At 62.9% G+C, this 53,883-nt stretch carries 60 protein-coding genes, 3 pseudogenes and 2 riboswitches (1 of these 65 only partly in view); of the genes and pseudogenes, 22 read left to right on the top strand and 41 right to left on the bottom strand.

Annotated features, from left to right (window positions below; genetic code table 11):
• The 6 genes and pseudogenes from V9L18_RS15780 to V9L18_RS15805 all read right to left on the bottom strand — a co-directional run.
• Window positions 1-393, bottom strand: a pseudogene (locus V9L18_RS15780) (pyridoxal 5'-phosphate synthase lyase subunit PdxS); the annotation flags it as partial.
• A gap of 136 nt (window positions 394-529) precedes the next feature.
• Window positions 530-1,159: a phosphatidylinositol phosphate synthase gene (pgsA, locus tag V9L18_RS15785; RefSeq protein WP_337348114.1), complete on the bottom strand. Its 630-nt coding sequence runs from the start codon at window positions 1,157-1,159 to the stop codon at window positions 530-532.
• Entirely contained in the window at window positions 1,149-1,736 is a 588-nt protein-coding gene (locus V9L18_RS15790) for an HIT family protein (RefSeq protein ID WP_337348115.1), read from the bottom strand. Before V9L18_RS15790 ends, pgsA begins: the two co-directional genes overlap by 11 nt.
• Window positions 1,737-1,756: 20 nt before the next feature.
• A complete protein-coding gene (thrS, locus tag V9L18_RS15795) occupies window positions 1,757-3,766 on the bottom strand; it encodes a threonine--tRNA ligase (RefSeq protein WP_337348116.1) in 2,010 nt (669 codons plus the stop codon).
• A gap of 146 nt (window positions 3,767-3,912) precedes the next feature.
• A complete protein-coding gene (locus V9L18_RS15800; RefSeq protein WP_337348117.1) occupies window positions 3,913-7,401 on the bottom strand; it encodes a DNA polymerase III subunit alpha in 3,489 nt (1,162 codons plus the stop codon).
• A complete protein-coding gene (locus V9L18_RS15805) occupies window positions 7,398-7,730 on the bottom strand; it encodes a DUF6504 family protein (protein ID WP_337348118.1) in 333 nt (110 codons plus the stop codon). Before V9L18_RS15805 ends, V9L18_RS15800 begins: the two co-directional genes overlap by 4 nt.
• A gap of 165 nt (window positions 7,731-7,895) precedes the next feature.
• Here V9L18_RS15805 and V9L18_RS15810 point away from each other — a divergent pair, with 165 nt between their 5' ends.
• A complete protein-coding gene (locus V9L18_RS15810) occupies window positions 7,896-8,285 on the top strand; it encodes a hypothetical protein (protein ID WP_337348119.1) in 390 nt (129 codons plus the stop codon).
• A 92-nt stretch (window positions 8,286-8,377) separates the two neighbouring features.
• Here the strand turns inward: V9L18_RS15810 and V9L18_RS15815 are convergent, their stop codons facing one another.
• On the bottom strand, window positions 8,378-8,698 hold the full coding sequence (locus tag V9L18_RS15815) for a chorismate mutase (RefSeq protein ID WP_337348120.1): 321 nt from the start codon (window positions 8,696-8,698) through the stop codon (window positions 8,378-8,380).
• A 19-nt stretch (window positions 8,699-8,717) separates the two neighbouring features.
• Here V9L18_RS15815 and V9L18_RS15820 point away from each other — a divergent pair, with 19 nt between their 5' ends.
• On the top strand, window positions 8,718-9,140 hold the full coding sequence (locus tag V9L18_RS15820) for a VOC family protein (protein WP_337348121.1): 423 nt from the start codon (window positions 8,718-8,720) through the stop codon (window positions 9,138-9,140).
• Between the two features lie 60 nt (window positions 9,141-9,200).
• On the opposite strand, the gene V9L18_RS15825 is transcribed toward V9L18_RS15820, so the two are convergent.
• Entirely contained in the window at window positions 9,201-9,950 is a 750-nt protein-coding gene (locus V9L18_RS15825; RefSeq protein ID WP_337348122.1) for an SOS response-associated peptidase, read from the bottom strand.
• Window positions 9,951-10,068: 118 nt separating this feature from the next.
• On the opposite strand from V9L18_RS15825, the gene V9L18_RS15830 reads away from it, so the two are divergent.
• From V9L18_RS15830 to V9L18_RS15840, 3 genes are all read left to right on the top strand, one after another.
• The gene (locus V9L18_RS15830) at window positions 10,069-10,326 is read left to right on the top strand and encodes a mycoredoxin (RefSeq protein ID WP_310163639.1); all 258 of its coding nucleotides are present in this window, start codon (window positions 10,069-10,071) and stop codon (window positions 10,324-10,326) included.
• 97 nt (window positions 10,327-10,423) lie between these two features.
• Window positions 10,424-11,509 (top strand): S-(hydroxymethyl)mycothiol dehydrogenase, encoded by a 1,086-nt coding sequence (locus V9L18_RS15835; RefSeq protein WP_337348123.1) that lies wholly within the window; start codon window positions 10,424-10,426, stop codon window positions 11,507-11,509.
• A complete protein-coding gene (locus tag V9L18_RS15840; RefSeq protein ID WP_337348124.1) occupies window positions 11,506-12,147 on the top strand; it encodes an MBL fold metallo-hydrolase in 642 nt (213 codons plus the stop codon). Before V9L18_RS15835 ends, V9L18_RS15840 begins: the two co-directional genes overlap by 4 nt.
• Before the next feature lie 44 nt (window positions 12,148-12,191).
• On the opposite strand, the gene V9L18_RS15845 is transcribed toward V9L18_RS15840, so the two are convergent.
• Window positions 12,192-12,959: a lipoate--protein ligase family protein gene (locus V9L18_RS15845; protein ID WP_337348223.1), complete on the bottom strand. Its 768-nt coding sequence runs from the start codon at window positions 12,957-12,959 to the stop codon at window positions 12,192-12,194.
• Window positions 12,960-12,975: 16 nt separating this feature from the next.
• Between V9L18_RS15845 and V9L18_RS15850 the strand changes: the two genes are divergently transcribed.
• Window positions 12,976-13,365, top strand: coding sequence for a DUF2177 family protein (locus tag V9L18_RS15850; protein ID WP_337348125.1), 390 nt, complete (start codon window positions 12,976-12,978; stop codon window positions 13,363-13,365).
• Window positions 13,366-13,432: 67 nt separating this feature from the next.
• Here the strand turns inward: V9L18_RS15850 and V9L18_RS15855 are convergent, their stop codons facing one another.
• A complete protein-coding gene (locus tag V9L18_RS15855) occupies window positions 13,433-14,236 on the bottom strand; it encodes a thioesterase family protein (protein WP_337348126.1) in 804 nt (267 codons plus the stop codon).
• Between the two features lie 158 nt (window positions 14,237-14,394).
• Here V9L18_RS15855 and V9L18_RS15860 point away from each other — a divergent pair, with 158 nt between their 5' ends.
• Window positions 14,395-15,072, top strand: coding sequence for an endonuclease/exonuclease/phosphatase family protein (locus V9L18_RS15860; protein ID WP_337348127.1), 678 nt, complete (start codon window positions 14,395-14,397; stop codon window positions 15,070-15,072).
• A 23-nt stretch (window positions 15,073-15,095) separates the two neighbouring features.
• On the opposite strand, the gene V9L18_RS15865 is transcribed toward V9L18_RS15860, so the two are convergent.
• The 3 genes and pseudogenes from V9L18_RS15865 to V9L18_RS15875 form a co-directional block, all read right to left on the bottom strand.
• On the bottom strand, window positions 15,096-15,632 hold the full coding sequence (locus V9L18_RS15865; RefSeq protein ID WP_337348128.1) for an NUDIX hydrolase: 537 nt from the start codon (window positions 15,630-15,632) through the stop codon (window positions 15,096-15,098).
• 61 nt (window positions 15,633-15,693) lie between these two features.
• Window positions 15,694-15,885 carry a DUF1918 domain-containing protein gene (locus tag V9L18_RS15870; protein WP_337348129.1) on the bottom strand — a complete coding sequence of 64 codons (192 nt, stop codon included), beginning with the start codon at window positions 15,883-15,885 and terminating at the stop codon, window positions 15,694-15,696.
• A 65-nt stretch (window positions 15,886-15,950) separates the two neighbouring features.
• Window positions 15,951-16,243, bottom strand: a pseudogene (locus V9L18_RS15875) (SAM-dependent methyltransferase); the annotation flags it as partial.
• Window positions 16,244-16,285: 42 nt separating this feature from the next.
• On the opposite strand from V9L18_RS15875, the gene V9L18_RS15880 reads away from it, so the two are divergent.
• Window positions 16,286-16,792, top strand: a complete 507-nt coding sequence (locus tag V9L18_RS15880; protein WP_337348130.1) for a metallophosphoesterase family protein — start codon at window positions 16,286-16,288, stop codon at window positions 16,790-16,792.
• A gap of 30 nt (window positions 16,793-16,822) precedes the next feature.
• On the opposite strand, the gene V9L18_RS15885 is transcribed toward V9L18_RS15880, so the two are convergent.
• From V9L18_RS15885 to V9L18_RS15895, 3 genes are read right to left on the bottom strand one after another with little or no spacing between them, the layout of a single operon-like run.
• Complete coding sequence (locus V9L18_RS15885) at window positions 16,823-17,263, bottom strand: DUF1810 domain-containing protein (RefSeq protein ID WP_337348131.1); 441 nt, start codon at window positions 17,261-17,263, stop codon at window positions 16,823-16,825.
• Window positions 17,264-17,287: 24 nt separating this feature from the next.
• Window positions 17,288-17,857, bottom strand: a complete 570-nt coding sequence (locus V9L18_RS15890; protein WP_337348132.1) for a DNA alkylation repair protein — start codon at window positions 17,855-17,857, stop codon at window positions 17,288-17,290.
• Window positions 17,812-18,168 carry a TraR/DksA family transcriptional regulator gene (locus V9L18_RS15895; protein WP_337348133.1) on the bottom strand — a complete coding sequence of 119 codons (357 nt, stop codon included), beginning with the start codon at window positions 18,166-18,168 and terminating at the stop codon, window positions 17,812-17,814. The genes V9L18_RS15890 and V9L18_RS15895 overlap by 46 nt, the downstream gene beginning before the upstream one ends.
• Window positions 18,169-18,251: 83 nt before the next feature.
• Here V9L18_RS15895 and V9L18_RS15900 point away from each other — a divergent pair, with 83 nt between their 5' ends.
• Entirely contained in the window at window positions 18,252-18,401 is a 150-nt protein-coding gene (locus tag V9L18_RS15900; protein ID WP_337348135.1) for a hypothetical protein, read from the top strand.
• A gap of 24 nt (window positions 18,402-18,425) precedes the next feature.
• Here V9L18_RS15900 and V9L18_RS15905 read toward each other — a convergent pair whose 3' ends face one another.
• The gene (locus tag V9L18_RS15905) at window positions 18,426-19,718 is read right to left on the bottom strand and encodes a lytic transglycosylase domain-containing protein (protein ID WP_337348136.1); all 1,293 of its coding nucleotides are present in this window, start codon (window positions 19,716-19,718) and stop codon (window positions 18,426-18,428) included.
• A gap of 378 nt (window positions 19,719-20,096) precedes the next feature.
• A riboswitch (cyclic di-AMP (ydaO/yuaA leader) is annotated at window positions 20,097-20,298 on the top strand.
• Window positions 20,299-20,301: 3 nt separating this feature from the next.
• On the opposite strand from V9L18_RS15905, the gene V9L18_RS15910 reads away from it, so the two are divergent.
• Complete coding sequence (locus V9L18_RS15910) at window positions 20,302-21,159, top strand: C40 family peptidase (protein WP_337348137.1); 858 nt, start codon at window positions 20,302-20,304, stop codon at window positions 21,157-21,159.
• 69 nt (window positions 21,160-21,228) lie between these two features.
• Here the strand turns inward: V9L18_RS15910 and V9L18_RS15915 are convergent, their stop codons facing one another.
• The 4 genes from V9L18_RS15915 to V9L18_RS15930 all read right to left on the bottom strand — a co-directional run bounded on the left by V9L18_RS15915 (window position 21,229) and on the right by V9L18_RS15930 (window position 25,255).
• Complete coding sequence (locus tag V9L18_RS15915; RefSeq protein ID WP_337348138.1) at window positions 21,229-22,692, bottom strand: protein adenylyltransferase SelO; 1,464 nt, start codon at window positions 22,690-22,692, stop codon at window positions 21,229-21,231.
• A 347-nt stretch (window positions 22,693-23,039) separates the two neighbouring features.
• Window positions 23,040-24,017 carry a dienelactone hydrolase family protein gene (locus V9L18_RS15920; RefSeq protein WP_337348139.1) on the bottom strand — a complete coding sequence of 326 codons (978 nt, stop codon included), beginning with the start codon at window positions 24,015-24,017 and terminating at the stop codon, window positions 23,040-23,042.
• Between the two features lie 82 nt (window positions 24,018-24,099).
• Complete coding sequence (locus V9L18_RS15925) at window positions 24,100-24,993, bottom strand: ribonuclease Z (protein ID WP_337348140.1); 894 nt, start codon at window positions 24,991-24,993, stop codon at window positions 24,100-24,102.
• Between the two features lie 49 nt (window positions 24,994-25,042).
• Window positions 25,043-25,255, bottom strand: coding sequence for a hypothetical protein (locus V9L18_RS15930; protein WP_337348141.1), 213 nt, complete (start codon window positions 25,253-25,255; stop codon window positions 25,043-25,045).
• A 445-nt stretch (window positions 25,256-25,700) separates the two neighbouring features.
• Window positions 25,701-25,860: riboswitch (cyclic di-AMP (ydaO/yuaA leader) on the top strand.
• Window positions 25,861-26,270: 410 nt separating this feature from the next.
• Here V9L18_RS15930 and V9L18_RS15935 point away from each other — a divergent pair.
• Complete coding sequence (locus tag V9L18_RS15935; protein ID WP_337348142.1) at window positions 26,271-27,104, top strand: hypothetical protein; 834 nt, start codon at window positions 26,271-26,273, stop codon at window positions 27,102-27,104.
• Window positions 27,105-27,231: 127 nt separating this feature from the next.
• Here the strand turns inward: V9L18_RS15935 and V9L18_RS15940 are convergent, their stop codons facing one another.
• Both V9L18_RS15940 and V9L18_RS15945 read right to left on the bottom strand, forming a co-directional pair.
• Window positions 27,232-28,728: a flotillin family protein gene (locus V9L18_RS15940; protein ID WP_337348143.1), complete on the bottom strand. Its 1,497-nt coding sequence runs from the start codon at window positions 28,726-28,728 to the stop codon at window positions 27,232-27,234.
• Between the two features lie 147 nt (window positions 28,729-28,875).
• Complete coding sequence (locus tag V9L18_RS15945; RefSeq protein WP_337348144.1) at window positions 28,876-29,610, bottom strand: NUDIX hydrolase; 735 nt, start codon at window positions 29,608-29,610, stop codon at window positions 28,876-28,878.
• A gap of 103 nt (window positions 29,611-29,713) precedes the next feature.
• Between V9L18_RS15945 and V9L18_RS15950 the strand changes: the two genes are divergently transcribed.
• Together V9L18_RS15950 and V9L18_RS15955 are read left to right on the top strand one after the other, a co-directional pair.
• Window positions 29,714-30,742 (top strand): SPFH domain-containing protein, encoded by a 1,029-nt coding sequence (locus V9L18_RS15950; protein ID WP_337348145.1) that lies wholly within the window; start codon window positions 29,714-29,716, stop codon window positions 30,740-30,742.
• A gap of 9 nt (window positions 30,743-30,751) precedes the next feature.
• Window positions 30,752-31,651 (top strand): hypothetical protein, encoded by a 900-nt coding sequence (locus tag V9L18_RS15955; RefSeq protein WP_337348146.1) that lies wholly within the window; start codon window positions 30,752-30,754, stop codon window positions 31,649-31,651.
• Window positions 31,652-31,693: 42 nt separating this feature from the next.
• On the opposite strand, the gene V9L18_RS15960 is transcribed toward V9L18_RS15955, so the two are convergent.
• Window positions 31,694-32,512, bottom strand: coding sequence for a CPBP family intramembrane glutamic endopeptidase (locus tag V9L18_RS15960; protein WP_337348147.1), 819 nt, complete (start codon window positions 32,510-32,512; stop codon window positions 31,694-31,696).
• A gap of 195 nt (window positions 32,513-32,707) precedes the next feature.
• Between V9L18_RS15960 and V9L18_RS15965 the strand changes: the two genes are divergently transcribed.
• The 3 genes from V9L18_RS15965 to V9L18_RS15975 all read left to right on the top strand — a co-directional run bounded on the left by V9L18_RS15965 (window position 32,708) and on the right by V9L18_RS15975 (window position 35,657).
• A complete protein-coding gene (locus tag V9L18_RS15965) occupies window positions 32,708-33,175 on the top strand; it encodes a DUF4383 domain-containing protein (RefSeq protein WP_337348148.1) in 468 nt (155 codons plus the stop codon).
• Window positions 33,176-33,319: 144 nt separating this feature from the next.
• The gene (locus V9L18_RS15970) at window positions 33,320-34,849 is read left to right on the top strand and encodes an FAD-dependent oxidoreductase (protein ID WP_337348149.1); all 1,530 of its coding nucleotides are present in this window, start codon (window positions 33,320-33,322) and stop codon (window positions 34,847-34,849) included.
• A gap of 70 nt (window positions 34,850-34,919) precedes the next feature.
• Window positions 34,920-35,657, top strand: a complete 738-nt coding sequence (locus V9L18_RS15975; protein ID WP_337348150.1) for a hypothetical protein — start codon at window positions 34,920-34,922, stop codon at window positions 35,655-35,657.
• Window positions 35,658-35,715: 58 nt separating this feature from the next.
• Here the strand turns inward: V9L18_RS15975 and V9L18_RS15980 are convergent, their stop codons facing one another.
• The gene (locus V9L18_RS15980; protein WP_337348151.1) at window positions 35,716-36,306 is read right to left on the bottom strand and encodes a hypothetical protein; all 591 of its coding nucleotides are present in this window, start codon (window positions 36,304-36,306) and stop codon (window positions 35,716-35,718) included.
• A gap of 20 nt (window positions 36,307-36,326) precedes the next feature.
• On the bottom strand, window positions 36,327-36,596 hold the full coding sequence (locus V9L18_RS15985; protein ID WP_337348152.1) for a hypothetical protein: 270 nt from the start codon (window positions 36,594-36,596) through the stop codon (window positions 36,327-36,329).
• Window positions 36,597-36,838: 242 nt separating this feature from the next.
• Between V9L18_RS15985 and V9L18_RS15990 the strand changes: the two genes are divergently transcribed.
• Together V9L18_RS15990 and V9L18_RS15995 are read left to right on the top strand one after the other, a co-directional pair.
• The gene (locus V9L18_RS15990) at window positions 36,839-37,108 is read left to right on the top strand and encodes a DUF1016 N-terminal domain-containing protein (RefSeq protein WP_337348153.1); all 270 of its coding nucleotides are present in this window, start codon (window positions 36,839-36,841) and stop codon (window positions 37,106-37,108) included.
• On the top strand, window positions 37,105-37,470 hold the full coding sequence (locus V9L18_RS15995) for a PDDEXK nuclease domain-containing protein (RefSeq protein WP_337348154.1): 366 nt from the start codon (window positions 37,105-37,107) through the stop codon (window positions 37,468-37,470). The genes V9L18_RS15990 and V9L18_RS15995 overlap by 4 nt, the downstream gene beginning before the upstream one ends.
• 169 nt (window positions 37,471-37,639) lie before the next feature.
• On the opposite strand, the gene V9L18_RS16000 is transcribed toward V9L18_RS15995, so the two are convergent.
• The 3 genes from V9L18_RS16000 to V9L18_RS16010 form a co-directional block, all read right to left on the bottom strand.
• Window positions 37,640-38,074 (bottom strand): hypothetical protein, encoded by a 435-nt coding sequence (locus tag V9L18_RS16000; RefSeq protein WP_337348155.1) that lies wholly within the window; start codon window positions 38,072-38,074, stop codon window positions 37,640-37,642.
• A gap of 102 nt (window positions 38,075-38,176) precedes the next feature.
• On the bottom strand, window positions 38,177-39,043 hold the full coding sequence (locus V9L18_RS16005) for a hypothetical protein (RefSeq protein ID WP_337348156.1): 867 nt from the start codon (window positions 39,041-39,043) through the stop codon (window positions 38,177-38,179).
• Window positions 39,027-40,793 (bottom strand): FAD-dependent oxidoreductase, encoded by a 1,767-nt coding sequence (locus V9L18_RS16010; RefSeq protein ID WP_337348157.1) that lies wholly within the window; start codon window positions 40,791-40,793, stop codon window positions 39,027-39,029. The genes V9L18_RS16005 and V9L18_RS16010 overlap by 17 nt, the downstream gene beginning before the upstream one ends.
• A 181-nt stretch (window positions 40,794-40,974) precedes the next feature.
• Between V9L18_RS16010 and V9L18_RS16015 the strand changes: the two genes are divergently transcribed.
• The 4 genes from V9L18_RS16015 to V9L18_RS16030 all read left to right on the top strand — a co-directional run bounded on the left by V9L18_RS16015 (window position 40,975) and on the right by V9L18_RS16030 (window position 43,442).
• Window positions 40,975-41,337, top strand: coding sequence for a UBP-type zinc finger domain-containing protein (locus V9L18_RS16015; RefSeq protein WP_337348158.1), 363 nt, complete (start codon window positions 40,975-40,977; stop codon window positions 41,335-41,337).
• Window positions 41,338-41,403: 66 nt separating this feature from the next.
• The gene (locus tag V9L18_RS16020; RefSeq protein ID WP_337348159.1) at window positions 41,404-42,096 is read left to right on the top strand and encodes an MSMEG_4193 family putative phosphomutase; all 693 of its coding nucleotides are present in this window, start codon (window positions 41,404-41,406) and stop codon (window positions 42,094-42,096) included.
• Between the two features lie 24 nt (window positions 42,097-42,120).
• Window positions 42,121-42,675: a DUF3090 domain-containing protein gene (locus tag V9L18_RS16025; protein WP_337348160.1), complete on the top strand. Its 555-nt coding sequence runs from the start codon at window positions 42,121-42,123 to the stop codon at window positions 42,673-42,675.
• Window positions 42,675-43,442, top strand: a complete 768-nt coding sequence (locus V9L18_RS16030) for an SCO1664 family protein (protein ID WP_337348161.1) — start codon at window positions 42,675-42,677, stop codon at window positions 43,440-43,442. Before V9L18_RS16025 ends, V9L18_RS16030 begins: the two co-directional genes overlap by 1 nt.
• Window positions 43,443-43,960: 518 nt before the next feature.
• Here V9L18_RS16030 and V9L18_RS16035 read toward each other — a convergent pair.
• From V9L18_RS16035 to nrdE, 12 genes and pseudogenes are all read right to left on the bottom strand, one after another.
• Entirely contained in the window at window positions 43,961-44,788 is an 828-nt protein-coding gene (locus V9L18_RS16035; protein ID WP_337348162.1) for a hypothetical protein, read from the bottom strand.
• Window positions 44,789-45,075: 287 nt separating this feature from the next.
• Window positions 45,076-45,978 (bottom strand): hypothetical protein, encoded by a 903-nt coding sequence (locus V9L18_RS16040; RefSeq protein ID WP_337348163.1) that lies wholly within the window; start codon window positions 45,976-45,978, stop codon window positions 45,076-45,078.
• Between the two features lie 169 nt (window positions 45,979-46,147).
• On the bottom strand, window positions 46,148-46,579 hold the full coding sequence (locus V9L18_RS16045; RefSeq protein ID WP_337348164.1) for a hypothetical protein: 432 nt from the start codon (window positions 46,577-46,579) through the stop codon (window positions 46,148-46,150).
• On the bottom strand, window positions 46,572-47,567 hold the full coding sequence (locus V9L18_RS16050; RefSeq protein WP_337348165.1) for a hypothetical protein: 996 nt from the start codon (window positions 47,565-47,567) through the stop codon (window positions 46,572-46,574). The genes V9L18_RS16045 and V9L18_RS16050 overlap by 8 nt, the downstream gene beginning before the upstream one ends.
• A 782-nt stretch (window positions 47,568-48,349) precedes the next feature.
• A complete protein-coding gene (locus V9L18_RS16055) occupies window positions 48,350-49,096 on the bottom strand; it encodes a PGN_0703 family putative restriction endonuclease (protein WP_337348166.1) in 747 nt (248 codons plus the stop codon).
• Window positions 49,086-49,358: pseudogene (locus V9L18_RS22085) on the bottom strand (hypothetical protein); the annotation flags it as partial. The pseudogene V9L18_RS22085 and the gene V9L18_RS16055, both read right to left, overlap by 11 nt.
• Window positions 49,312-49,449: a hypothetical protein gene (locus tag V9L18_RS16060; RefSeq protein ID WP_337348167.1), complete on the bottom strand. Its 138-nt coding sequence runs from the start codon at window positions 49,447-49,449 to the stop codon at window positions 49,312-49,314. The pseudogene V9L18_RS22085 and the gene V9L18_RS16060, both read right to left, overlap by 47 nt.
• 791 nt (window positions 49,450-50,240) lie before the next feature.
• Entirely contained in the window at window positions 50,241-50,678 is a 438-nt protein-coding gene (locus tag V9L18_RS16065) for an HIT family protein (RefSeq protein WP_337348168.1), read from the bottom strand.
• Entirely contained in the window at window positions 50,678-51,439 is a 762-nt protein-coding gene (locus V9L18_RS16070; protein ID WP_337348169.1) for a macro domain-containing protein, read from the bottom strand. Before V9L18_RS16070 ends, V9L18_RS16065 begins: the two co-directional genes overlap by 1 nt.
• Before the next feature lie 95 nt (window positions 51,440-51,534).
• Complete coding sequence (locus tag V9L18_RS16075; RefSeq protein WP_337348170.1) at window positions 51,535-52,041, bottom strand: TIR domain-containing protein; 507 nt, start codon at window positions 52,039-52,041, stop codon at window positions 51,535-51,537.
• Window positions 52,042-52,419: 378 nt separating this feature from the next.
• Window positions 52,420-53,394, bottom strand: coding sequence for a class 1b ribonucleoside-diphosphate reductase subunit beta (gene nrdF, locus V9L18_RS16080; protein ID WP_066291871.1), 975 nt, complete (start codon window positions 53,392-53,394; stop codon window positions 52,420-52,422).
• Window positions 53,395-53,490: 96 nt separating this feature from the next.
• Window positions 53,491-53,883, bottom strand: partial view of a class 1b ribonucleoside-diphosphate reductase subunit alpha gene (gene nrdE, locus V9L18_RS16085; RefSeq protein ID WP_337348224.1) — the 3' portion only. The gene runs 1,728 nt beyond the window's last position; only the last 393 of its 2,121 coding nucleotides appear in the window; its start codon lies off the right edge, out of view; the stop codon is at window positions 53,491-53,493.

The raw sequence follows: 53,883 nt of genomic DNA on the forward strand, positions 1-53,883 counted from the left end.
GTCGATGTGGTTGATGTAGTCGGCCGGGGTCAGGACCTCGGACTCGTCAATGTAGTCCACGCCCAGGGACTGCAGGATCTGGGCTTCGACGAAGTGGCCGATCCGTGCCTTGGCCATGACCGGCACGGACACGGCGTCGATGATCTTGTCGATCATGTCGGGATCGGACATGCGGGACACGCCGCCCTGGGCACGGATATCGGCCGGAACGCGCTCCAGCGCCATCACTGCCACGGCACCGGCGTCTTCGGCGATGCGGGCCTGTTCGACGTTGACGACGTCCATGATGACGCCGCCCTTGAGCATCTCAGCCATGCCGCGCTTCACACGGCTGCTGCCCGTGACGCTGTTCGCGGACGAACCGGCTTCGCTGCTTACATCAGGTGTAGACACAAAAACCCCTATGGGTAGATAGATGACCTTCGCCGGGCGTGAGGGCGGCACAAAGCCGAAATGAACACGCACCGGATTGCCGGATCCATTGACCGGGCAGTCCTAATACTAGTCCCACTGCGGGCGGCGGGCTTAATCAGGCTTCATCCGTTGTTGCCGCTCCGGCCAGGGACTGGCGCCGGACCGAAACGATGCGTTGGATCACCGTGACGAGGCTGGCAACGGCAAGCACTGCGAGGGTTGCCTGCAGGACAATAAGAGGCAGGCCCAGACCGGTGAATCCTGTAACGACCAGCACCGAAACAAGCCGTTCGGCGCGTTCGGCGATCCCCACGTTTGCGGTAAAGCCCAATGATTCGGCCTTGGCACGCGCGTAGGAGACCACCATCCCCAGGACAAGGCAGACCATCGCTCCAATGCCGATCACCAGGTCCGCGCCACCGGTGAAGAACCAGATGGCGAGGCCTGCAAACAGTGCACCGTCGGCGATCCTGTCAAGCGTGGAGTCCAGGAAATTCCCCCACCGCCCGCCGGTGTCCCGCATCCTGGCCATGATGCCGTCCAGCACATCGGAGAAGATAAAGGCTGTAATGAACAGCGTTCCCCACCACAGCTGGCCGAGCGGGTAGAAAACCAGGGCGCCGGACACCACGCCAACCGTACCTACCACCGTGACGGCGTCGGGGGAAACACCAATTTTCAGGAGCCAGCGGGCAAGCGGTGTAAACAGCGCGGTGAAGAAACCGCGCGCGTGCCTATTCAGCATCCGTCTCCCCGGGCCAGGCCTCGGCCACCTGCCGGCGCACCTCGTCGAGGGTCTGGGTGATGGCTTTAGTCTGGGCGATGATCGGGAAGAAATTACCGTCCCCGCCCCACCGGGGAACGATGTGCTGATGCAGGTGCGCCGCGATCCCTGCGCCGCCCACGACACCTTGGTTCATGCCCAGGTTGAAGCCTCCAGGGTTCGACACCTTGCGCAGCACTTTCATCGCGGTCTGCGTCAGCTCGGCGAACTCGGCGGTCTCCTCCAACGTGAGGTCTGTGTAGTCCGGCACATGCCGGTAGGGGCAAACCAGGAGGTGGCCGGGGTTGTACGGGAACAGGTTCAGCACCACATAACAGGTCTTCCCCCGGTAGACGATGAGGGCTTCCTCATCGCTCCGGCCGGGGCCCACGCAGAACGGGCAGTCGTTTTCATTCTTGAACTGGTGCTGGCCGCCCTTGATGTACGCCATCCGGTGCGGAGTCCACAGGCGCTGGAAGGCATCCGGGACACCGGCGAGGTCAAAGTCGTCGGTCACGCCGGAATCGCCTGGATGCCCTGCGCCTGTGTTCTCCTGCACCGTATTCTTATCCGTTTCCGCTAGCTGGTCCGGTTACGGACGGCTTCTGTGATCCGCTTGACGGCCTCGGCCACCGGCACACCGTTGTCCTGGCTTCCGTCACGGAAGCGGAAAGACACTGCGCCTGCCTCGGCGTCGTCGCCCCCGGCGATCAGGACGAACGGGATCTTGTCCTTGCTGGCAGTGCGGATCTTCTTCGGGAACCGGTCCGACGACGTATCCACCTCGGCGCGGATGCCCACCGCCTTGAGCTGGTCAACGACGTCGAACATGTATTCGTTGAACGTTTCGGCTACCGGGATGCCCACTACCTGGACAGGGGAAAGCCACGCGGGGAACGCGCCGGCGTAGTGCTCGGTGAGGACACCCATAAACCGTTCGATGGAACCGAACAGCGCACGGTGGATCATCACCGGACGCTGGCGGGTGCCGTCGGCTGCCTGGAATTCCAGCTCGAAGCGTTCGGGCAGGTTGAAGTCCAGCTGGATAGTGGACATCTGCCACGTACGGCCCAGTGCGTCCTTGGCCTGGACGGAAATCTTCGGTCCGTAGAAGGCTGCTCCGCCCGGATCCGCTACCAGTTCCAGGCCGGATTCCTCTGCCACTTCGGCGAGTGTCCGGGTGGCTTCCTCCCATGCGGCATCCTCACCCACGTACTTCTCAGGGTCCTTGGTGGAGAGCTCCAGGTAGAAGTCGTTCAGGCCGTAATCCTTGAGCAGGTCCAGCACGAACGTCAGGGTCTTGGTGAGTTCGTCCTTCATTTGCTCGCGGGTGCAGTAGATGTGGGCGTCGTCCTGGGTCATGCCGCGGACGCGGGTCAGGCCGTGCACCACGCCGGACTTTTCGTAGCGGTACACGGAACCGAATTCGAAGAGCCGCAGCGGCAGTTCGCGGTAGGAACGTCCACGGGAGCGGAAGATCAGGTTGTGCATAGGGCAGTTCATCGGCTTCAGGTAGTAGTCCTGGGCCGGCTTGCGGATAGTACCGTCAGCGTTGAGTTCCTCATCCACGCGCATGGCCGGGAACATGCCCTCCTTGTACCAGTCCAGGTGGCCCGAGACTTCGTACAGATGGCCCTTGGTGATGTGCGGGGTGTAGACGAACTCGTATCCGGCGTCGACGTGGCGCTGCCGCGAGTAGTCCTCCATCTCCTTGCGGATGATGCCGCCCTTGGGGTGGAACACCGGCAGGCCGGAGCCCAGCTCGTCCGGGAAAGAGAAGAGGTCAAGTTCGACGCCGAGCTTGCGGTGGTCACGCCGCTCTGCCTCCGCGATGCGCTCCTGGTAGGCCTTCAGCGCGTCCTTGGTGGGCCAGGCGGTGCCGTAAATGCGCTGCAGCTGCTGGTTCTTCTGGTTGCCCAGCCAGTACGCGGAGGAGGACCGGGTGAGCGCGAAGGCGTTGGAGATGAGCTTGGTGTTGGGCAGGTGCGGGCCGCGGCAGAGGTCGCACCATACAGTGGTGCCCTCTTTGCGCTCGACGTTGTCGTAGATGGTGATATCGCCGGCGCCGACCTCGACGTTTACGCCCTCGCCCGCCTCGGCAGCCTGGTTCTTCTTGCCCAGAAGTTCGAGCTTGTAGGGCTCATTCTTCATTGATTCGCGGGCCTCGTCCTCGGAGACCACACGGCGGACGAACTTCTGGTTCTGGTTGATGATCTTAAGCATCATCTTCTCGAGGGTCTTGAGGTCCTCGGGGGTGAACGGTTCCGCGACGTCGAAGTCGAAATAGAAGCCGTCGGTGATGTAGGGACCGATACCCAGTTTGGCCTCAGGGCGCAGCTGCTGCACGGCCTGGGCCATGACATGGGCGGTGGAGTGGCGCAGGACGTTCAGGCCGTCAGGGGAATCGATGGTGACGCCCTCGATGTCGGCGCCTTCGGGCAGCTCCTGGTCCAGGTCCTTCAGCTCGCCGTTGACGCGGGCTACAACAACGTCGCGGCGCTCAAAGAAGAGTTCCGCACCGGTTGTCCCGGTAGTCACCTTGGTCTCTTCGCCATCGACGATGAGGGTGATCTGCTGGGCATCTGACACGGGTGTCTCCTATTCAAAGTTAAGGCTTCATAGCTTGTGGCGTACGGGGACCACAGCCAGCCATCGTCAATGCTATCGGTTTCCCAAGGGGCCGACCAACGGGACCCGCAGTCCCCGGGGGCCTCGTTTGGCTGGGGTGGAGCGGCTCAGCCACCCATCCCGGTGATGGCCAGGCTGCGGTTGATTCCGTCCAGGGGATGGGGTACATCGGTTGTCTCGGGGCTGGAGGCCGGGAACGGGAGGGTCTCCACCCGGCTCAGGTCCCAGGCCATGTTGGCGCTGAGGCTGATTCCCCGGGGACCTGTCCGCCTGGTGGTGCCGCGGATAAGCAGCAGCCTGGTGCCGAACAGCAGCAGTCCTGCCTGTTCCTGCGCTTCGTGGAAGAAGACAGAGTCGATACAGCCGGTGCCGTCGTCGATACTGATGAAAACCACGCGGCGCCCACCACGCATGGGCGGGGTCTGAGTGGCGATGCGCACCCCCGCAACCAGCACTTCAGTGCCGTTGCGCAGGCCCAGGAGCTTGTCCGAGGTGGTGACGCCGAGCCTGTCCAGCATGGGACGGTGGCTGTCCATCAGGTGCCCGCTGGCATCAATGGCCATCAGGTCCAGCTCAGCCCGGACGTTATCCACGAGTGTTGGCGCAGGAAGGCCGGGCTTGACGTTTCGAAGTTCCACGTCACCCAGTGGCAAGGACAGTTGTCCCTCAATAACCTCGATGCCCTTCCGTGCACTTCCCGCTGACTGCATCCTTTGCAGGTGCTGGACGAGGTCTGCACGGTTGGCCGCGCCACCGGATTCACGGTGCAGGGAATCAAAGGCACCAAGCTGTGCCAGCCTCTTGATGCTGGGTTTGCTCAGCCGGGACCGCGCCCGCAGGTCAGCCAGCGAGTCATACGGCTGCCCTGCCACGATACGTTTGAGCTCGGCCCCGGAGAGTCCGTAAATGCCCTTTAGGCTCAGCCTGATCCCAAGTTTGCCGCGGTCCTGCCCCTGCCCCACGCGTTCCACCCGGTATTCGGCCTGGCTCCGGTTGATGTCAAGGGGCAGGATGGGGATGCCCAGCCTGCGGGCTTCGGCGACCAGGAGCCGCTTGGGATACATCCCGGGATCGTGCTCCCACAGCCCGGCGAGGAAAGCCTCCGGGTGATGCGCCTTCAGCCAGGCGGACTGGTAAGTGGGTACGGCAAAGGCGGCACCGTGCGCTTTGCAGAAGCCGAAACTTCCGAAGGCCTTCAAAGTGCCCCACACCTTGTCCACGACATCCGGTGAATATCCTTTTGCCCGGGCTTCCTTCCGGAAGAATTCCTCCACCTTCGGTTCGAGTGCCTCGTTGCCCAGGGCGCGCCGGAATTCGTCCGCCCGGGCAAGTCCGCACCCCGTCATGACGTCGAAGGTCTTCAGGATCTGTTCGTGGAAGACGGTGACGCCATGGGTTTCCTGCAGAACCGGTTTCAGGTCCGGGTGGGGGTACACCTCCGGTGCAAAACCGTGGCGGTGTTCAAGGAACGGGCGCACCATGTCCGATTTCATGGGTCCCGGGCGGAACAACGAAATGTCGATGATGAGGTCGTTAAATTCGCGCGGCGCCATCTTGCCAATGAGCTCCCGCTGGCCCGGCGACTCGATCTGGAAGCATCCCAGGGTGTGGGTGCTGCGGATCAGTTCATAGGTTGGTTCGTCGTCCAGCGGCACGGCGTTGAGGTTGATAAGGCCATTATGGGCGATATAGTCCGGGCCAGTTCCCTCCGGACCCGTTGGGTGTGCCCCCGCAGCAACCACTTCGGCTTTGGAGGGATGAAGCCGGATGACCTCACGGACAGCGAAGGCCATGGCACTTTGCATCCTGACCCCCAAAACGTCCAGCTTGAGCATCCCCATGGGGTCCATGTCATGTTTGTCGAACTGGCTCATGGGCAATCCCAGTCCGCTGGGCTGCACAGGGGTACGGTCCAGGAGCGTGGCGTCACCAAGGATTACCCCGCACGGGTGCATGGAAATATGCCTGGGAAGCCGGTCCAACCGTTCCGTGAGGTCCACCAGCAGGTCAAGCTGCTGGTTTTCGGCGAACTCCCGTTGCTCCACCCTGCCGGCGAACTCGCGCAGTTCAGGTTTCTCCACCAGCGCTTCGCGGAACTTGCGGGCCGAAAAACGCCACAGCTGCTTGGCGATCTCCCCAACATCGCCCTCGTCCATGCCCAGGGCCATGCCGGCATCCCGGACAGCGCCGCGCGCACGGTAGCCGTTCTGCATGCTCATCAGCGTGACGCGCTCGGCACCGAAGCGGTCAAAGATCCTCCGGTATACGTTGTGCCGCTCAGCGCTTTCAACATCGATGTCGATGTCCGGCAGGGTGGCCCGGTCCTGGGACAGGAACCGTTCGAAGATCAGGTCATGCTGCAGGGGGTTCACCTGGCTGACGTCGATGAGGTAGTTGACCAGGCTGGAAGCTCCTGAACCCCGGGCGGCGGCGCGGACTCCCATGTCAATGATCATCCGGGAAACCTCGGCAACAGTCAGGAAGTAGGAGGAGAACCCAAGGTTTCGGATGATCCCCAGTTCGTGCTCCAGCCGCGAGCGCATTTCCTTTTCGGCGGTTCCGGATACGCCGGGAAACCTCTTGCCGATACCGGCCTCGCAGCGCTGGACCAGCTCAAGGTGCGGGTCCTGGCTGATACCGATGACCGAGGCTTCAGGGACTACGGGCTGCTTCCAGCCCATGTCAGTTACGGGGTCAATCCGGCAGAGGTCGGCGAGCGCTTCTGTCTGCGCCATGAGCTGTTTGAGGTCCGCCGCACCGTATCCTGCGGCGCCGATGATTTCCTTGCCCAGCTGGAGCATTTGGGCGGACGATTTCAGCCAGGCTTGCCCGTTGGGCTGAAGGAGGGGTTCTGCGGCCAGTTCAGGCAGTGACTTCAGTGTGCGGGCCGAGTCCAGGACGTCAGCCGTGGCGGCGCCGTCCTCGGCGCAGTACCGGACGGCATTGGTGAGCACTGCCGGGACCTGGTGCTCCTCCGCAAGTTTGAGCATCCGCACCGCGTGGGCTGTGCTCAGTGGTGAGCCCGGCGAGCTCAGCTGGGAAACCACTTCGGCGACCATGGTTCCTCGCGGCATGGCATCAAGCCAGCGTTTGAAGAGGGTGCGGGGACGCAGGTACCGCCGCCCGCCCATGGCACGTCCGACGTCGGAATCCGGGCCGATAAGCACAGTCAGGACCGGCTTCAGGGTTTTCGGATCAAGCGTCCGGGAGGCGAGTTCGGCGCGGGTGACGGCTACCGGCACTGCTCCCCCGGCTTTGCCGGAGGTCCGGGCATGGGCGTCGGACACGAGCCGGCACAGCGCACGATAGCCCGCACCGCTGTTGTGGCCACGGGCGAGGACCACCACCCGTCCGGCAAGCTGGGTTCGGTGGTCGCCGTCGTCGTCGAACACCGCAAGGTCAACACCCACGATGGGGTCAATCCCTGCTGCCATGCAGGCCTTGAGGTGTTTGACGGTGCCGTACAGGCCGTCCCGGTCAGTGCAGGCGAGGGCGGTGGCGGCGTCTGAGGCAGCAACCTGGGCAAGTTCGTCCGGCCAGGACACCCCGTAGTGGGCGCTGAAGGCTGTGGAAACGTGGAGGTGTGTGAAGGTCATGCTGTTCTGGGTTGGATTGCGTCATGGATCCGGAGCAGCCGCCAGCGGCCGCTTCCGAGGTGGCGGCTCAGGTCCAGGGTGAGGGTTTCTTGCTTCAGGTGGCCGGTTTCAGCTGGTTCTGCCCGCACCTGGACCCGCCAGATTTCGTGGTCCACCAGCCCCGGCCCGCTTCCCAGGGGTGCGCGGCTTTCCTCGGCCCACCACTGCCTGCGTTCGAACCACCGGACAGGTTCGGCGCAGACGGTGTAGTGCTGCCCTGCCCACTGGAGGGACACCGGCTGTCCGGATGCGCTGCAAAGGACGTCAACTGTTTCGCTGAACATGCCCAAGGGCGCCTCCCGGAACTGAATGAACCGTTGCCCGGGGACGAGTCATCCCGGGGTTTCGAACACGGCTGTTCGAATACATATTCGAACAAATCCAGTCTACGCCGGTGCCCCGGCAAAACCTAGACAGGGGTGGACGGACGGGACGGCAGGTAGCAGGATGGTGGCATGAGCACCAATGACGCACTCCTGAAGCAGGTAAGCATCAAAGCCCAGGACTCCACGCTCCTGGCCACTTTTGATATTGAAGGCAACATCCCGGGCTCGGGTGCGTACGTGGTGGGGCTTATGGCCGCCAGCCCTGACTACTCATCGCAAAGACGGCTGGGCATTGAATTCATGAACGGGGAGGCGATCGCCTTCTACTCGTTCAGCCATGAACAGGGAACCGAGGAGAACTACGACCTCAGCGGAGTCACGCATTCGGGCAGCACCATTACCGGAGTCTTCCCCATGGATGCTATCCACGGGCTGGGCAAGGGACACATCATGTCTGCGTTCAGTGAGGCCGACGGCCGGGAATTCCAGTCCGGCATCGCCGTCGAGGAATCACTCTAACCAGGGAAAAGAGCAGGCGCCCTGCCGGAACAAATCCGGTGGCAGGGCGCCTTGGAATTTCTGGGAACAGCTCGGGACTGCTGGGGACAGTATCAGCTGTTTTCTTTATGGACCTTCAGCTCGAGTTCGATGAATCCCGAGATCATGGCCCGGTACGTTGACTCCACAATGTCCGGATCGATGTCCTTCTTTTCCGCGGCGGACCGGACGTGTTCGATGATCCGCTCCACCCGGCCAGGGGCCCGGACTTCGGCGTCGTCCCCCTTGAGGGTTCCGGCAATCCTGATCAGCCGTTCGCGCCGGGCAATGAGGGTGACGATCTGGTCATCCACCTCGTCGACTGCAATCCGCACGGCGGCGAGCTGTTCCTTGTCGGCCAGCGCGTCCCTATCGTTTCCTTGAATTGTCGCCATCTTCTGACAGTATCGAAGCATGCAGCCCAGAGTCGACTTCATCTCACTAGGTGTACGCAGCGTAGCCGCCTCCCGCCGCTTCTATGCCGAAGGCCTTGGCTGGCCCGTGCACAAGGAATTCCCTGATGACGTGTTATTCATCCAGGTCAACCACGGACTCATCCTCTCCCTGTGGAATGCCGGCCAAATGCAGGCCGAGGCCGGAGTTGATGCGCCAGGGCCGGTCCCCTGCATCACGCTCAGCCACAACCTGGCCAGCACGGAAGAAGTGGACCGGGTCATGGCCGAAGCCGCTGCTGCCGGGGCGAGTATCGTTGCGGAGCCGGTCACCCAGCCGTGGGGCGGGTACAGCGGCTACTTCGCGGACCCGGACGGCTTCCGCTGGGAAATTGCCTACAACCCCACGTGGGCAGTGGACGACGCCGGCAAGGTCACCGTCTAGGAGTCAGGAACCCCCGCCGCACCCGGGTCAGGGGATGGGTCAACGAACGAACGGCTTGGCTTAGAACAGCGCCTCGACGGGACGGATGAGTTCCGGGGAATTGTTGCGGACGTTTCCCACTTCCCGGCCAACAGAATCCACGCGCCAGTCCCCTGCCACATCCTTCACATGGGCGCGGACCAGGTCCACCAGGAAGGCTGCATCGTCAATGTGCGGGTCGATCCACGACTCCATGGTGGCCCGGTCCATGGGCAGCGGCACACGGTCGTGCAGGGCGGTGAGCTTGCCGAAGACAGTTGACTCCGATCCCGGCGGCGGTGTGTCAGCGGTCAGGATGGAGGTGGAGAGCAGCCACCGCCCCGGCTCGCCCTCGGCCTTCGACGGATCCTTCCACCATTCGTACAGGCCGGCGAACACCAGCCCGCTGCCTTCGCCCGGGTGCACGTAGTAGGGCTGCTTCGCCTTACCTGTGCCTTGTTTCCACTCGTAGTAGCCATCCGCCGGGACAGCGCAGCGGCGTGACTGGACGGCTTTGCGGAACGCGGGCTTCTCCAGGACCGTTTCGGAGCGGGCATTGATCATTTTGGACCCGATGCCCGGGTCTTTGGCCCAGGACGGAACCAGGCCCCAGCGGGCCACGTGCAACTGGCGGACGGTGGAGTCGTCAATCAGGCGCTCCAGGACTATGGGAACGTCATCGGTTGGCGCCACATTCCACGACGGCGGCAACTCGACGTGCTCCTCGAGCTGGGCATCGAATTCAGCCAGCAGGTCCCCCACGGCACGTGCCATCACATAGCGTCCACACATGGCACCAGCATGCCATTACTGCTATTCACTGTCATCCGGGGCCATCGGCTCCGGGGAATAGTGGGCCGCGGGTTACCGTTGATGGGAACGAACCCCCTTACTGATTTAGGAGAGCTCCGTGGACTTTACCCCCGAGAACGGCACCATCACCATGTTTTCCACCACCTGGTGCGGCTACTGCAACCGGCTCAAGAAGCAGCTGGACGCGCAGGGCATCGGCTACACGGAAATCAACATCGAGGAAGTCGATGGCACGGCCGAACTCGTGGAGCAGCTCAACGGCGGCAACCGGACCGTCCCCACCGTGCTTTTCCCGGACGGCACTGCTGCCACCAACCCGTCAGCCGCTGAGGTCAAGAGCCGCCTGGCTGCCTAGTGCCGGACCGGACACCCCCGGGCCTGGCGTGATAGACAGAACGGGACCAACATTCACTGTTGGTCCCGTTCTTTCTATCTGCATTAGGGAGCCTTCCATGGTCCATAAAGTCAAAGGTGTCGTAGCCCGTTCCAAGGGGGCCCCGGTCACGCTGGAAACCATCCTGGTCCCGGATCCGGGACCAGGTGAGGCCCTGGTGGACATCATCACTTCCGGCGTCTGCCACACTGACCTGCATTACAAGCTCGGCGGCATCAGCGACGACTTCCCCTTCCTGCTGGGCCACGAGGCCACCGGAGTTGTCTCAGCAGTGGGCCCGGACGTCACGGACGTGGCCGCCGGCGACCGCGTGGTGCTGAACTGGCGCGCCGTCTGCGGCAACTGCCGTGCGTGCAACCGCGGCGAGGCGCAGTACTGCTTCAACACGCACAACGCGACCCAGAAAATGACCCTGGAGGACGGCACTGAACTGTCCGCTGCCCTGGGCATTGGCGCCTTCACCGAAAAGACCCTGGTGGCCGCCGGGCAGTGCACCAAGGTAGACCCCGACGCCGATGCTGCCGCCGTCGGACTGCTCGGCTGCGGCGTCATGGCTGGGATTGGCGCCGCCATCAACACCGGCGGCGTCAAACGCGGCGACTCAGTGGCCGTCATCGGCTGCGGCGGCGTGGGTGTGGCCGCCATCGCCGGCGCCGCGCTCGCCGGCGCCAGCACGATCATTGCCGTCGACATTGACGCGAAGAAGCTGGAGCGCGCCCGGGAACTAGGCGCCACCCACACCGTTGATTCTTCGGACACCGATCCGGTGGAAAAGATCCGCGAGCTCACCGGGGGCTACGGCGCAGACGTGGTGATTGACGCCGTCGGACGTCCCGAAACCTACAAACAGGCGTTCTACGCACGCGATCTCGCCGGAACCGTGGTGCTGGTTGGCGTCCCTACGCCAGAGATGACGCTGGAACTCCCGCTGCTGGATCTTTTCGGCCGGGGCGGGTCGCTGAAGTCGTCCTGGTACGGCGATTGTCTCCCGTCGCGGGACTTCCCGATGCTCATCAGCCTCTACAGGCAGGGGAAGCTGGACCTCGACGCCTTCGTCACCGAACGGATCACCATCGACCAGGTGGAGGAAGCCTTCGACAAGATGCATTCCGGTTCCGTGCTGCGTTCGGTGGTGGAGCTGTGAGCCTTCGGATCGACCGGCTGGTTACGTCGGGGACGTTTTCGCTCGACGGCGGCACCTGGGACGTGGAGAACAACGTCTGGATTGTGGGCGATGACCAGGAGTGCATCGTCATCGACCCTGCGCACGACGCCAAGGCCGTCGCCGCCGCAGTGGGCGGACGGACGCTGAAGGCCATCCTGCTCACCCACGGCCATGATGACCACATCGGGTCTGTTGGCGACTTCTGGGACCTCGTGCAGGCGCCCATCCATCTCCACCAGGGTGACTGGATGCTCTGGCGGAGCGTCTACCCGGAGGTGGATCCCGACCGCCACATCAGCCACGGCGACATCTTCGAGGTAGGCGGGGCGAAGCTCAAGGCCCTCCACACGCCTGGGCACTCGCCCGGATCCGTATCCTTCCATCTGCCGGATGGGCCCGACGGCGGAGGCACCGTGTTCACCGGTGACACGCTGTTCCAGGGTGGGCCCGGCGCCACGGGCAGGTCCTACAGCGACTTCCCCACGATCATCGACTCCATCCGGTCGTGGCTGCTGCCGCTCCCCCCGGAGACGGTGGTACGGACGGGCCACGGCGACAGCACCACCATCGGTGCCGAGGCGCCCCACCTGGATGCGTGGATCGCCCGGGGCCACTGACAGCCCCGGGCCGCTGACAGCCGGGAGGCAGGCGGCCGTGCGGGCTACGCTGTCCCGCTGTCCAATCCGGCGTAGCTGCTGAAGTCGGCGAACCGGAGGGAGGCGTAGCCCGCATAGGTGGACAGCAGCGCATCCTCGACGGCCTGGACGTCGAGCCCCGGCACCAGATCGTTGGCCGCGCCGGCGGTTGCCGGGTCCCAGTCCAGGCCCAGCGCCGCGTAACTGTCGGTCAGCACCCCGCGGATCGGAGCGGAGTCCTCCACAACGATCACGGAACTGAAGAGCCACCCGCCCGCCACCACACGCTGGGCGGTGCCTACAAGCTTGACCCGGTGCGCCGGGTCGGCCGGGTCCGTGCCGTGGACACTGAACTCCCCCGGGCAGTATTCCCCCGGGATTTCGCCCACGGCTGCCTGCACGCCCGCGCTCCGCAGGGCCTGCGCCAGCAGTTCACCGAAGAAGCCGAACCGGGTCTTGGAGCCGGCGATCGCATCAGCGTGGGGTTCGATATGGTCCACGACAAGGGTGCCTTGGTGGTAGGCCGCTGCCCGCCCGCCCGCCTTGCGCACGAGGGGCTCGAAGCCGCGGTTGCGGCAAGCCTGGGCGGCGGCCTCAAAACCCGGAAGCCTGGTGTCCCGCTGGCCGAACGCAACCGTGGGGGCGGGACGGTACAGGCGGAGGGTGGAGCCGATCCGGCCGGTCTTTGCCTGGCCCAGCAGGTCCAGTGCAAGGTCAAGGTCCTCCGCCGCGCCCAGCGACCGTTCCTGCCGCACCACGGTGAGGTGTGGCCCTCCGGTTCCGGCATCCTGCATGTTGCTAAGCTCCCTTATGGTCATATTGCAATTCCTCGTTGTCGCCGCCGCGTTCGCAGCCATTGACGCCGTGTGGCTGAAGCTGATGAACCCGTTCTACCGGAGCCACATCGGCGAGTTGCTGGCGGACAAACCACACCTAGGTTACGCCGTGGCCTTCTATGTCATTTACATCGCGGGAATTGTCTTCTTTGCGCTGCGGCCAGCGCTCGACGGCGGCAGCTGGCTGACCGCCGTCGGCTACGGCGCCGCGCTGGGCGCCTTCGCTTATGCCACCTATGACCTGACCAACGCTGCGACCCTCAAAACCTGGCCATTGCAGCTCATCGTGGTGGACATGCTTTGGGGAGCCGTGCTGACCGGGCTCTCCACGCTGGTGGGCTGGCTCGTGTTCCGGACCAACTGACTTATACCCCGGCCGAGGGAACCGGCTAACTGGCCCGCGGGCGGCCGTGAAGGACCCGGGGGCCGCCTCAGGTCTTGCGCAGCGTCAGGATCTGTTCGGCACGGCCGAACGGCCCGGAGATGTCGTGCAGAACCGTGGAGGTGAGGCCAATTCCGTCCGTCCCGAACGACACCGCGTTCTCCAGTCCCAGCCACTCACCCTGTGGACGCCGGTACATGTGGATCTGCAGGTCAAGGTTGGGAAACGCGTAGCTGTCCTTTCCCGGCGGGACGCGTGCTGCGATCCCGTTGGCCGTGTCCACCATGCCCATCAGCCGGGCGAGGTCTCCGGTGTCGGCGGCGTCGGTCAGCGGGTGGGCGGTCCGAAGCCAGACCGTACCGGCACCGGGCCGGTGCCCCTCTGCGACGCGCATTTCCAGGGACCGGATATACCCACCCGGCCAGACGCTGGCGCCGTCGTACGGCTTGCATTCGTCCGGCGTGGCAATGGTGGAGTCCTCGACGGCGGCCACAGCGCTTGTGTCGCTGGTGACCAGGCGCCAGGCGGTGGCGCGGATGGCCACCCGGCCGTTGGCGATGAGTTCGGCCTGCAGCAGCTCGATGGTCCTGCCCGGCCGGAGCGTGGTGGTCTCGATGTGGAATTCGCCGCCGGGGATCAGCCCCAGGATCTCGTAGCTGAGACGGGCCATCCTCATGTCCTCGCGGGGATGGTGCCGCTCAAGGCTGTCTGCCATCAGGCCGGAGGCTGGGGCCATATGCTGCTCGTGCTCGTTCCAGGCCCCTTGGGCGTGGATGGTGGAGCGGAACCGGCCGCCGCCCAACGCCTGGTAGTAGAAGTTGCCGTCGGCAAGTTCGGGCAGATCTCTGGTCAACGTTGGCCCTTCCCGTGGTTCTGGGTGAATCGCCACTAACTCTATCGGTTCGCTCAGGACGCTTTGCCCGGACGCGGCGAAATGTTGGCACCTGCAGAGTGCGTTCAAAGTAGACTCAGGAACTGGTCCTGTCAGCAACCCTCGAGAAGAGGTGTCCGATGCGCGTCATTAGCTACAACCTCCGGAAGCACAAGGCGAGCGGAGAACTCCTGGCCCTCGCCCGGAACTTTGAGATCGATGCGCTGTGCCTGCAGGAAGTCGATTCCGCCGACCTGCCCGAAACCCTCGGCCCCCTGCACCTGGCCGACACCACCAAGGGCAACCGGCTGGGGCTGGCCATCTACTACCGGGCGAGCCGCTTTACGGCCGTCAACACGCAGTCTTTCGCGCTGAAGAAGTCCATGCACGACCGCGTGCTGGCGCCCGCCCACGAACGGCTCATCGGAACCCGTGTGGTGGACAATGAAACCCAGCACGAACTGGTCATCGGTTCCTTCCACGCCGCTCCGCTCACCGCCTCCAACTCCCTGCGGCGGCACCAGATCCATGCTGCCCACGCTGAACTGCTGAGCATGGGCAGCGGACTCATGACGCTGATGGTGGGTGACTTCAACTACCCGTTCTTCACTAAGAACCTCCATGCCCACATGAAGGACTCCGGCTACGCGCTGTCCCTCAGCGATCGGCGGACCTACACCCGTTACAAGGTCTTCAAGGGCCACTTCGACTTCGCCACGTCCCTGGGCCTGGACATCGAAAGCGTGGAGACGCTGCCTCGCGGCAAGTCCGATCACCTGCCTATCCTGGTCACCGCGGAGTACGGCCAGGACACCTGACGGCCAAATAGCCTGGGGCGCCCCTAAAGGCGGGCGTCCGTCAATGAGAGCATGCGCGTCCGCAACCCAGGCCAGGCGGCGGCGAAGCCTGGGTGCAGTTCCCTGGCGTCGACCTCGGCCAGCGGAACCCAGAGCAGTTCAATGCTTTCGGGGTCGCTTATGACGGGCTCAAAGGGGTCCGTGACGAACAGGACCACAGTGGTGTAAGACCAGTAGCCGACGTCCAGCACGGACGTGAACAGGACGCTGACGTTCTCCCCGGGCACGGCGGCTTCTTCGTGGGCCTCCCGCAGCGCTCCTGCAACTGCATCCTCGCCCTGGTGCAGCGCTCCGCCGGGAAGCCCCCACGTTCCGCCGTTGTGGCTCCATTGGGCGCGGTGCTGCAGGAGCACGCCCCGGTCCGGATCGTAGGCGAGCACCCCGGCTGCACCGAACCTGCCCCAGAAACGCCCGAGGTCCCCTTCCACCCAGGCATCGCCGGGATCACGGGGACCCGTCCTGCCAGGAGGTTGCTGACGGTGCGGATTATTGGCGTCGGTGCCGGACGTGTGCGCGGTCATGGAATGATCCATGGCTCCAGTCTGACATGTACCTGCCGGCGGCATGCAGAACCAGGCGGCCCTATTCCCCGTGTGGCTTGTCGACGGCGAAGTCTCCGCCGGGATACATAACGGTCTCGTGGCCGTCGTCAAAGCGGACCAGGTAAGGCGGATGGCCTTCCTGTCCTTTGACTTCAAGGATGACACCGTGCCGGTCGGTCGACCCGACGGTCCTTCCCCTGACGATGATCCTGTCACCCTGAGCTGCCTCCATGGCAATCACCTCCCAGCCCCAGAGTACGACTCAACAGCAGGCCGTAACAGGGTACATTTTGGACCTCAGGTGTCGGTGAGCCGGTACACCGAGACGTGGCTGCGGGAATCCGCGGCGAATTCGCTGCCGTCCCAGTCCGCCCACCTGGATTCCAGCCTAAATCCTGCCAACTGCGCCATCAGGTCGAGTTCGCTGGGCCAGATGTAGCGGTGGGGTGGGCGGCATTCTGGAAACACCGGACCTGGTGGTCCTGGGTCAGGAGGTTCGCGATGGTGTTGAACACCAGGAACGCCAACGCAAAGTTCTCGCCCGCGACAGCCTCGGTCATGTCACCCTGAACGACGGGAATGCGCGGATCCACGAACCCCACCGGCGCCGGGCAACGTGGCAGGATTCAGTCATGCCGCTGCACCTCGTACTCGTCTCCGACACCCATGTTCCCCACCGCGCCCGGGACCTGCCTGCGCAGGTCTGGGCCGCCGTCGAAAGCGCCGACGTGGTGCTCCATGCCGGAGACTGGGTAACAGCAGAACTGCTGGACCAATTTGAGCGGCGAAGCCGGCGCCTCATAGGGGTGTACGGCAACAACGACGGGCCGGAACTCCGCCGGCGGCTTCCGGAAACGGTGGCCGTCACACTGGAAGGCGTGCAGTTTGCCATGGTGCATGAGACCGGCCCGGCCAAGGGGCGTAGCGAACGCGCGGAGTCGCACTATCCGGACGCCGACGTGTTGGTCTTCGGGCACAGCCACATACCGTGGGATACCACTACCCCGCGCGGGTTGCGCCTGCTCAATCCCGGTTCGCCGACGGACCGCCGGCGCCAGCCGGTCTGCACGTACATGACTGCGGTGGTTGACGGTGGCCTCCTGCAGCAGGTGGAACTCGTGGAGGTGCGGAAGGACTGACCCGGAGGTCGGGAGAGTCCGTCCGCCCGGTCAGTCCCTGTCAGCCGCCAGAAGGGAGTCGGTGGCGGGGTCCGGCTGCCCGTCGAAGAAGTCGGCCAGCACGGTCTTGAAGATGGTCTCCCCCGGCGCGGCACGCAGGAACAGTGTCATCGAAGAGTGCAGCTTCCTGGCGTCGATGCCGCCGAGGATGTCCGTGGCCGAGCGGCCGGCGTGGGTGTCGATGGCGGCTGCGGACTCCAGCAGCCGCGGGCCCAGGACATCATGCTTCAAGTAGGCCTGCGCTTCTTCCAGCGAATTGATGGCGTACCTAACCGACGTGGGGCTGCTGCCGAGCCCGGCAATCTGCGGGAAGATGAACCACATCCAGTGGCCCGTCTTCCTGCCCAGCTGCAATTCGTCCAAGGCCCGGCTGTAGGTGCCGCCGTGGTCTTGAGCCTCGACAAAACGCTCGAGGTCGTAGGGATCGCTCATCTCCGTCTCCTTCTCTCAGGTGTTTCAGGCTACTTCTGCGGTCAGGGATGCTGCGTGGCGGATCCAGCCATCGGGGTCCTGGCTCCAGCGCGTGATCACGACGCCGGCGCGCTGCCGGCCAGGTCCGTCCAGCACCTTCAGGAGCGGGACTACAACGTCGGTGATCAGCGGGATTACCAGCTCACCGCTGTGCGCGGATCTGATAAAGCCCTCGAGCCTGGTCAGGTCCGTGTGCAGCAGCATGGCCACCCGGGACTGCAGCAGCACCACAGCGGCGAGGCGACGCTCATAGACGGGCTTCCTGCCGGGACCTGGTTGACCCCAGAGCAGTGAGGCCAAGGCCACCACGTCATCGTGGCCAAGGTCCTTGAACTTCCGTCCGGCGTCGCGGACGGTTCCCCGGACCGCCCCCACCGACGCACCATAGGAGCCCAGGGCACCGCCCATCCGGGACGCCACCTCGTCCGCCCGGTACCAGGCTCCTTCGTTCTGCAGCGTGGCATCAATGAAGTCCGCGGCATCCAGGACTGTCTGGTTCACGGCTACCGTCAGCGGCGCCCGGTGGAGGCATGCTCCAGGCAATAGGGGGTCCATGGCCTGGCCTCCAGGCGGCCCTCGGCGATAGGCACGCCACATACCTCGCACACGCCGTAGGTGCCATCGGCAACTCGTTGCAGGGCAGCTTCCACCTGAGCCAGGCCCGAGCTGCTCTGTTGTAGCAAGGCCGAGGCCTGGGACAGCTCGAAGGCGATGGTGGCACCCTCGGGGTCGTGTTCGTCGTCGACGTTGGAGTCCTGGCGTGCAGCATTGGCTGAGGAAATGTCGGCCCGCAGCGCCGGAAGCAGGGCAAGCTTTCGCGCACGCTCTTCCTCCAGCAGGATCCGGAACCGCTCAAAGTCAGCCATGGGAAAAGCCTACGCCGCGGCACCTTCGCAGGACTCGACAAGTGGCACTCAACGGAGCATGCTGTCACTCGTAAGCGCCTCAGATGCCACCTGGTAATCCGTTTGACGCCGCGGGTGATTCCTACACCATTCCACCGGGGCATGACTCCTGGGTGGACGGCGACCAGGCCTTCGTCGGCATTGAATTCGTCAGCGCCGCCGAATTTGCCAAACCAGCACCGGACTCCGCCTAGCCTTCGCGTCAGCGCCCGGCCGGGTCAGTACCAGTTGTATTGGACGGAGTGGTTCCAGGCCCCGCACGGAGACGTGTAACGGTCCCGGATGTACCCGAGGCCCCACTCGACCTGCGTCCGGTAATTGGTGAGCCAGTCGCTGCCGGCGCTGGCGTACTTCCCGGCGGGCAGCGCCTGGGCGATCCCGTAAGCGCCGGAGTAGGGGTTGGTGGCCGTGGTCAGCCAGTTGGATTCCTTGGTCCACAGCTGCGCCAGGCACAGGAACTGGTCCTGGCCCCAGCCATAGGCGGACAGCCGGCCCGAAGCGTAACTCTTAGCTCCGGCGGGGTCGTTGACGGCACCGCCAGGAACGGAAGGGACGACGACGGGCGGCGGGCTCGGCGTCGGACCAGGGGCGGGAGGCGGAGCCGGCGCCGGCTCCGCCGGAGCAGCTGGGCCGGCCGGTGCGGCGGGCCCTGGATTTACCGGCTTCTGGGCGGCGGCCAGGGCCGCGGCCTTGGCCGCCGCCTCGGCCTGTTGGCGGGCCTGCTCCTGCGCTGCGGCGCGTTTAGCTGCCTGCGCGGTCTCGTAGGCAGCCAAAGCCGCCTGGCCCTGCCGGAACTCCCCTTCGACGGCGGCAGTGGTGCCCTTGAGGGATGCCAGCTGCGCGGTCAGTTCCTGGCTGTGCTCCTGCTGCTCCGCAACCTGCCGCGACATGGCCTGCTGGGCCGCCTGGGCGGCGTCGAGCTTGCTCTTGGCTTCCCCTGACAGCCGTTCGCGTTCAATCCTCGCTGCCCTTTCCTGATCGGCGAGGGCCCTGGCGACCCGTTCGGCAGCCGCGGATTTGTTCACCAGGGCCGCGGTCTTGTCGCTGACGATCTGCACGATATTCAGACCCTGGATGCTGTTGGTCTGGACGGCGTCGAGGGCTACGAAGAATCCCATATTGGTGCCGCCGGTCTTGTACGACTGGGCTGCCAGGGCGCCGATTTCCTTTTTGTACTGCCCGAGTTCCGCCGTGGCGCGTGCAGTCTGTGCGGTGAGGACGTCAACCCTTGAGCTGGCAGCCTGGAGCGCTGCGTCCGCCGCGGCGTATTCGGCAGCGGACGTCACGGCAGCGCCACCCAGTGCCTCAGCCTGCGTCTGCAGCCCACCCAACAGTTCGTTGATCCTGGTGACCTCCGCAGCCTTACCGGCCTCGCTTTGCTTGGCGTTTTGCACGTCCTGCCAGGAAGGGTAACCGCCTGGCGGAGTATCGTCGTCGGCATGCGAAGGCGCCGTGGCGAGCGGGGCCGCCAAAACAACCGCCAGCAGGCCCGCAACGGCAGGCAGCCTCATTCTTTGAGCAAACCGGGACATAGTTGGTGAGCTTACCGGGCGAAACTCTTGCCTAGTGGATGCTGGTCCAACATTGTTATCCAGCAGAGATCCCTCCCGTAGCAGCCGCAGGGCAGGCCTCTTTTACCACGCATCAGGCCTCAATCTGAGGATCAAAATGCCACACGGCCTCTTTTGTTACGTGATTTCCATCACGCGGCACCAGCTTTCGCAGCATATGCCGCTATCGGGGCCTGACCTGCAACGTCATTCCACACACGGAAGAACCCCACCCGAAGATAAGGTGGCTTTTTGGCCTACATTCCGTTACCGGAATGTGACATTCCAAAAGAGCAGAGGTTATGGTCGAGCGGTGTCCTGGCTCAAGCCGGGGCATTCCCGTCAGTATGCCGAACCCTGCCGCTGAACCGGGACCCCAGTTACTTTCACTGGCAGGGACGGGGGAACCACGTTTCCACGGCTTCGTTCCGAAGCCTTGGGGTTAAGTCGATATCGCTCCGTCCCGTACGGAGCCGTAACCGGCCGGGTGTCTCCGACCCGAACCCGACAGCTCACCCCGCAGGCATGGGAGAGGCGATTACCCGTGTCAAAAAACTCCACTGCCGCACGCCATCGTGCGACTTCTGTCCGCCCCACCGTCCTGGTTGGCCTGTCTTCCTCGGCCAAAGCCCGCGCACTGACGTTCGGCCGGCCCGCACTTGCCGCAGTTGCCGCGTCCGGGCTGCTCTTTAGCGTTGGCACCCCGGCGCAGGCCGGCGTCCACGGCCCGGACTCGTCCGGGACCGTCAATGTGCAGGGCCAGACCAGCGCACCGGCACCTGCACCGGCCGCCGTTGCACCGGCCGCGGCTGCCGCTCCGGCCGCCGCAGCCACCGTCCACACGGTCGTCTCAGGCGACACCCTGGGCGCAATTTCCGCCGCCTACGGCGTGGCCCTGAACGACGTCCTGGCTGTGAACGGCCTGTCGCTGACCACCATCATCTACCCCGGTGACCAGATCCAGATCCCGGGTGCCGGCTACACTGCTCCGGCTCCGGCTCCGGTGGCGAAGGCAGCCGCAGCGCCCACTGCCCCGGCCAACACCGGCGTCCAGCTGGCTTCCACTGCCGCCCCGGCGGCGCAGGCACCGTCCGGCTCGCTCGGCGCTGCCATCCTGGCTTCCGCCTATTCGCAGCTCGGCGTTCAGCAGGACTGCACCGCCATGGTGGAGAAGGCACTGCGCTCGGTGGGCAAGAGCGTGGGAGACCTGGCACCCACCCAATTCTTCGCGTACGGCACCGTGGTGGGCACCCCTGCAGCCGGTGACCTGGTCATCACCGCCGGCCACGTGGGCGTCTACGCCGGCAATGGCCAGGTTGTTAGCGGCGGCGTGGACGGTTACAAGACCGAAGTCCACTCCATCAGCTGGTTGTCGGGAGCGTCCTTCGTCCGCGTAGCGTGAGTCCGGCCGGTTCGACGGCGGCGGGCGGCAATCAGCCGCCTGTCGCCGTCGTCCCCCGTTTTTGTTCGCTCAGGTTCCGCAGAACGTCCGGTAGCTGCCGAAGTCAACAGGCGCGGGACCGGCGTAGCGTTCCAGGCCGGGGCGCTCAGTGTACGGCTGCGTCAGGACGTCCACCAGGCGGTGGAACGGGTCCAGGTCGCCGGCGGTAGCGGCGCCCAGGGCTTCTTCCACCAAGTGGTTCCTGGGGATGTAGACAGGGTTCACCCGGTCCATCATGTCTGCGTCCGGTGCCAGGGCGAGCCACTTCTTGGTCCACGCGTCAAATGCTCCTGGGTCCGTGAACATGGTACGGGCTGCGCCGGGTGTACCGCGGGCTGCGGACCCGAGGCCCCGGAGGAACGAGGTGTAATCAACCTGCCCCTCTTCAAGCATTGCGAGCAGGTCATTCACCAGAGGCCCCGCTTCGTCGTCCCTTGCCTCCGCGCCGAGCCCCAGCTTGGATTTCATCCCGGTGGACCAGGCCGTACTGTACAGCTTCCGGAACGCGCCCAGTGACTCCACAGCGAGCGCAACGGCCTGCTCCTGATCCTCGTGGAGCAGGGGCAGAAGCGCCTCGGCCAGCCGGGTGAGGTTCCATTCAGCGATGACTGGCTGGTTGGCGTAGGCGTAACGTCCGCCGGCGTCGATGGAGCTGTAGACCGCACCGGGGTTGAAGGCATCCATAAACGCGCACGGTCCATAGTCGATGGTCTCGCCCGAGATGGTCATGTTGTCCGTGTTCATTACCCCGTGGACAAATCCCACGAGCATCCACTGGGCCACCAGGGACGCCTGGGCGGCGATGACCGCATCGAACAGCGCGAGATAGGGCTGGTCCGCCTTCGCGGCGTCCGGATGATGGCGGCTGATCGCGTGGTCGGCCAGCCGACGGAGGAGCTCCGTGTCGCCGTTGACCCGGGCGAACTGGAAGCTGCCCACACGCAGATGGCTGCTCGCAACGCGGGTCAGCACAGCCCCGGGAAGCATGGTTTCGCGGCGGACTGGCCGTCCCGTGGCCACGACGGCAAGCGACCGTGTGGTGGGAATGCCCATGGCATACATGGCTTCACTGACGAGGTATTCGCGCAGCATCGGACCGACGACGGCGAGGCCGTCACCGGCACGGGCGAACGGGGTACGGCCCGAGCCCTTGAGGTGCACATCGCGGAGGCGCCCGTGAATATCCGTGACCTCCCCCAGCAGGAGGGCGCGCCCGTCTCCCAAGAGTGGCGAATAGCCTCCGAACTGATGCCCGGCGTATGCCTGGGCCACAGGCGTGGCACCTTCCGGGACCCGGTTGCCGATGAGCATTAGCGTCCCCTCCGGGGTCCGCAGCAACGCCGGATCCAGGCCAAGTTCGCTGGCCAGCGGCTCGTTCAGCACGAGGAGTTGCGGGGACGGAGCTTCCTCGGCCTGCCAAGGTACAGCAAGCTCCTCGAACTCCCGGGCGAAGCGGCCATCGAAGGTGAGCGTTGTTGGCGTTGTGGTGCTCATCTTTCAAGACTACCCGCGCCTGCGGCGGGACCGGCGGCGTAAAATCTTTCGTACCGGTTCATCGCTGCCCAGGCAGTCAGGGTAATGGGAAGGTCGCGGTACCCATGGTCAAGAATCCGTTCGGGCATCATCAGCACGAGGAACAGAAACCGCCCGATTCAGCCAAACACAGCCACCGGCCCTGGCTGAAGAGGGAGGATGCAGGTTTTGAACACGGGCGGAGCAGTCTCTTCTTCCTCGCCCATGACCTTCCCCAGCCGCCCACTGTGACCTGCATCCAGGGACATGAGATACCGGACGGGCAAACCACGTGCCACCACGGCCATCCCATCGGGTGACGCCGCGCGTCAGACGTGCTGCTTGAACCACGCCAACGTGTCGTTCCAGGCCGCCGTTGCCTGGGCCTCGTTGTACCGTTCACCGGTGTCGTTGTGGAAGGCGTGGTCCACGCCCGGGTAAACGGTCAACTGGTGTGTGATGTTGTTGGCCGCCAACGCGTCCTTCAGTGCCGGCATGGCCCCCGTGATCCGCTGGTCCCGCTCGGCATAGACGCCGAAGACCGCTGCCTTGATGGCTGGGACTTTGTTGAGGTCCGGTGCCGGGCCGTAGAAAGCGGCCGTGGCTGCGAGCCCGCTGAGCTCCGTCGACGCCTGCCACGTGATTCCGCCACCGAAGCAGTAACCGTTCATGGCGATCCTCGCCGGGTCCACGAAGTCCTGTGACGCCAGGTAGTCAAAGGCCGCGGCGAAATCGGCCACGTGGCGTTTGGCGCCGGCGCCCGTCAGCGCACCAGGTACCGCGTCGGCATCCATCCCCGCAGTCCCGCCCTCCCTGCTGAGCAGGTCCAGGGCCAGCGCACTGTAGCCGGCTTTGGCGAACCGCCGGGCAACGTCCTGGATGTGCGGGGTGAGTCCGCGGTTCTCGTGGCAGACCAGCACTGCAGGACCGGCCGCTCCCCCGTCGGGCCGGGCAAGGTAGCCCCTGATGTCGGTGCCGCTGGAAGGGAAGGTGATTGTCGACGTCGTCAGCCCTGTTGTTCCCTCGGGAACGGAGAGCGGGCTCTTGGCTCCGGGGACGGCACCGGCGGCCGCGGTGCCCTTGCCTGCCGCCGAGGACGTTGGAGAGGGGGTGGGCATGGGGTCGGTGCTCCGCGGGACTTCTTCGGGGGTGCAGCCCACGAGCAACATTGCGGCCGAGGTCGCTGCCATGCTTCCGGTGATGAAAGCGACGCGGCGGGTAAACGTGCGGTGGGTCATGTCCCCGGCACGGTAATCGTCGAAGAATTCCTCGATCAGATACTTCTCAAACTTGCCAAGCTGGATCATGGGAGCCTCCTGGGATGCCCAAACATCCTCCTCCGATGTCAGGCGACGGGCAAGGGGCGCCGGACGTTGCGGGGGTTGTTGTTTAGTGCGGTTGCCGGCGTTTAGGGAAGGCGATCCGGTCCAGGTCATGGGCGGCAATGACGGCAGCCCCGCCGGCACGGTCCCGGGCCTGCCGGGCGAGGAGCGTGACGTCATCGCCATACCGCGAGGAGAAGTGCGTCAGGATCAGCGTGCCGACGGCGGCGCTGGCCGCCAACTCCCCTGCCTGCCCGGCGGTGAGGTGCCGGTACTCCCTGGCGAGCCCGGCGTCGTCGTTGCTGAATGTTGACTCCGCCACGAGCAGATCCGCACCTTCAGCCAGTTTCTCCGCGCCCGCGCAAGGGGCGGTGTCCATCACAAAGGCGAATTTCTGGCCGGGGCGGGCCACCGTCACGTCCTCAAGACGGACGTTTCCCAGGCTTCTCTCACGCTCCAGGCGCCCGACGTCGGCTCCCCTGATTCCTGCCGCGGCCAGCCTATCCGGAAGGAAAGTGTGGCCATCTGGTTCGGTGAGCCGGTAACCGTACGTTTCGATGCGGTGCTTTAGCGGCTGGACCTCCAGGCCGGGCGCCACGGTTCCCGCGGCGCCGTGCGGATACAGCCGCAAATCAATCCCGGGAGAACTAACCGCAACCAGGGCACGGACGAGGTCCTCCCCCGAAGCCGGAAAGTGCAGGTGGACCGGATGGGCAACGCCGTCCAAGGCCATCCGCGACAGCACGCCGGGCAGTCCGAAGCAGTGGTCGCCGTGCACATGGGTCAGGCAGATGCGTGTGATTTGGCTGGCCGCTACCCCGGCGTGGAGCATCTGGCGCTGGGTTCCCTCGCCAGGGTCAAAGAGCAGGCCCTCGCCGTCCCACCGCAACAGGTAGCCGTTATGGTTCCGCGTCCGCGTGGGGACTTGGGAGGCTGTGCCGAGAATGACGAGGTCACGCATGGGGATAGCGTAACCAAGCCTGGTTTGGCGATGAGCGCTGGGACGGTACTTAGTGCAGCAGCCAGGACCCGTCCGAGGGGGGTTCAGGTTTCCGGCGCAACTTCCGGAAGAGGGCGACAAAAGGCCATGCCAACAGTTGCAGCATGCCTGCTGTCATCAACAGGCAGACAACAAGGATAAGGACGGGCGCGTACAGGAGGAACACCCCAGCCATAGTGGCCAGATAGCCACCGATCAACCCGAGAACGGCCTCGGCGTCCATCTCAACTCCTCTTCACTTTTTACGGATTTAAACGTCAGGGCAGTGGCTTGAGCGCTTGTCATAATCCAAGGGAGACTGTCAGGGGCCAGTGATGACGCGCTTGCGTGGAGGCTCGATCCAATAAGGAATCGTCCAACACGAAATCGGGCACAGCCGTGCGATGCCTGCAATGGGGAGACTGGCGCTGGCTGCGGCCACGGGGAATCCCTCCAGGATGCTGGGGTGGACTCACACCCAGTCTGCAATGGCGGCCGCATACTGCCTAACGGTTTATCCAGCCTACTCTTCGATCCTCCCGCGCGGAAGAATGGGCTCGGCAAGCAAGGAGACTCACCACTCCGGACATTCCTGTTACCTAAACGTGACTTTTAGGGGGTGGTTCATGTACGGTTTTCGGGTGGCCCATCTGGATCGGGCCGCGTCCGGGGTGACGCCGAGCTCTGCCACATCCCGGGCTCCCAACACAGTAAGGCAGAGACGGGGACCCACAGTCTTCGGGCCGTTTCGCAGCGGTCCTTGGGGTGAAGCCGTCACGCCTGAACGTGCCGGCCGGTTGACCTCTTCCGAACCCGACAGCTAACTTCGCAGGCGTTGAGAGGCAAATACCATGTCCCGTTCGCTGGATCAGTCGCGCCCTTTTCGGGCCGGGCGACACCGCGCAGAAACTGCGCCGGTCATCACCACTCCACCCACCCCAACCGGTTCCGGCGCAGAAATGCCGCATCCCGCGCCGACTCCGGCAGGACCGGCATCTGCCCCACTGCGCCGAAGAAGAGTCAGGGGCCCGGCCTTCGAGGTCCCGACTGCCCCGGAATCGTCACCCAAGGCGGACGCTGCGTCACCTGCAACCGAAGTAATTGCAGCTGTAGCACCCACGACGTCAGCTCCAAAAAGCGAGGCCGTGCCGGAGACAACGCGACGGTCCCGGGAGCGACGCGAACCAGTTGGAAAGCCCGCAGAGGCCACACCCGTTGCGGCCCCAAGGAGCAGGCCGGCGACAGCACATAGCCCACAGATGGCATCCGCTTTCACTTCCGAGGCCCAAGCCGTCCTCAGGAGGGCCGCTTCGCTTCGCGTCATGGGTCATCGGATGGCCGTCGTTTCCAGCGCCCTTGCCGTAGTGCTTGCGGTCGGAACGGCCAGCCAGGCTACCGAGCTGCCCTTTTTCGGCAATGAGTCCTCCGTCCAAGATGCCCCCGACGCAGCTGATGCGCCCCATACGACGAAGGGGACGCTGCCCACGTACAGCAGCGGACGTGCGGCACCACAGCCAGCCGCCTCCACTCCCCCGGGCACGCCGGGCGCCGCACCGGCAGAGGCCACCCCGGGCACTGATGATTCCCAGCCAGGTGAGGATCCCGGCGCCTCTGCCTTGCCAGCCGTGGCCGACCTCCCGATGCCAGTGGACGCGCCCACGCTGGACGGGATGCTCGCGGCATCGCAGGCCACGGTTCCGCCATCCCCCGGGCCCACGGTGATCCTCGAGCCACCGGTCATGTCATCGGCCACACCCGCCGCGCCGACGTCGTCGGCTGGCCCCGCACCGGCGGCGCCCTCAACGGCGCCGGCTCCGGCAACCTCACCCACACCAACAGCCTCGTCGCTCCCGCCCACTGCTACAGCTACAGGAGACGCCTCAGAAGAAGCAGTCGACACACGCTCGTATGCCACCGCCCGCCTGGCATCGTATGGATGGGGCGCGGAACAAATGAATGCCCTGAACCAGTTGTGGGACACGTCAGTAAAATGGCGTCCCAGCCAGGTGGATAGAGGATTGAGCTACATCAAGGAGCGCCACGGCTCCCCCGCAAAAGCCCTCGAGTTCGGCGCCACAAACAACTGGTACTGAGTCAGGGGCCCCTTAGAAGACGTAGCCACGAAGACACCAGAACGCCGCGGACCCGCAAGGGGTTCCGCGGCGTTCTGTTGGTTCCGGCCGGGTTATCCGGCGGACCCGTCCCCCGGTCCGGGAGTGATCACTGTGGTCCGGCCTGTTCCTTGACTGCGCCGTTGCCGGTGCCTCGCGTGGACGCGGCGGGGGTCGAATTGCCAAAGTTCTTAAGCATTTCGATGACGTCGAACCCGGTGGTGTCCTTGAGCATCTGTGCCGTCTGCTGGACACCCGAGGAAACATTTTTGCTCACCTGGCCTGCGCCGTCGTTGGAGATGACCGTCATATTGCTGATGGCGCTCATCGGCGCAGCGATTTCCCGGGCGATGGAAGGCAGAACCTCCAGAAGTTTGTTCAGGATGGCTGCCTCGTTGAACTCGCTGTATGCCTTGGCCTGGGCTTCGATGGCCCCTGCCTCAGCCGTACCACGCAGGCCAATGACATCGGCCTCGGCTATACCCTTGGACTTCGTTACTTCAGCCTCGGCAAGGCCACGGATCTTGTTGATCTCGGTTTCGGCATTGCCTTTGGCAGTGTTGGCTGCTGCCAGGGCCTTTGCTTCGACCTCGTTGCCGGCAGCCTTGAGCTTGCGGGTTTCGAGTTCAGCGGCAGCTTCAACCTTCGTGGCTTCCGAGATGCGGGTACGTCGGGCAAGGTCAGCCGCTGCTTCAGTTTCAACCTTGTACTTGGCGGCGTCGGCAGGCTTGCGGACCTCGATGTCGAGTTCCTTCTCGCGAAGTTCGGCCTGGCGCGCCACAACCTGTTGGTTCTTCAGGATAATCGCCTGCTGCTGGTCGGCCTGGGCAAGGGGGCCGGCGGCGTCAGCCTCCGCCTGGCGGGCATCCGTTTCCTGCTTCAATTCGGCGCGCCGGAGAGCCAGCTTCTGCTCAGCTTCAGCCGTCTTCTGGTCTGCCAGGGCCTTCGCTTCCGCCGCCTCGCGCTGGGAGTTCGCTTCGGCAATACTGGCGTTGCGTGCCACCAGGGCGGCCTCCGGCCGGCCAAGGTTCTTAAGGTATCCGCCCGCATCGTCAACCGATTTGATCTGGAACGTATCGATGACCAGACCCTGGTTGGTCATGGAGTGCTCGGCTTCTTCCTTAACGGATGCAGCAAACTGGGCACGGTCTTTGATGATCGCGTCGACGCTCAAGGTACCCACGATAGAACGAAGCGAGCCGGAGAGGGTTTCCTGGGTGTAGTGGTCAATCGCGTCCTGCTGGTCAAGGAACCGCTGGGCTGCCTTGCGGACAGAAATCTTGTCGCCCCCGACCTTTACCTGTGCAACGCCGGTCAGCTTGAGCTGTATGCCATTGTTGGAGATGGCTTCGATGGTGACTTCAACCTGGCGCGAGGACAGCGAGATGTGGCTGACGCGTTCAGTGATGGGGTTGACGAACGCCCGATTGTTGATGATGACACGGGACTGGTCATCCGAGGTCTCGTCCGTCGTATTCGGATCACTCTTGCCGGTGATGAGCATGGCCTCATTCGGCTTGGCAAACCGGATGCTCGAGGTGTAGAAGATAAATCCTGCGATGAGCAGAAGGGCCAGTGCGCCCCCGCCAATCAAAAGTACTGTCATTGTTTCCCCCTATGATGTGTCAGATCGCCCTGGTCATCGCAGATCATGGAGCCCCGGAGTCCAAGTGCGGACTCAACCGCTGCCACAACTTTGTGTGGGCCCCAATTGGCGACAGGCGTCATGCATCAAACCCTACCCGGCAGGGCTTCAGTCCCGCGGCCGCATGATCGGGGGGTTGAGTACAGCCCGCACCGGCTGCCCTACTGCCGGCCGGGCTGCCGGAGCCAGGCGGAACAGGGCCGCTGGCCGGCCGGCGTCCCCCGCCGTCGTCCGCCCGGTATCTTCCAGGAAATCGGGGGTGCCTGTGGCCTTGCGGTGGAAATTCCGGGGGTCGAGCCGGGTGCCCCAGACGGCCTCATACACTGCCCGGAGCTGGGCAATGGTGAACTCTTCGCCGCAAAAAGCCGCCCCCAAGGGCGAGTATTCGAGCTTTGACTTGGCCCGCTCCAAGGCGTCAGCGAGGATCCGCTCGTGATCGAAGGCGAGCTGCAATCCGCCATCCAGGAGCTGGCCCACGGGGTACCAGGCCGCGTGTTCAGCATCGCTCCCTGCCGCGAGAACAGGAAAGTCGGGCGCGAGCAGCAGGTGGGCCACAGTGAGTACATCCCCCCGCGGATCGCGCCCCTTGGGGCCGTAACTGCCCAGTTGCTCCAAATGGCCCGGGAGCTGACCGACGCCGGTCTCCTCCGCAAGTTCCCGGCCGGCCGCGTCCAGCAGTTCCTCGCCGGCCAGCACGAAACCGCCCGGGAGGGCGAGTTTGCCGCGGAAGGGATCAATGAGGCGGGTGATCAGGAGGACGTTCAGCTGACCGTCGCGCACGGTGAGGGCGACGACGTCGACAGTCACCGGAAAGCGCGCCGGCGCAGCAGGGGTTTCGGTCATGAAGCCCATCCTAGGTAATTATCGTCATCTTGACAATAAGTTCCAGCGAGTCGTAAGGTTAGTTATCGTCGAAGTGACGACAATAAATCATAAGGAGAACCCCATGGCCAGCATCAAGCGTTACCCCTGGATCAGCCACTTCCTTGGCAGCCCCACCGGCTACGTCGTCCACCTGCAGAAAGGCCAAGTCAAGCATCAAGGGGTGGGCCAGGCATTCTGGTTCCGGCCAGCGAATTCGGTGCTCAGCGAGGTCCCCGTGGACGACCAGGAGCTGCCCACCCTGTTCCATGCCATCACCCGGGACCACCAGGACGTGAGCGTCCAGGCCAATGTGACCTACCGTTTTATCGATCCCGTCTCAGTATCCAACCGGCTCGACTTCGGTCTCCAGCATGCCGGTGCAGCCCCGGCCACCGGTCGCGAGCAGGTGGCCACAATCATCGGCCAGTTGTGCCAGAGCCACGCAATCGACCAGATCGCCACCACCACGCTCGCCGAAGCCCTCGAGCGCGGTGTCAGCCAACTCCGCGCTGTCCTCACCGAAGCGCTGAGGACCGACGCGCGGCTGCTGTCCACCGGTATTGAGATCCTCGGGGTCCAGGTCCTGGCGGTCCGGCCGGAATCCGACGTCGAACGGGCACTGCAGACGCCCGTCCGCGAAAAACTGCAGTCTGAAGCCGACCGGGCCGTGTACGAACGCAGGGCCGTCGCCGTCGAGCGTGAACGGACCATCTCCGAGAACGAAATGGCGAGCCAGATCGAACTGGCCACCCGGCGCGAACACCTGGTTGCCCAGGAAGGCGCCAACGCACGGCGCCAGGCCGAGGAAAAGGCCGCCGCCGGATTGATTGAGGCCCGGGGATCCGCCGAACGGAAGGACATCGGTGCCGCTGCCGAAGCAAATCAGATCCGCCTGGTCGGTGAGGCCGCCGCAGCCAGGGAAGCCGCCACCATGGAGGTCTACCGGGGCATGGAGCAGGCGACGTTGCTGGCCTTGGCGCTCCGCGATGCAGCCGGGTCTTTGCCGAATATCGGCAACCTGACCATCACGCCGGACCTGCTCAGCGGAGCACTCGCAGGCCTGTTCAGGGAGCCCGCCACCCCCACGACGCCAACCGCACTCACCAAGTAGGGCCACGCCATGGCAAACCCCCGCCTCGTCATCGTCCACCGGCGGACTGAGCTGCAGGAGTTGCTGGACCGGCACGCCACGCGGGGCCAGGCCGAATTCTTCCTCCGCACCAGGGGCCGCAGTATCCAGGACGTGCAGGAGCGCCATGACCGGCTCACCGCAGCCCTGGCGTCGCTCCGGACCGCTGTTCCCGCCGAGTGGCGTCATGCCGAAGTGGAACGCGCGGACCTTAGCCGTTTCCTGCTCACACCTGAGGATGTCATCGCCGTGGTGGGGCAGGACGGGCTCGTGGCCAACGCGGCAAAATACCTCAACGGCCAGCCCGTGATCGGGATAGACCCGGAGCCCGGAGTGAACCCGGGCATCCTGGTCCGTCACACGCCCAGGGATGCGGCAAGGCTGCTCAAGGAAGCTGCAGCGGCCTGGCCTGCGGGGCGGCTGGGCTGCCATGAGCTCACTACCGTGACCGCGCGGCTCGACGACGGCCAGGAACTCTCGGGACTCAATGAGATCTTCATTGGGCATGCCTCACACCAGTCGGCACGGTACCGGCTGACCGCGCCGGATGGACGGTCCGAGCGCCATTCCTCGTCCGGCCTGATCGTCTCTACCGGCACGGGAGCCACAGGATGGTGCGCATCAATCGCCCTCGAACGCGGAGGACGCCCCCTGCCCGCACCAACAGATACCCGCCTGGCCTGGTTCGTCCGCGAAGCGTGGCCCTCCCCCATCACCGGAATCTCGTTGACCGAGGGTGTTTTGGAGTCGGGCGAAATACTGCACATAACCGTTGCATCCGACCAGCTCGTCGTGTTCGGCGATGGCATGGAAGAGGACCGCCTCACGGCATCCTGGGGCCAGGAAATCACGGTACAGCTGGGCGAACGGCCGCTGCGGCTCGTGATGTAGGCATCCAGCCCCCTTAATACGGGCGATGTCTGCGGAACCGGCTCAGTAGAGGAAGATCGGCAGCCAGTCGCGGTTGTGGGCATGCACCAGCGCGAGGAAGAGAACGAAGTCGAAGAGCAAATGCACCGACACCACATAGGTGAACGATTTCGTCAGCTTGAACGTGTATCCCTGCAACAGCGCGAACGGGAACGTCAGCAGCGGACCCCAGGCCATGTAGCCGATCTCCCAAAGGAAAGACGAAAAAACCACGGCCTGAAGGATGTTGGCGAGCCAGTCCGGGAAGTGCCGCCGCAACAGGGTGAACGTGGTGCAGATGAAGAACAGCTCGTCCCAAATGCCAACAGCGTTCACACCGAGGAAGAGCCGCCAGAAGATGGTGGGGTCGGACGCGTCCGGCCAGTTTTGGTAGACCCCTGTGCTGATCAGGTACACCGGAAGAATAAAGTACCCAAGGGCCACAACAGCAATCAGGTATAGTTTCGCGCTCAACGGCCAGCGGCGGCCCGTGTTCACGGGAAAGGTGATGATGTTCTCGCGGTAGGCGAATCGCGACACGAGCCACGGTAGGAGCACGGCCAGCGCAAGGGCACCACCCATGAGGGTCATGTGTGTGATGCTCAGGTCAGCGTTCAAGGGAACCAGGCTGATGATAACCATTCCCCCGGCAACCAGCACCAGGTGCCGCACGAACTCGCGGTCGATCAGTGCCGCGGTCACCAGGCTCGTGGCCAGCAGCCCGTAACCAAAAAGGTCATTCTCGACGCCAAAAAGCAGCACTCCGGATGCCGAGAGCAGGACCGCTGGCAATAGCTTCCAGGTGAGCGCGGTCCGGGGCGGTTGCGTCGAAAGCGTTGTCACCTCTCAAGCATGTCACTTCTGGAAAAGATGGAGCGGCAGGCAGTATGTTCCCGTCGGCCCCCACGGCACTGTTTCCCCTGCCCAGGCGCGGTTTTCAGGAGTACGATGTGGGCGTCGGCAGGATTCCTGCGACTCCTTGCCGCGGTCCGGTTCTCCACCTGAAGAGCCGGCAGTTTGCGTGAATGGGAGACCAAAATGACTACCGCTTCACACCCCGCCCACCACCACATGATGGGGTTGACGCTTCACAACACCGCCATGATTGTTGGTGCCGTTTTCCTGCTGGTAGGCGTCCTCGGGTTCATCCCGGGAGTCACCACCAATTACAGCGCCATGACCTTTGCTGGACATGAGTCCGGGGCCATGCTGCTTGGCGTCTTCCAAGTGTCCATCCTGCACAACATCGTGCATCTGCTGTTTGGCGTGGCCGGCATTGCCATGGCCAGGACAAACCGGATGGCCCGCTGGTTCTTGCTTGGCGGCGGCGTTGTGTACCTGCTGCTGTGGATCTACGGCCTTGTCATTGACATGAACGCGGCCGCAAACTTCGTGCCATTCAACACAGCGGACAACTGGCTGCATCTGGTCCTGGGTGTTGGCATGGTGGGCCTGGGCCTCTGGCTGGGCCGGGATGCCATGGAGAAGAAGGAAAGCGTTATGTAACTCCTCCACGGTTCGTGGAAAACCGACGACGGCGGCCGTCCCCCGGGTAAAATCCCGGGCCGGCCGCCGGCTGTCCCTCTGCGGCGGCGGCTGACGCAGCGCAAACCACAGCCGGGTAGTAGAGCAGGATCCTGAGGTGAGGCAGTGAAGGATGCAGCGGACAGTGATCGGCCCGAAGGTGAACCTGCCTCTCTCTGGGTCGCGACCGCCGGAACCACCGATTTTCCCGTCCTGAGCGGAGATCTCGACGTCGACGTCGCAGTAGTCGGGGCGGGCATCGCAGGGCTCACCGCAGCGCTGGCGCTCAAACGGGCTGGCCGGAGCGTAGCGGTCATCGATACCGCCCGCATTGGAACGGGCGTCACCGGCAATACCACCGGCAAGGTCACTTCCCTCCACCGCCTCGCCTATACGGAACTTGCACGCAGCCATGGCACTGGCACTGCCCGAATCTATGGGCAGGCCAACCAGGCAGCGATTGAACACGTCGCCCAGGTTGTGGCCTCCGAAGCGATCGACTGCGACTTCCGCAGGGTCGCCAATTACACCTACGCCGAAACTGACGACGCGCTCGACCTCGTGCGCGCCGAAGCCAACCTTGCCGCCCTGCTCGACCTCCCAGCCACCTTCACCGTCGAGGTGCCCCTGCCGTTCCCCGTCAAGGGCGCCGTCCGGTTCGACGGCCAGGCACAAGTCCATGCCGTGAAGTACCTCCAGGGTCTGGCCCGCGCGGTAAATGGCGAGGGCAGCTTCGTCTTCGAGGAAACCCGCGCGCAGGACGTCCATGACGGCTCACCTGCCCGAGTCGATACCGACAACGGCAGCATCCGGGCCCGCGACATCATCGTCGCCACGAATGTGCCGTGGGGCGGCCAGGGCCTGTTCTACCTGCGGTCCCATCCGCACCGCTCCTACATCGTGGCCGGGCGCTTGGACACGCCACCGCTGGACGCCACCTTCATTAGCGTCGACGAACCGATGCGCTCCATTCTGACCGCCAGCGTCAACGGGGCTAGCTACGTGCTGACGGGCGGCGAGGGCCACAGCGTGTCCGAGCCCGGCGACACAGCCGCACGCTACCGCAGGCTCTCAGCATTCGCCCACGACCGCCTTGGCGTGGACAAGATCGCCTACCGCTGGTCAACACAGGACGGCATGCCGCTCGACGGGCTGCCGTATGTGGGACTGATGTCCCCCACTGCCAAACACGTGTATGTGATCACCGGGCTGCGCAAATGGGGCCTGTCCAACGGGACCGCTGCCGCGCTCATTCTCGCTGACACCCTCAGCGGCCGGAAGAACCCATGGGCCCCGGTGTTCAACAGCAACCGGATCACGCCGGTTTCCAGCGCCAGACGGTTCGTGAAGGAGAATGTCAGGACCGTGGCGGCCGTACTGGCTGGCAAACTGGGTGGCAGGTCCAGCCAGGCGGACCTGCTGCCGGGCGACGGGGCTGTCATCAAAGTCAACGGTCAGAGCACCGCCGTGTACAGGGACGCCGACGGGGAGATCCACGCAGTCTCCGCCACGTGCACCCACCTGGGCTGCACCGTCGGCTTCAACGCCGCCGAGGCCACCTGGGACTGCCCCTGCCACGGCTCCCGTTTCACTACCGACGGGGCCGTCATTCATGGGCCCGCTGCCAAGAACCTCCCTCCCGCACCAATGCCCTGATCGCCTTCGAGGTCTTTCCCCCGGTACGTTGGACTCAACAACGAGAGACGACCATGCGAACAGGTGCTCGATGAAACTCGAAAAAGCGCAGCGTCCAGCTGACTGGCTGAACCGGATTGACCGCTCGGCCAAAGTCGAGGGCATCGTACCCGCCGTCTTTGAGTCATATCTGCGCATTCTCCACAAAGCTCACCCCGCCGGGACAGCTGCTCCTGGCTACAATTTCTCCCCCGAGGCAAGCTGGGAGGCTGTCGCGACTGCACTGGGGCGCAGGCTCTCACCTGGAATCAGATGGGCCGAGCTCTCCGGAGCATATGGGGAGCCGGCATCAGTGCCGGGGCTTGGCACCGTGTACCCGCCTGAGGAAGGCCGCCTCGATGGCGCAGGATTCCGAGCCTTGGCCCGCGTCCTCAGCAAGACGACTGACGGACCCGTCCTGGCAGCGTTCTGGACAGGGTGGGAGCCAGTCGTAGAGGACAGTGAATCAGCAAGGGCCATCCGCCAAGGGGACACCGTCTCCATCCAGGGCGAGCAGTACGTGCTCTACAGCCTTGAAAGCCGCGAGCTGGCCGACGCCAGGTGGATGCTGACGCCGGCATTCGGATGGGCTCAGGGAAACGGTCTCACGCCCAACTACCTGTGGCCGGCAGACGGAAGCTGGTGCCTTGGCACGAGTATCGACCTTGACTCCAGCGTTCTCGGAGTGCCCTCCGCTGTCCTGTCTGAAGTGGAAGCGCTCCCGGAGCTCGAAACTCTTCATGTCACGCCCTTCACCGACTTGTCCTCGTCAATACCGAAACACCGCTGAAACGGTGAGGGCACCGCGCCCTTCGGCGCGGCACCGTCAATCGTGTGCTTGTGGGAGGCTATTTGCCGCAGCTCAATGGGGTCTTCACCGTCGAAACTGATGAGTAATACGTCCGTCCCGCCTGCACGCTGGTTCCGTTCGTTGTTTGCACGAACGTCGACGTGTTCCAGTTCTTACAGAACCACTCGAGAGAAGTCAGCGTCAGGCTACGAGTGTTATAGCCCGTTTGACCTCTGCTCGCCATGGGGACCCAGGAAAGACCACCCCATTCCACGATGTACAGCACGCTGCTGTGGCTGATCTGACTGGGCGTTCCGACCAGGCATTTGGTATAGGGCTTGGCTCCGACCGAGCCGTAGCCGGACGATTGCCTAGGGTGCACGACTGAGGGATTAAGCGTGCAGACGTACGGGTCAAAGGCTTGGGTGGTAATCATCTCGCCGGTGGTCTCACCGGCTAACTGCTTATAGATGGCTGGCTGGCCCGCGATCTTTTGCAGCTTCTGCAGCTCGGCGACTTCTTCTGGCGTAGCTTTACGTTCGGCCGTATTGCCCTGTCCGTCCTTCGGTGCGGCGTAGGCGGCCTGCGCCGAGGTCAGGACGAGGCTGGCCATCGCCCAGGTGAGCAGTCCCAAAACTTTCTTGTGCATGTTTCCCCCTTTTGTCGCGGCTACCAATGGCAGAACGTAGCCAAATTTGTGTTCGCCAACAGGAGGGATTCCTCCTGGCCGTCATTGGCGGCCGCCGCTGCCCCTTCCGGGTCGTTGGCCACGACATATGGGGCGTAGAAGTCGAAGCCGTCTGTCCACGCGTCGAGGGTCGTGCGTAAATCCCCGTCAGTGCGCGCGGCCACTTCTTCAAAGCCTTGAAGAAGCAAATCGGCGCTCTCGCGGCTCACGGGTTGATTGGCCACCGGCCACGACAGGCTGGCCCGGTCCATGGTGTTCTCCAAGGACACGCGAGCCTCGGAGGTCGACAATTTGGGAGCTGACGGGTCAGTTCGGGATGAGGATATCGCACAGCCTGCCGAGAGATGATGCATGCAAGGGCAGCGGCGGCCGCTAGTCCGTCGAATCGAGTATTCACTATTCAGAACCTCCAGTGGTCTTCTGAGATAAGTCCACACATTTATGGGAATGATTCTCAATTGGCCGTGGTCCTAGATGTCAGGGACGCTTCCCTATGTTGCAACAGCCTGTTGCAACATTGGGAAGGGGCCACAACGTCATCCTCCTCGACAAACTTGGGGACTCGGACGCCCGGCTCTGGTACGCAGCCGCCGCCGTCGAAAATGGCTGGTCCCGTAACGTACTCGCCCACCACATCGAGACGAAACTCCACGAACGTTCCGGGAAGGCGATCACCAACTTCCAAGCGACCTTGCCGTCGTCGGGCTCGGACCTTGCCCAGCAGTCTTTCAAGACTCCTACGTCTTCGACTTCGTGGCCATGACGGGCAAACGGAATGAGCGTGAGCTCGAGGGGCAACTGGTGGTGCACGTCGAAAGGTTCCTGTTGGAACTCGGCCAGGGATTCGCTTTCGTTGGCAGGCAAGTCCGGCTGACTATCGGGGCGGACGAATCTTTCGTCGACCTGCTGTTCTACAACCTCAAGCTCCGCTGCTTCGTTGTGGTCGAGCTGAAGGCCACTGCCTTCAAACCCGAGTACCTGGGCCAGATCAACATGTACATGTCCGCCGTGGACGATCTTCTCGCCCATGCGGATGACCAGCCGACCATCGGTCTACTGCTGTGCAAAACCAAGAAAACAACGTGGTGGCCGAATACTCGTTGCGGGGCTTCTCCAAGCCGATAGGCATTGCCGAATGGGAATCCGAGATAGTGAAGTCCCTGCCGGAGGAATTCACCTCAACACTGCCGAGCATCAGCGAACTCGAAGCCGAGCTGTCGCAGGGCCTTTAGCCAGGGGATCCAGGCAACCAGGCGGAATCACCGTGACTCAGACTCGTTCGAACGAGGACACCTCAGTCGTGTTTCACCGCAGGGCTTCGCGTTCCGCTGTAGGCCACGCCGACCCCTGCCAGGAAAATCAGGACTGCGAGGTAGACCGGGCCGAGGTGCCCAAGCGTGGCCAGACCCCACGGGTAATGTGCGGGGAGGGCCACGGCGAGGCCGACGGCCGGGACCACAACTGCTGTGGCGAAGGCCCACCGTTCCCCTCGGCGCACCCCGAACCAGGACAGGCCCGCAATGGCGAGACCGGTTGCAGCGATGAAGCCGCTGAGCGCTATGTGCAGATGGCTGATGTAGTGATGCAGCTGCGGGCTGATCGCCTCGACTTCCGCCATCCCCTTGTCCACTTGATCGGGGCCGATACCCAGCTCAAGGAAGGCGCCCGTAAAGTTGAGCCCCAGGAAGACTGCGGCATACGCAACGAAAGCCAGCCCCGCAAGCGTCATGAGAGCGGCTCCCGCCCTAAGGCGGGCCTGGTTCCCCGGGGTAGTTTGGATAGCAGTCACAGCCGCCGCCCCCTCTCCTCTTCATGTAGGTACTCGATAAGCTCACGTAATGCCGGCCCGGGCTACCGGCGAACGGGACAGTGCGAGTGCCCATCCGCCGGCCACTCCAATTGCAAGCAGAACGGTCAGGAAGCCGGTAGCCTGCGCGCTCGCCCATGTCAGGGCCCCGCCGTACCGCAGCAGGGCAATCGCCTGCAGAATGACGAAGGCAACGGAGGTCAGGGCCACGGGCCGGACGGTGTGGAGGTCGCCGCTCTTTTGGCCCTGGGCGGCGGCCCACCCAAGACCGATCAGCCACGCCCCGATCGCCCTCGCGGTGAGCTCGGACAGTGGCCACGGCCACCACGTCGCGGCAGGAATGGGTACTGCCAGGAGCGCCACGCCGTACAACAGCAGTACGCCGGCAATTCCCACCAGGAGCACCCGGAGTGCAGGCGGTAGCACTGGCCGTCCCGCCGTTATGGACTTCGGGATAGGACGGCGGGACCGGACCTGTCTCCAGCTGATGACGACCATTGCCACGGGCACCATGGCGTAGATTGCCAGCCACGCCCACGTGGCTATCTGGGCAGTGGGAGCAGCGTCTGGTGACAAGTGGAATCGATCAAGATGAAGCAGCGTGACTCCGAGGGTCAATGTGGTGAAGACGAACACGGGCCAGACTGCCAGCCTCGCTGACTCCCAACTTGCTGAGCGGGCGCCGGTTACCTCAAGGCCGGCGGCCGACCAGTATGCCGCACCGAGGAAGACCGCGGTCATGGGCGGATTAACTGTCCACGCGAAGAATTCATCAGTCTGCAGAGTAAACACGAACAGCACGAGCCCGGCAAGAAACACGAGGAACGCAGCGACGTAGAGCAGCCACCGCATCGGCGGAATCAGCGGTGTGACCTCACTTGAAGCGGACATCACCGGGCAGTTCCTCTCGCGAGGCCGCCTCACCAGGGGCGGGGGGCGGGACAGGCAGGGGGTTCTCCGCCAAGTAGGTGTGAAGCATCGAGACCACTGTGGCGCCGTCCCCGACGGCGGTCGCCACTCTTTTGATCGAACCGGCCCGGACGTCACCGATTGCGAAAATGCCGGGCATGCTGGTTTCCAACGCCAATGGCTGCCTGTCCGGCCTGACGGAACCGGCGTCCCTGTTTTCCCGGCTGACGCCCGTGCGCAGAAAACCGGCCGGGTCACGCTCTACGGTGTCGGGCAGCCACGAGGTCCGCGGCACCGAACCGATAAGCACGAACAAGCCACCCGCCTCGATCTCCTCGCTCGGGGTTGCGTCGGGAGCTCCGGGTGCGGCAACCTCGACGGCGGCAAGGAATCCATCCCGATCGCGGGCCCCCACGATCACACTGCCATAGCGGATCGCAACGTTCCGGGTGGCCTCAAGTTGGGAGATGAGGTAGTCCGACATACTGACCGAAAGAGTGGGTCCTCGCACCAGGAGCGTCACGTGCTTAGCGTACTTCGCAAGGTGCAGAACCGCCTGGCCGGCCGAGTTGCCCCCACCTACGACGCAGACGTGCTTTCCGGCCATCGACGGCGCCTCGGAGACTGTGGCCCCGTAGAAGACGCCTCTGCCGACCAGATCCTCCAGCTGAGGCAGGCCGAGGCGACGGTAGTCCACGCCGGTAGCTACCACCACTGAGCGGCACCGTACGACACTGCCATCGGAAATCGACACGGCGTAGCATGCTCCGTCTACGCCAATCCCCTCCACCTTCCGCAGGAACAGAAAATCCGTGCCCAAAGTCCAGGCCTGGTGAAATGAGCGGTAGGCCAGGTGGGCGCCGCTCACACCGCGGGAGAAACCAGGGTAGTTGCGGATCAACGAACTCGTGCCGGCCTGGCCTCCCACAGCCTCGCCCTCCACCACCATGGTGGAGAGGCCCTCGGACGAGGCATACACGGCGGTCGCGAGACCGGAAGGGCCAGCTCCCACGACCACCACATCGAAGATCTTGTTCGCTGGTGGCGGCCGTGTCACCCCCATCGCTTCGGCGATCTCCAGGTCGCTGGGGTTCTCGAGGACAATTGGTGGGACGGTGAACTCCAGCACCATGACCGGCAGCATGGGGTCGCGCAGGTCCACGCTCTCCAGCGTCCGTTTCGCCGTCTCTGACCCGGCAGGGTGGAAAACCACCGGGATGTGGTTTCGACTCAAGGAGTCGCGCAACGTATGAGTTCGTTCGTCGCCTACCTCCCCGATCAGCCGGACCGCCTCAAACCCGACCCCCTGGGCCAGGTGCCAGTCGTCGAGGGCGTCGGTAATCGCCCCATGGAATTCTTCGTCGCGCAATCGTTCGGGACGTATGATCACCAATTCGGCGTATCCCTGCGCGATCGCCCGGAATACAGTGGGAGCGCTGGCGAAGTCACCCCATATCACCACAACGCCACGCTTGGCGGCCGGGTGATAGCCATAGGCACGGCGCAGGAATTCCAGTCCACCGCGGTCAGCCGGTCCGTAGCACCCGAGTATAAGGGCGACCTGGCGATTCCAGCGCCGGAGCCCCTCCAGCACCGCCCTCCCGTGGGCGTAGTCGGCGCACGTCACCACCTCGTAGTCGGCGCCGTACCGTCGACGTAACTCATCTCCAAGAATGCGCCGAGAGGTCGGGTCTGTGGTGGCAATCAGCATGATCGGAACCGAGGGATCCATGGCCGCCGTCTTTCCGGTTCAATGGTTCGGTGGCGCTCACGATACTCGCGCCATGACATTGGGGACAAGGGCCTTTGTTCCCCCGATTCCGCCATTCCGAGGGCGCTGGGATTCTGCCAGAATAGCTCCCGACGATGGGCAAGCTGGATGCAGAACCCAAGCGATGAAAATAGAGGACCCCATGGAGGATCGCCCAATTCCGAGAATCAACCTCGCCGCCACACCCAGCGGAACAGGGTGCCAGGAGTGCCTTAGCGGTGACGGCCCGGGGTGGTGGCTGCATCTTCGCCGCTGCGCTCAATGCGGCCACATCGGATGCTGTGATTCATCACCCTCACAGCATGCCAGTGCCCACGCGCGCACCGCTGGTCACCCCGTCGTGAGGTCCTTCGAACCTGAGGAGGACTGGTTCTACGAGCACACCACGAAGAAGTTCTTCCGCGGCCCGCGGCTTCCGGATCCTCAGTCCAAACCAGCGGACCAGCCAGCACCTGCGCCGGCAGACAAGGTACCGGCGGACTGGCGGGAGCGCCTGCACCGGTAACCCCTGACTAGGCATCAAACGTGCTGTCGCCAAGGTTCGGCGAAGGATGCTGGCTAGGCTGGGTGGATGGCAACAGTTATCCTCGTGCGGCATGGCCGCACCACGGCCAATGCCGCTGGCCTGCTGGCGGGTCGGGCGGCCGGCGTCAGTTTGGACCAGCTCGGGCACGAACAGGCAGCCTTGACCGGAGACCGGCTCGCGGCCGTGCCCGTAGTTGGGGTGGTATCGAGCCCCCTCGAGCGTTGTCAGCAGACCGCCCAGCTCATCCTTGATCGCCAAGCTGGCACTCCGTACGCGCCGTTGGAACCCGATCTGACCGAGTGTGATTACGGCCAGTGGCAGGGCCGCACGCTCAGTGATCTCGCAACCGAAGATCTGTGGTCAGCTGTGCAATCGCAGCCGTCCTCCGTCATCTTTCCCGGCGGTGAATCCATGGCCGCAATGCAGGCACGGGCGGTAGCAGCAATTCGACGCCACGATGCGGCCTTCGAAGCAGAGTACGGGCCAGGAGCCGTATGGGTGGCGGTGAGTCACGGTGACGTCATCAAATCAATTGTCGCGGACGCGCTCGGCATGCACCTCGACCTGTTCCAGCGAATTAACGTGGGCCCTGCCTCCGTATCGATCGTCCACTATGGTGCTGTTCGGCCGACCGTCTATGCGACGAACACCGACGCCGGCGATCTGTCCTGGCTGTCGAAGGGCATCAACTCTGGCGATGCGCAGGTGGGCGGCGGCGCAGGGCAGAAGTCGCAGTAAACCTCATGTGCCTAAAATACTGTCATGCCCACACTTGTTCACGAGTTTGCCTGGCCTGACCGGGTTGTCATCGGCACCATCGGCGTTCCGGGGGCGCGCACGTTCTACCTGCAGGTTCGCTCAGGTAAGCAAATCGTGAGCATCGCACTGGAGAAGCAGCAGTCGGCTCAGCTCGCCGAGAAGATTGACGAAATCCTCGATCAGCTCATCACCCTCGAATCCAACCCCTTCAGCGTTCCCAAAGGAACTCCCATCGAGCTCGTCGACAATGACCAACTCGAGGCGGTCACCGAGCAATTTCGAACCGGAGCCATGACCTTAGGCTGGGACCCGACGACCGCGCAGGTGGTTATAGAGGCATACCCAATCACCGAAGTCGATGCTGATGACCCCGTCGAATCACTTGCGGAGAACGGCGCTGATGTGCCCGAAATGTTGCTGGTGCGGATGCCGGTTGGCACCGCCCGGGCATTCGCCAAGCGGACCCGGGAGGTGGTGGGCGCCGGGCGCCCGGCATGCCCGCTCTGCGGTTATCCCGTGGACCCCGACGGGCACGTCTGCACCTTGCCCGAGGTCTGATGCCGGCGTCCGACCTGCTGACTGACGAACTGCTCCTCATTGGGCGCATCACGGCGGCGTCGAACGCCACCTTCCTGGGCAGCATCGGCGACACCACGGTCGTTTATAAGCCGATAGCCGGGGAGAAACCGCTGTGGGATTTTCCCGATGGCTTCCTTGCCCACCGGGAGGTCGCCGCCTACCTGGTTTCTGAGGTCCTCGGCTGGAATGTTGTGCCACGCACATGGCTGCGGGACGGTCCATTAGGCAGAGGAATGGTGCAGCTGTGGCAGGAGTCAGACCCGGACCAGAACGCAGTGGAACTCATTGCGGCGGACGACGTACCGGAGACCGGGTGGAAACAAGTCCTTGAGGGTCAGGATGAGTACGGACGGATGGTCGCCCTCGTCCACGAGGACTCTCCGGCGCTCAGACGCATGGCGGTGTTCGACGCCGTCGTGAACAACGCCGACCGCAAAGGCAATCACGTGCTGGCCATGAAGGACGGACACCGGCACGGCGTGGACCATGGGCTCACTTTCCACCGTGACCACAAGCTGCGGACAGTGCTGTGGGGGTGGCTGGGCGACGCTCTGACCGTCGAGGAACTTGAGGGCATCGACCGTGTCACCGAAGGACTGGACGGGGGGCTGGGCCGAAACCTGGCGGACTTGCTCAGCGCCGAGGAAATCGCTTCGCTCACTGCACGCTGCACACGGTTGCGCTTGGCGGGTCGGTTCCCGGCTCCAAGGGGTGAGATGCCCGCGGTGCCTTGGCCGCTGTTCTAGGCATGTTTATGTACACGAATGCCCCGCACGCTTGGCGTATGTGAGATTCCGATCTACTTGACCCGCTCCTTACAGTTGACCACACTATTTCCGCGGCTTTTTTCTAGGCCCAGGGATGCCGGTGTTCCACCGTTGTTGACCTTTTTTCCATGGCAGGAAGGTCGCACAGACGCCACCACCGGCGGCACTCCGCTGGCGATGCGCCCCAGCGACCGAACGAACATGATCGGCGTGCGGTTGGGCCCTGAGCGGCGCTTGGGCCCAACAGTCAGCGCCCCGCCCGCGCCGCGGGTACAGCAGGGTAACCTGCGGAGCCGGCTGTGCGAAGCTTCCGTCACTATTGCAACTCCAAGATCAGCCGTGGCCTTCCTGCGCGCTGTCATGCACATCGTGCATGCGGGTTTGGATACCAGCGATTTTCAGTTCAGCCGGACCTTTCAGATGTAGCCCGCAAATGTTGCAGGTGAATTCTGTCAATGCGAAGGGCAAGTTCCGTGATCGTGCGCCGTCCGACTGTTCTACCTCAACGCCCCAGTCATCTGAGGATCCGTAGGCCCAGCCCTTATAACCACATCGGGGCATGTGCTTTGCTCAGCATATTCTCCCCCGGCCGGAGTCCAGTCCTGCCTGGCTCTAAGAAGTTCCTCCACATAGATGTCAGGCAAGTTGCCCCAGCTTGAATGGAAGCGGTCGCGTGCGGCGTTCACTTTTGCGTGGTAGTTCCATTCCCATTCCGTCAGCTCATCGCTGAGGATCTTCGCAGCGATTCGGCCGGCTTCATGGGTTCCCCACCGCATGTCAGGATTAATCTCGTTCCGCTCACGTACGTGCTCGCTGAATCGCACCATGGGTTTCATGGCTGCCTTCAATGCGGATCGTTCCACAAGCCCCAGGTGAGCCGCAGCATTTCTGACCTCTAGGACCGAACTGGTGTCCTGGGGCGTCCAAAGGGGCCCGATACCCAGCGCTGTTACGCGAGTAATGCAGGCACCTGCTTCCAGCGATTTCACCTTTCCTATATCCAGAGCCGGCCCGGCCCGGCTGGCAACGCCGACGTACTTCTGGATGGTGTCCGCTCCCACATTTGTTGCCGGTAGGAGCAGCAAAGGCGACAGGGAAGCGAGCAGCGATTTGGCCAGCAGCTCGACGGCGGCACCAATGCTGTATCCGGCCTCCAGCAATTCGAAACCATCGTCATGTGTGAACAACTTCAGCGCCCGCCTAGCATGCCAGCTTCCGACGTCACGGAGGTGCGAGCCGAGCTCAGCATGGTCATGAACTTTGTCGCCAAATGGCCAGCCGGTGTTTGGCGAAGATCCGCTGCGCCCAAGATCAGGATCCGTCATTTATACAGCGTACGGCTGCTCGCGGTTCTGCCGCTGTGACCGGGCCCCTATCCGTGTCACGGGAAGAAGCCATCGGAATCTGAAACGGCCCTTGAGCAGGCGCCACCAAAAGTTCCGCGCCATGTGGCAAGTCTGCCCGCGCCTTGGGGCGTCGAGTGGTATCTTAGGAGCAGGATTTCTGCCTATGAGGCCGCGAGTTCGAGACTCGGAAATCTACTGAACGGTGAGGTCTGGGTCCGAGTCCCACGTCAACCTTGGTTGGTAGCTTAATTGGCAGAGCGCCCGTCTTACTTCTTGTTGTGGATGGAACGCTCCCGGGAAACGGCTTCTTCAAGTTCAAATCTCGACAGGTTGAGGGCGTAATAATAAGTTCTCGAGAACCCGAGCAAGCCTCTGACACGGGTGTCGTCATGGCCGTATACTCGCGGCGACTGTTCCTTGAAATCTAGGACAGCCACATCTGCCCATACGGAACTCGCTAAACGCTTCGCTACAGCCGCACAAGCGAGACGAGCCAACTTTGTACTCCCTGCCAACACGGCAATAACATCCTGAACGTCAAGGGCGAGTTCTTCTTTGTTCTCGCCAGGGGCCAAAGGCTTACCCGCCCACTCCGACCAAAGTTTGGAACCGGATTTTAATCCGTTTCTTAGTTCAGAATTTAAGTTTCCACCTGATACTGCTCCAGCATGAACAATGCGGTTTCGCACTCGTCGGGCGACTTCCATAAACGTCAACAAGTCATCCGGGAGATCGGCTCCCGTCAACAGCTTCAGGTTAGTATGGGTCTCACTAAAGTCCTCTTTGCCGAGCGTTTCGTTCGTCAGTTCGCGGTCTTTCGATGACAACCAGTTCGCTTGGCTCTGACCCTGTGCAACCCACAATCGTTGAAGACTCTTGATAGCTTCGTGATGCATCGCTAGTACGTGCGGGATGGCCATGTAGGCGAAGTGCCGCTCACTCGCTTCAATCACCTGCTGAATCTTATGGAGCGGGAGGTTTAGGCGCCCGATGTCCCGGGTAAGCGGAAACAACGTGGAAGCAAGTTCATTCGAGTACTGCTGATTCTCGAGGCGGCCCAGTGCTAAGTGCCTCGAAACATGAAGAGCCATGATGGCATCGTTCATCTTCGCCCTGTTGGACTCGTAATCGCGGAAGCCCTTGAAGAGGACAGCATTCAGCTTCGACATTTATCCTCATTCCGGAGCAGCCAGAAAGTCCTGGCCAACTCAGTCAAATCCATAGTGCTTCCACCTTACAGAGCGCTTAGAGCACCAGAATCAAAACCACGCCACCTGTATCCGGACAAGATTTGCGAAGCATTCCTCCTTGAGAGGGACTCCTACACCAACGCAACGTCTAGAACTCGAAGGTGGTGCGCGGGTCGGCCATGGCCCGCTGCAGTTCGCCGATGTTGCCGATGTCTGCCAGTGGCGATGTTCTGGCAACTTCGACTATGCCCCCGAGGACTGCCTGCATGGCTGGCACGTCGCCGGACGCAACCGCCACGTCAAGACTCTCGAAGAGTCGTTTATGCGTCTCGTGGCGCTCCTCGTAGGTCCGGTCCAGGTAGTACCGAAGGGCCTTCTCGGATGCTTTGATCCTCGCGACCTCGGTCTCCCGATATGTCTTGAGCTTCTCGCGTTTCGTGCTCTCCGTCTCGTGGATCTGGATCGCCTCGCGCAAAAATCCCACGATCTCGTTGAACGCGCCGAGCGCATCAGCGGAGCTGACCCGGTCCACCGCCGGAGGCAGCACTTTGCCCTCGTGTACGCGTTTCTGATCAGTCATCCGTGGCCTCCGTGGTTGTATCGCGGTATCTAAACGTGAGTTGTTCGGTAGGCCCATCGAGGCTGTCGTCCTCGCCAACGGCTGGCACGCTGATGATTTGTCCCACCGCCGTGACGAGTGTAAAGGCGACAAGGAGCCGCTTGGCGTGAAGCTCGCTGGTAGAGTCGAACGGCTCGGACTCGAGAACGTCAAGCGCCTCCGTCGCCTGGGACACCAGATGACTGAGGACCCCGTCCTGCTCCCGCGCCCACTCCTGCACCCCGCGGTGGAGCTCGTCCTGCACATCGAGCTGCGCTATCGCTACGTCGACATTTTTTCGGTGCTCCTCAGCCTGACTTAGTGCTTTGGTTCCATGGATCTTCACCGTGACACCGGCGCCGAGGAGACCTACACCCGCACCTGCGACGTTGAGCATGAGCCCGCCCAATTCCATGCCGCCACCGCCTGAACCGTAGCTTCCGCCGCCGAAGAAAGCCAGTATGGCCCGCTCCGCCGCGGCCCCGTTGAGCGTTTTGATTCGGGTCCCGGTACTGGCGTGCGCAAACTCTTTCGCCGCGGCAAGCAGGGCAACCCGTGTTGCGGCACCGGCGGCGACAGAGCCGCCGACGCTACCTACCCATCCCACGACATCAGGGTAGAGCGTGGGCCTTTCCAGGACGTGAGCGTTCGATCCGTCGACTCCGTCGAGGAAAGGGCGCTCTTTCGTTCGAACCCGCATACCCTGCCTCACGAGGAAGTCTTCCATCCGGAAGATGACATCGCGCTCAGCCCGTACCTGCGTCTGTCCAAAGGCCTGCAGCGCTGCGTCAGTGCGGTCGGCGTGGGCGAGGTGAAGGACCTTACGCTTCTCGAAGCGCGCCGTGTGCAGCCCGATCTGCTTTGCAGCATCCCGGATCTGCACGCCGCCCCGGGCGCCGAAAAAGAGGCCGGCGCTACCAGTGAGAGAGCTCGTTATGACGATCGCGAGCGGGACAATCGGTAGAACCACAGCGGGCACCTCCAGGACGGGACTGCGAAGGGATCGCAGGCTCTGTGATCGTACAACAAGCTAATGCCATCGCTACGTCGCCGCCACACTCATCCGGCTACGCACGAGCGTGATCAACACGCTAACGGTCGACGCCATCCCCGGCGCTACCAACAATTCATCCAAGTCCCTCTGACCTTGAGCTGTATAAGAAATCGGGCCGGAAACGGCGGGTCGAATCGGGGCGGACTTGTTTACAGCATCAACAGGGGAAAACAGTGCTGCCAGAATACAGGCGGCACTTCGGCTGCTGCGGGAGCATCGGCATGGCATCCGCAACGTCGACGGAGACAATGCAGCAGGACGAACCAAGTCTCTTCGACAGCCCCGGCCTGACTCCGCAACGGGTCTCATGCGAAGAGGCCCTCATCACCGATCAGCAGTCGCGATCGCCCGCCGTGCCTTCGACGAGACCGGTATCACTTCCATGAACGAAACGGACGCCAGCAACTATTCAGACCTGCACCGTTCGCCGCATTGCCAAAATCCGCGAGCCCTGTGTCCGTGATGTCCGCCGGGTGCTGATGCGCATCGAAGGCTGGAAGAACTAGGGGGCCCCGGCACCGGGCCGTCGTGCGAGAATCGCGAGAAAAATACTTGGATCGGCAAGCTCTGATCGACCAGCTGTGTAGCGGCCAGGCTGGTAGAACCCGATCCGGAATGGGGGGCCTACAACCCTAATGAGAACGATGTTCGCTTCTCTTTAGGCGGATCAGAAGCCAGCCCGGCGTCTGCATCAACGCTTACCTCTTATTACCGCATTCCTGCAGGAATTCCTGCCAAAGTGATTCGCTGACGCTTTCACTGGCATAGCGCACGCGCAACTCGTCGCAAATCTTGAGCGCAGCCACGTCTGGGGCCGTGGAAGCCATTACCGAAACGAAGTCACTGAGTTGGAAGCCAGCCAAGCTACGAGGATTGGCCAATCTCTCTCCGTATTCATCGAGAATTGAGGTGGCAGCGAGATCTGCGGCGTGGTGCACGACGACCAAGGAACATTCGTATTTTGATCCTTGGCTCTGTTGCCGAGCGTACGCCATACCCAGAGCGTGACACCGCACCAACTGATTCATAGTTGTCGAGTTGAGCACACCCTCTGCATCGGTCCATTGCGAAGCTGACTCGCCCAACTCGATGTATCGCTCGTTCCGGTGTATCGCGATTTTGCGACTATTCATTCGGTCCGTGTACTTGACTTCCATGACGACGGCAAGAAGCCCCGCTTCTGTCTCGAACTCAATCAGGGTATCGACCCTCGTCCTGTCGCCAAGCAGTGCCGCGGGACTTGCCGGCGCATACTCGATGGCACAAGCACGAACCGTTAGCAGGTCATCACGATGCAGAAGCTTAGAGAAGCAGGCAAGCAGCCACGTCGGATTGGCTTTCAACGAGGCTAACAGGTTGATCGTCAGCGTCTGACTCGAGGTCAGGTACTGCAAGCAACGAACTGGATCGACACCCTTCCTTGCGACGAGCCAAATACTCAACATGTGCCAGGTTCCCCACAAAATTTCGGCCCTCTTTGGCCTCTCTTTCTGGCAACACACTGCCGAGAGGTTTTGGCGAGCGGCTTTCCAAAATCCGATAGCTCTCAATGCCCATGATGTTTAGGCGCAGCCATGACTGGTGGAAACGAACACGGCGGGCAATTCCTCCTTCTCCCGGCAGCAAGGGACCCAAGCCCCGCTCCATGAGCCAAGTCTCTTCACCGCTGCCTTGCTTCAAGGAAGTCGCCCAAGGGATGCTGCTCATGGGCCCCGAAGCTGAGCGAAAGTACGGCGGCGTCCACTACCGAGACCTGATGGCGGTGTTCACAGCGGACCCGCAGGTAGTAATTCTTCACGGCCGGGAGGAAATCGGCTCTGTTGATCCAATGGTGTTACAGCGCAAAGTTGAAGGGCCTCGGCTGCTTACACTCGGAGGACGGGGTTGGCAGGTGAACTATGTGGATTGGAAACGCCGCCGCGCCTACGTCGAACCATCGGCAAGTGCGGCGGACTCCAAATGGTCTAGCATGGCGCAGCCAGAATCACATGCCCTCTGCGATGCAACCCGGCGGGGTGCTGCTCGGAGCCACTCCGGCCGGCGTGCTGCTATCCAAAAGAGCCGTGACCAAGTTAGGCGAACTGCGGGAGGAATATGCATGGCGCGTATCGCCTGATTCAACTGTCATACTCCGCGACGCGAATGGGAGGCTTCGTTGGTGGACCTGGGCCGGAGCGGGAGCCAACGCCGTCCTGGTTGCTGGCCTGCTAGAGGTGGCGCCCGAGTTGCTGGATGAGTCGAGGGCCTTCAATAACTGGCAGATCGGACTGCGTGGCGACACACGCTCCTGCTCTGGCTGAGGCCAAACGGCAGATCGGGCTACTGCTGGAAGACGAGCCGCCGAGTTTGCTTCCACAGGTTGACGACAGAGCTCTCAGAACGCTGAAGTTTGCCGAACTGCTCCCCTCTTCACTGGCCGTGAGCACTCTCGCCGAGCGAATCAGCGACCGCGCAGCTGCCTCGGCGATTTCCAACAAACCGCTGCCTTCGCCATCGGGGGCCAAATCTCTGTGACGAAGGACGGTACATTAATACTCTGAAAGAGTCCGACGGATCTGATTCACTGAGGACCACCCCGACGGACTCACTTCAGACGCCTCCTCTCAGCATCTCTGCGATGTGGTCGGTTTCTGTCACCGACAGCTCGGGAACCTCGCCCCACTCGGTGCCGCCTCCGTTCCGTGTTCCCGCCACGTGAAAGTGAACGTGAGGAATATCTTGATGCGCTGGTATGCCGTTGTTTTGCCATACAGCTATTCCGGGGCGCCCGAAGTTCTTATCAATCGCCTTGGCTGCGTCCACAACGCCGACCATTAGTGCGGCAGATTCTTCCGGTGTGACGTCCAAGATCGTCGGGCAGTGGCGTTTGGTTACCACCAGAACGTGTGGCGTCCCCCGCTGTTCTCGCGTGACCAGCGTTGCAATAAGCGGGCCCGTCGAGAGGACGGTGAACGGCCGACGGCCACTCAAGTAGTCGCAGAAAGCGCAGGTATCACGTTCAGGCACCTCGAGATTGGATACCGTCACTAGGACATCCGCAGAGACTTAAGAAACGCCTGTATCTCAAGCATGTCTATATCGGGCGCATCTTGCGGTCGAACAACAATGTTCAATCTGTCGCAGACTTTTTCTTTTCGGGAGGCTAATACGAACGACATCGCAATGAAACGTATCGAATCCTGTGCAGGCAACTGCTGAGAGATTCGCGCCTGCCCGCCTCCGATTACAGGGATGGAAACCTCGGCACCATTCCCGTGGATCCGTACTTGATCCCACAGATTTTCGAGGGCAGACCATAGGCCCCCAACGGTAGTACGGGCTTCGTTATGTTCATTCATCTGCGTATAGGCGAAGCAGAAGTAACATGAAGGGCCCACACGAATGCGAGCGACAGTTCCCCAAGGGTAAACGTCCGTTTTACCCGGCTTTTGGATCTCATCTATGGGCAAAACCCCAACCAGCGCCGAGGCAAGCTCTGCGTCTAGCTTGGCTACGTCGCCTCGGAATACGCGAGTTAGAAGCTGTCCCTGAACACTGTTTGTTTGAATGATGTCCGGGATTGCCGTGTCAAACGTGGATGCCATTCCTACGACGATGTTCTCAGGTTGGTCAAATAGATCACCTTCGACTATTCGGACTTCTGTATTGGGCGTCGTGAATTTCTGTTCAATAGGCCGAGGCCAGGCTCGGAGAACACCCCAGGCAAACGCCACGGCCACAATTCCAACCGGACCGACCGCTCCCAGCTTGTCAAAAACATCTTTGAAGAAAATATCAAGAAGTCCCACTATGGCTGCCAATAGACCAAAGCAGGCCAAGGAGTTCACAGAGAGTGTTCGCCAGAATCGACCTGTTCGAATATCGCGTGCAATGCCCCGGCTGCTCACAGTCCCAGCCCCGCATAGACAGACGACCTATAGTAGTGCGGACCTGACTTGTTGCCGGCCGCGTATTCGGCAACATACCCGTCTAGAGCATGGCGGATAATCCCCGGCTGGAAGGAAACGGAAACTGTAAAGTACTGCGCACTCAGCAAGGGCTGGGGAATGAAGTGCTTCTCAATGTTCCGACTGCCGTTCAAATTCGCCACAACAATGGGAATATTGAGCTCCATCGCTGTTGCAACTTCATAAGCTAGAAACGACCGGCCGTCGCCCTTCCTCTTCGCGTGATCGCTCCCAAGCAATACAACTTGCTTCGTGTTGTTCAGCCTTTCACGCAGGCGCCGCCGGATAGTAGCCGGAAGGCTCGCATCCAAGGCAGTGACCAAGTCGTGGGCGTCGAAGAAATCAAAATCAATGTGCTGGTTATCTCGCCAAGCTTCCATCAATCTGTATGACCTGATGTCTTCACTGGCAAACGCAACGTAAGTCTTGTTCCGATAACTCATTACTTAGTCCCCCCAAGGTTCGCGCACTCTTGGCGCAGTTCTGCGCCCAGAACGGGCATTATTACCAACATTGATGCAGTAGATCTAACGCAGGGCATTGTTTGCTCAGGAGTAAGACCACGTAGCTCCGGACCTCGGAACAGACAGAGTTCAAATTCGCTTCGTCGGTCGCTCTGCAGATTGCAAACTAACTTCAGCCCTGACAAGCCGTCCACAAGGCGACTTCCCACCCCGAACGTCAGCCGCGCCAGACAGGATAGTTGGCACCGTGCCATATTCCATGACTCAGCGCCAACTATCCTGTCAGTTGCGCCAACTAACTCGTCAACTCACATTGGCGTACGGGGCATTACAAGGCTGAGGGGACCTTGTTGTGTGCTAGAAGTCCCAGTCCTCGTCTTCGGTGTTGACGGCCTTGCCGATCACGTAGGAGGAACCAGACCCCGAGAAGAAGTCGTGGTTCTCGTCGGCATTCGGGGACAGGGCCGAGAGGATTGCCGGGTTCACGTCGGTGACGGAAGCCGGGAACATGGCCTCGTAGCCCAGGTTCATCAGCGCCTTGTTGGCGTTGTAATGCAGGAACTTCTTGACGTCCTCGGCCAGGCCCACACCGTCGTAGAGGTCGTGCGTGTACTGGACTTCGTTTTCGTACAGCTCGAAGAGCAGCTCAAACGTGTAGTCCTTGATTTCCTGCTTGCGCTCCTCGGAGAGACCTTCAAGGCCCTTCTGGAACTTGTAGCCGATGTAGTAGCCGTGCACGGCCTCATCGCGGATGATCAGGCGGATCAGGTCAGCCGTGTTCGTCAGCTTGGCACGTGAAGACCAGTACATGGGCAGGTAGAAGCCCGAATAGAACAGGAAGCTTTCCAGCAACGTGGACGCTACCTTGCGCTTCAGGGGGTCATCGCCCTGGTAGTAGTCCATGACGATCTGAGCCTTCTTCTGAAGGTTCTCGTTCTCGGTGGACCAGCGGAATGCCTCGTCGATCTCCTTGGTGGAGGCCAGCGTGGAGAAGATGGAGGAGTAGCTCTTGGCGTGTACCGACTCCATGAAGGCGATGTTCGTGTACACAGCTTCTTCATGCGGGGTGAGCGCATCCGGGATCAGGGAGACGGCGCCGACTGTGCCCTGGATGGTGTCCAGCAGCGTCAGGCCAGTGAAAACGCGCATGGTGAGCTGCTGCTCAGCCGGCGTCAGCGTATTCCAGGACTGGACGTCGTTGGACAGCGGCACCTTCTCGGGCAGCCAGAAGTTGTTAACGAGGCGGTTCCAGACATCCACGTCCTTGTCGTCCTGGATGCGGTTCCAGTTGATTGCCTCGACATGCGTCAGCAGCTTGACCTTCTCGGTCATGTCATCCCCTAAACGTTGGGTTGTTCTTTGAAGTTAAGCGTACGACGGCGGGCGGGCGCCCGCCGTCGTACTGTCACAATTTAGTTGAACCTACAACTACAGCATGCAGGAAACGCAACCCTCAACCTCAGTTCCCTCCAGCGCGAGCTGGCGGAGACGGATGTAGTAGATGGTCTTGATGCCCTTTTTCCAGGCGTAGATCTGGGCCCGGTTGATGTCGCGCGTGGTGGCGGTGTCCTTGAAGAACAGCGTCAGGGACAGGCCCTGGTCCACGTGCTGCGTGGCAGCGGCGTAGGTGTCGATGACCTTCTCGTAACCGATTTCATACGCGTCCTGGTAGTACTCCAGGTTGTCGTTGGTCAGGTACGGCGCCGGGTAGTACACGCGGCCCAGCTTGCCTTCCTTGCGGATCTCGATCTTGGACGCCACCGGGTGGATCGAGGAGGTGGAGTTGTTGATGTAGGAGATCGAGCCCGTCGGCGGCACAGC

The sequence above is a fragment of the Pseudarthrobacter sp. CCNWLW217 genome (assembly GCF_037203985.1).
Lineage (GTDB): Bacteria > Actinomycetota > Actinomycetes > Actinomycetales > Micrococcaceae > Arthrobacter.

What these genes read in the sequence shown, in the direction of transcription:
- pgsA (WP_337348114.1), bottom strand. Translation starts at nt 1,159, where the DNA reads ATGCTGAATAGGCACGCGCGCGGTTTCTTCACCGCGCTGTTTACACCG.
- V9L18_RS15800 (WP_337348117.1), bottom strand. Translation starts at nt 7,401, where the DNA reads ATGACCTTCACACACCTCCACGTTTCCACAGCCTTCAGCGCCCACTAC.
- V9L18_RS15810 (WP_337348119.1), top strand. Translation starts at nt 7,896, where the DNA reads ATGAGCACCAATGACGCACTCCTGAAGCAGGTAAGCATCAAAGCCCAG.
- V9L18_RS15815 (WP_337348120.1), bottom strand. Translation starts at nt 8,698, where the DNA reads ATGGCGACAATTCAAGGAAACGATAGGGACGCGCTGGCCGACAAGGAA.
- V9L18_RS15820 (WP_337348121.1), top strand. Translation starts at nt 8,718, where the DNA reads ATGCAGCCCAGAGTCGACTTCATCTCACTAGGTGTACGCAGCGTAGCC.
- V9L18_RS15825 (WP_337348122.1), bottom strand. Translation starts at nt 9,950, where the DNA reads ATGTGTGGACGCTATGTGATGGCACGTGCCGTGGGGGACCTGCTGGCT.
- V9L18_RS15835 (WP_337348123.1), top strand. Translation starts at nt 10,424, where the DNA reads ATGGTCCATAAAGTCAAAGGTGTCGTAGCCCGTTCCAAGGGGGCCCCG.
- V9L18_RS15845 (WP_337348223.1), bottom strand. Translation starts at nt 12,959, where the DNA reads ATGCAGGATGCCGGAACCGGAGGGCCACACCTCACCGTGGTGCGGCAG.
- V9L18_RS15850 (WP_337348125.1), top strand. Translation starts at nt 12,976, where the DNA reads ATGGTCATATTGCAATTCCTCGTTGTCGCCGCCGCGTTCGCAGCCATT.
- V9L18_RS15860 (WP_337348127.1), top strand. Translation starts at nt 14,395, where the DNA reads ATGCGCGTCATTAGCTACAACCTCCGGAAGCACAAGGCGAGCGGAGAA.
- V9L18_RS15865 (WP_337348128.1), bottom strand. Translation starts at nt 15,632, where the DNA reads ATGACCGCGCACACGTCCGGCACCGACGCCAATAATCCGCACCGTCAG.
- V9L18_RS15870 (WP_337348129.1), bottom strand. Translation starts at nt 15,885, where the DNA reads ATGGAGGCAGCTCAGGGTGACAGGATCATCGTCAGGGGAAGGACCGTC.
- V9L18_RS15880 (WP_337348130.1), top strand. Translation starts at nt 16,286, where the DNA reads ATGCCGCTGCACCTCGTACTCGTCTCCGACACCCATGTTCCCCACCGC.
- V9L18_RS15885 (WP_337348131.1), bottom strand. Translation starts at nt 17,263, where the DNA reads ATGAGCGATCCCTACGACCTCGAGCGTTTTGTCGAGGCTCAAGACCAC.
- V9L18_RS15890 (WP_337348132.1), bottom strand. Translation starts at nt 17,857, where the DNA reads ATGGACCCCCTATTGCCTGGAGCATGCCTCCACCGGGCGCCGCTGACG.
- V9L18_RS15895 (WP_337348133.1), bottom strand. Translation starts at nt 18,168, where the DNA reads ATGGCTGACTTTGAGCGGTTCCGGATCCTGCTGGAGGAAGAGCGTGCG.
- V9L18_RS15900 (WP_337348135.1), top strand. Translation starts at nt 18,252, where the DNA reads ATGCCACCTGGTAATCCGTTTGACGCCGCGGGTGATTCCTACACCATT.
- V9L18_RS15905 (WP_337348136.1), bottom strand. Translation starts at nt 19,718, where the DNA reads ATGAGGCTGCCTGCCGTTGCGGGCCTGCTGGCGGTTGTTTTGGCGGCC.
- V9L18_RS15915 (WP_337348138.1), bottom strand. Translation starts at nt 22,692, where the DNA reads ATGAGCACCACAACGCCAACAACGCTCACCTTCGATGGCCGCTTCGCC.
- V9L18_RS15920 (WP_337348139.1), bottom strand. Translation starts at nt 24,017, where the DNA reads ATGATCCAGCTTGGCAAGTTTGAGAAGTATCTGATCGAGGAATTCTTC.
- V9L18_RS15925 (WP_337348140.1), bottom strand. Translation starts at nt 24,993, where the DNA reads ATGCGTGACCTCGTCATTCTCGGCACAGCCTCCCAAGTCCCCACGCGG.
- V9L18_RS15930 (WP_337348141.1), bottom strand. Translation starts at nt 25,255, where the DNA reads ATGGACGCCGAGGCCGTTCTCGGGTTGATCGGTGGCTATCTGGCCACT.
- V9L18_RS15935 (WP_337348142.1), top strand. Translation starts at nt 26,271, where the DNA reads ATGGCATCCGCTTTCACTTCCGAGGCCCAAGCCGTCCTCAGGAGGGCC.
- V9L18_RS15940 (WP_337348143.1), bottom strand. Translation starts at nt 28,728, where the DNA reads ATGACAGTACTTTTGATTGGCGGGGGCGCACTGGCCCTTCTGCTCATC.
- V9L18_RS15945 (WP_337348144.1), bottom strand. Translation starts at nt 29,610, where the DNA reads ATGACCGAAACCCCTGCTGCGCCGGCGCGCTTTCCGGTGACTGTCGAC.
- V9L18_RS15950 (WP_337348145.1), top strand. Translation starts at nt 29,714, where the DNA reads ATGGCCAGCATCAAGCGTTACCCCTGGATCAGCCACTTCCTTGGCAGC.
- V9L18_RS15955 (WP_337348146.1), top strand. Translation starts at nt 30,752, where the DNA reads ATGGCAAACCCCCGCCTCGTCATCGTCCACCGGCGGACTGAGCTGCAG.
- V9L18_RS15965 (WP_337348148.1), top strand. Translation starts at nt 32,708, where the DNA reads ATGACTACCGCTTCACACCCCGCCCACCACCACATGATGGGGTTGACG.
- V9L18_RS15975 (WP_337348150.1), top strand. Translation starts at nt 34,920, where the DNA reads ATGAAACTCGAAAAAGCGCAGCGTCCAGCTGACTGGCTGAACCGGATT.
- V9L18_RS15980 (WP_337348151.1), bottom strand. Translation starts at nt 36,306, where the DNA reads ATGCACAAGAAAGTTTTGGGACTGCTCACCTGGGCGATGGCCAGCCTC.
- V9L18_RS15985 (WP_337348152.1), bottom strand. Translation starts at nt 36,596, where the DNA reads ATGGACCGGGCCAGCCTGTCGTGGCCGGTGGCCAATCAACCCGTGAGC.
- V9L18_RS15990 (WP_337348153.1), top strand. Translation starts at nt 36,839, where the DNA reads ATGTTGCAACAGCCTGTTGCAACATTGGGAAGGGGCCACAACGTCATC.
- V9L18_RS15995 (WP_337348154.1), top strand. Translation starts at nt 37,105, where the DNA reads ATGACGGGCAAACGGAATGAGCGTGAGCTCGAGGGGCAACTGGTGGTG.
- V9L18_RS16000 (WP_337348155.1), bottom strand. Translation starts at nt 38,074, where the DNA reads ATGACGCTTGCGGGGCTGGCTTTCGTTGCGTATGCCGCAGTCTTCCTG.
- V9L18_RS16005 (WP_337348156.1), bottom strand. Translation starts at nt 39,043, where the DNA reads ATGTCCGCTTCAAGTGAGGTCACACCGCTGATTCCGCCGATGCGGTGG.
- V9L18_RS16010 (WP_337348157.1), bottom strand. Translation starts at nt 40,793, where the DNA reads ATGGATCCCTCGGTTCCGATCATGCTGATTGCCACCACAGACCCGACC.
- V9L18_RS16015 (WP_337348158.1), top strand. Translation starts at nt 40,975, where the DNA reads ATGGAGGATCGCCCAATTCCGAGAATCAACCTCGCCGCCACACCCAGC.
- V9L18_RS16020 (WP_337348159.1), top strand. Translation starts at nt 41,404, where the DNA reads ATGGCAACAGTTATCCTCGTGCGGCATGGCCGCACCACGGCCAATGCC.
- V9L18_RS16025 (WP_337348160.1), top strand. Translation starts at nt 42,121, where the DNA reads ATGCCCACACTTGTTCACGAGTTTGCCTGGCCTGACCGGGTTGTCATC.
- V9L18_RS16030 (WP_337348161.1), top strand. Translation starts at nt 42,675, where the DNA reads ATGCCGGCGTCCGACCTGCTGACTGACGAACTGCTCCTCATTGGGCGC.
- V9L18_RS16035 (WP_337348162.1), bottom strand. Translation starts at nt 44,788, where the DNA reads ATGACGGATCCTGATCTTGGGCGCAGCGGATCTTCGCCAAACACCGGC.
- V9L18_RS16040 (WP_337348163.1), bottom strand. Translation starts at nt 45,978, where the DNA reads ATGTCGAAGCTGAATGCTGTCCTCTTCAAGGGCTTCCGCGATTACGAG.
- V9L18_RS16045 (WP_337348164.1), bottom strand. Translation starts at nt 46,579, where the DNA reads ATGACTGATCAGAAACGCGTACACGAGGGCAAAGTGCTGCCTCCGGCG.
- V9L18_RS16055 (WP_337348166.1), bottom strand. Translation starts at nt 49,096, where the DNA reads ATGTTGAGTATTTGGCTCGTCGCAAGGAAGGGTGTCGATCCAGTTCGT.
- V9L18_RS16075 (WP_337348170.1), bottom strand. Translation starts at nt 52,041, where the DNA reads ATGAGTTATCGGAACAAGACTTACGTTGCGTTTGCCAGTGAAGACATC.
- nrdF (WP_066291871.1), bottom strand. Translation starts at nt 53,394, where the DNA reads ATGACCGAGAAGGTCAAGCTGCTGACGCATGTCGAGGCAATCAACTGG.